52 protein-coding genes and 1 tRNA gene (2 of these 53 only partly in view) are annotated in these 57,671 nt (G+C 72.4%); 40 read left to right on the forward strand and 13 right to left on the reverse strand.

What is annotated here, in order from left to right; all coding sequences use genetic code 11:
* Window positions 1-1,027: the final stretch of an excinuclease ABC subunit UvrB gene (uvrB, locus tag ABD080_RS10870; RefSeq protein WP_343904857.1), read on the forward strand. The gene continues 1,079 nt to the left of window position 1, outside the view; the window shows 1,027 of its 2,106 coding nt (coding positions 1,080-2,106); its start codon lies beyond the left edge, outside the window; its stop codon occupies window positions 1,025-1,027.
* Window positions 1,028-1,170: 143 nt separating this feature from the next.
* Window positions 1,171-1,695, forward strand: coding sequence for a hypothetical protein (locus ABD080_RS10875; RefSeq protein ID WP_343904859.1), 525 nt, complete (start codon window positions 1,171-1,173; stop codon window positions 1,693-1,695).
* 18 nt (window positions 1,696-1,713) lie between these two features.
* Here the strand turns inward: ABD080_RS10875 and ABD080_RS10880 are convergent, their stop codons facing one another.
* Window positions 1,714-2,442, reverse strand: a complete 729-nt coding sequence (locus tag ABD080_RS10880; RefSeq protein WP_343904861.1) for an MBL fold metallo-hydrolase — start codon at window positions 2,440-2,442, stop codon at window positions 1,714-1,716.
* Between the two features lie 85 nt (window positions 2,443-2,527).
* Here ABD080_RS10880 and uvrA point away from each other — a divergent pair, with 85 nt between their 5' ends.
* The 9 genes from uvrA (at window position 2,528) to secG (ending at window position 14,135) form a co-directional block, all read left to right on the forward strand.
* Window positions 2,528-5,386 (forward strand): excinuclease ABC subunit UvrA, encoded by a 2,859-nt coding sequence (gene uvrA / locus ABD080_RS10885; protein WP_137770857.1) that lies wholly within the window; start codon window positions 2,528-2,530, stop codon window positions 5,384-5,386.
* Between the two features lie 5 nt (window positions 5,387-5,391).
* Window positions 5,392-7,398, forward strand: coding sequence for an excinuclease ABC subunit UvrC (uvrC, locus tag ABD080_RS10890; RefSeq protein WP_343904863.1), 2,007 nt, complete (start codon window positions 5,392-5,394; stop codon window positions 7,396-7,398).
* 85 nt (window positions 7,399-7,483) lie between these two features.
* The gene (gene rapZ, locus ABD080_RS10895; protein WP_240811307.1) at window positions 7,484-8,326 is read left to right on the forward strand and encodes an RNase adapter RapZ; all 843 of its coding nucleotides are present in this window, start codon (window positions 7,484-7,486) and stop codon (window positions 8,324-8,326) included.
* Window positions 8,323-9,420, forward strand: coding sequence for a gluconeogenesis factor YvcK family protein (locus tag ABD080_RS10900; protein ID WP_137770854.1), 1,098 nt, complete (start codon window positions 8,323-8,325; stop codon window positions 9,418-9,420). Before rapZ ends, ABD080_RS10900 begins: the two co-directional genes overlap by 4 nt.
* Complete coding sequence (whiA, locus tag ABD080_RS10905) at window positions 9,404-10,402, forward strand: DNA-binding protein WhiA (protein WP_264450274.1); 999 nt, start codon at window positions 9,404-9,406, stop codon at window positions 10,400-10,402. The genes ABD080_RS10900 and whiA overlap by 17 nt, the downstream gene beginning before the upstream one ends.
* Window positions 10,403-10,662: 260 nt before the next feature.
* Window positions 10,663-11,667, forward strand: coding sequence for a type I glyceraldehyde-3-phosphate dehydrogenase (gap, locus tag ABD080_RS10910; protein ID WP_137770852.1), 1,005 nt, complete (start codon window positions 10,663-10,665; stop codon window positions 11,665-11,667).
* A 105-nt stretch (window positions 11,668-11,772) separates the two neighbouring features.
* Complete coding sequence (locus ABD080_RS10915; RefSeq protein WP_343904867.1) at window positions 11,773-12,975, forward strand: phosphoglycerate kinase; 1,203 nt, start codon at window positions 11,773-11,775, stop codon at window positions 12,973-12,975.
* Window positions 12,972-13,748, forward strand: coding sequence for a triose-phosphate isomerase (tpiA, locus tag ABD080_RS10920; protein WP_343904869.1), 777 nt, complete (start codon window positions 12,972-12,974; stop codon window positions 13,746-13,748). Before ABD080_RS10915 ends, tpiA begins: the two co-directional genes overlap by 4 nt.
* A gap of 138 nt (window positions 13,749-13,886) precedes the next feature.
* Window positions 13,887-14,135 (forward strand): preprotein translocase subunit SecG, encoded by a 249-nt coding sequence (secG, locus tag ABD080_RS10925; RefSeq protein WP_137770849.1) that lies wholly within the window; start codon window positions 13,887-13,889, stop codon window positions 14,133-14,135.
* Between the two features lie 109 nt (window positions 14,136-14,244).
* Here secG and pgl read toward each other — a convergent pair whose 3' ends face one another.
* The 4 genes from pgl to tkt all read right to left on the reverse strand — a co-directional run bounded on the left by pgl (window position 14,245) and on the right by tkt (window position 20,914).
* A complete protein-coding gene (gene pgl / locus ABD080_RS10930; RefSeq protein WP_343904872.1) occupies window positions 14,245-15,954 on the reverse strand; it encodes a 6-phosphogluconolactonase in 1,710 nt (569 codons plus the stop codon).
* Window positions 15,951-17,513, reverse strand: coding sequence for a glucose-6-phosphate dehydrogenase (gene zwf / locus ABD080_RS10935; RefSeq protein ID WP_137770847.1), 1,563 nt, complete (start codon window positions 17,511-17,513; stop codon window positions 15,951-15,953). Before zwf ends, pgl begins: the two co-directional genes overlap by 4 nt.
* A 91-nt stretch (window positions 17,514-17,604) precedes the next feature.
* On the reverse strand, window positions 17,605-18,717 hold the full coding sequence (gene tal / locus ABD080_RS10940; RefSeq protein WP_137770846.1) for a transaldolase: 1,113 nt from the start codon (window positions 18,715-18,717) through the stop codon (window positions 17,605-17,607).
* A 97-nt stretch (window positions 18,718-18,814) separates the two neighbouring features.
* Complete coding sequence (gene tkt, locus ABD080_RS10945) at window positions 18,815-20,914, reverse strand: transketolase (protein ID WP_343904875.1); 2,100 nt, start codon at window positions 20,912-20,914, stop codon at window positions 18,815-18,817.
* Between the two features lie 379 nt (window positions 20,915-21,293).
* Between tkt and ABD080_RS10950 the strand changes: the two genes are divergently transcribed.
* From ABD080_RS10950 to ABD080_RS11010, 13 genes are all read left to right on the forward strand, one after another.
* Window positions 21,294-22,334: a heme o synthase gene (locus ABD080_RS10950; RefSeq protein WP_343904877.1), complete on the forward strand. Its 1,041-nt coding sequence runs from the start codon at window positions 21,294-21,296 to the stop codon at window positions 22,332-22,334.
* A complete protein-coding gene (locus tag ABD080_RS10955; protein ID WP_343904879.1) occupies window positions 22,331-23,314 on the forward strand; it encodes a site-specific tyrosine recombinase XerD in 984 nt (327 codons plus the stop codon). Before ABD080_RS10950 ends, ABD080_RS10955 begins: the two co-directional genes overlap by 4 nt.
* Before the next feature lie 218 nt (window positions 23,315-23,532).
* A complete protein-coding gene (locus tag ABD080_RS10960) occupies window positions 23,533-24,348 on the forward strand; it encodes a ParA family protein (RefSeq protein WP_137771738.1) in 816 nt (271 codons plus the stop codon).
* The gene (locus ABD080_RS10965; RefSeq protein WP_343904883.1) at window positions 24,348-25,304 is read left to right on the forward strand and encodes a pseudouridine synthase; all 957 of its coding nucleotides are present in this window, start codon (window positions 24,348-24,350) and stop codon (window positions 25,302-25,304) included. The genes ABD080_RS10960 and ABD080_RS10965 overlap by 1 nt, the downstream gene beginning before the upstream one ends.
* Window positions 25,301-26,416, forward strand: a complete 1,116-nt coding sequence (locus ABD080_RS10970; protein WP_343904885.1) for a prephenate dehydrogenase — start codon at window positions 25,301-25,303, stop codon at window positions 26,414-26,416. Before ABD080_RS10965 ends, ABD080_RS10970 begins: the two co-directional genes overlap by 4 nt.
* Before the next feature lie 20 nt (window positions 26,417-26,436).
* Window positions 26,437-28,647, forward strand: coding sequence for a bifunctional cytidylate kinase/GTPase Der (gene der, locus ABD080_RS10975; RefSeq protein ID WP_343904887.1), 2,211 nt, complete (start codon window positions 26,437-26,439; stop codon window positions 28,645-28,647).
* A gap of 355 nt (window positions 28,648-29,002) precedes the next feature.
* Window positions 29,003-29,260 (forward strand): TM2 domain-containing protein, encoded by a 258-nt coding sequence (locus ABD080_RS10980; RefSeq protein ID WP_205750645.1) that lies wholly within the window; start codon window positions 29,003-29,005, stop codon window positions 29,258-29,260.
* Window positions 29,261-29,288: 28 nt separating this feature from the next.
* On the forward strand, window positions 29,289-29,762 hold the full coding sequence (locus ABD080_RS10985) for an NUDIX hydrolase (RefSeq protein WP_137770840.1): 474 nt from the start codon (window positions 29,289-29,291) through the stop codon (window positions 29,760-29,762).
* Window positions 29,759-30,367, forward strand: a complete 609-nt coding sequence (locus ABD080_RS10990) for a hypothetical protein (RefSeq protein ID WP_137770839.1) — start codon at window positions 29,759-29,761, stop codon at window positions 30,365-30,367. Before ABD080_RS10985 ends, ABD080_RS10990 begins: the two co-directional genes overlap by 4 nt.
* Window positions 30,368-30,508: 141 nt before the next feature.
* The gene (locus tag ABD080_RS10995) at window positions 30,509-31,903 is read left to right on the forward strand and encodes an extracellular solute-binding protein (RefSeq protein WP_343904890.1); all 1,395 of its coding nucleotides are present in this window, start codon (window positions 30,509-30,511) and stop codon (window positions 31,901-31,903) included.
* The gene (locus ABD080_RS11000; protein WP_137770837.1) at window positions 31,900-32,841 is read left to right on the forward strand and encodes a carbohydrate ABC transporter permease; all 942 of its coding nucleotides are present in this window, start codon (window positions 31,900-31,902) and stop codon (window positions 32,839-32,841) included. Before ABD080_RS10995 ends, ABD080_RS11000 begins: the two co-directional genes overlap by 4 nt.
* A complete protein-coding gene (locus ABD080_RS11005) occupies window positions 32,838-33,767 on the forward strand; it encodes a carbohydrate ABC transporter permease (protein WP_137770836.1) in 930 nt (309 codons plus the stop codon). The genes ABD080_RS11000 and ABD080_RS11005 overlap by 4 nt, the downstream gene beginning before the upstream one ends.
* Window positions 33,768-33,966: 199 nt before the next feature.
* Window positions 33,967-34,896, forward strand: a complete 930-nt coding sequence (locus ABD080_RS11010; RefSeq protein ID WP_137770835.1) for an SDR family oxidoreductase — start codon at window positions 33,967-33,969, stop codon at window positions 34,894-34,896.
* A 28-nt stretch (window positions 34,897-34,924) separates the two neighbouring features.
* Here ABD080_RS11010 and purU read toward each other — a convergent pair whose 3' ends face one another.
* Window positions 34,925-35,794, reverse strand: a complete 870-nt coding sequence (purU, locus tag ABD080_RS11015; RefSeq protein ID WP_343904894.1) for a formyltetrahydrofolate deformylase — start codon at window positions 35,792-35,794, stop codon at window positions 34,925-34,927.
* Between the two features lie 402 nt (window positions 35,795-36,196).
* Window positions 36,197-36,270, reverse strand: a tRNA-Pro gene (locus ABD080_RS11020).
* A 193-nt stretch (window positions 36,271-36,463) separates the two neighbouring features.
* Between ABD080_RS11020 and ABD080_RS11025 the strand changes: the two genes are divergently transcribed.
* The 7 genes from ABD080_RS11025 (at window position 36,464) to ABD080_RS11055 (ending at window position 41,710) form a co-directional block, all read left to right on the forward strand.
* Window positions 36,464-37,537 carry an intradiol ring-cleavage dioxygenase gene (locus ABD080_RS11025; protein ID WP_343904896.1) on the forward strand — a complete coding sequence of 358 codons (1,074 nt, stop codon included), beginning with the start codon at window positions 36,464-36,466 and terminating at the stop codon, window positions 37,535-37,537.
* 120 nt (window positions 37,538-37,657) lie between these two features.
* Window positions 37,658-38,590: a DUF881 domain-containing protein gene (locus ABD080_RS11030; RefSeq protein ID WP_240811108.1), complete on the forward strand. Its 933-nt coding sequence runs from the start codon at window positions 37,658-37,660 to the stop codon at window positions 38,588-38,590.
* On the forward strand, window positions 38,587-38,919 hold the full coding sequence (locus ABD080_RS11035) for a small basic family protein (RefSeq protein ID WP_137770831.1): 333 nt from the start codon (window positions 38,587-38,589) through the stop codon (window positions 38,917-38,919). The genes ABD080_RS11030 and ABD080_RS11035 overlap by 4 nt, the downstream gene beginning before the upstream one ends.
* On the forward strand, window positions 38,916-39,671 hold the full coding sequence (locus ABD080_RS11040) for a DUF881 domain-containing protein (RefSeq protein WP_137770830.1): 756 nt from the start codon (window positions 38,916-38,918) through the stop codon (window positions 39,669-39,671). The genes ABD080_RS11035 and ABD080_RS11040 overlap by 4 nt, the downstream gene beginning before the upstream one ends.
* A gap of 137 nt (window positions 39,672-39,808) precedes the next feature.
* Window positions 39,809-40,255, forward strand: coding sequence for an FHA domain-containing protein (locus ABD080_RS11045; protein WP_205750644.1), 447 nt, complete (start codon window positions 39,809-39,811; stop codon window positions 40,253-40,255).
* A 51-nt stretch (window positions 40,256-40,306) separates the two neighbouring features.
* Window positions 40,307-40,957: a transcriptional regulator FtsR gene (gene ftsR / locus ABD080_RS11050; RefSeq protein WP_465252520.1), complete on the forward strand. Its 651-nt coding sequence runs from the start codon at window positions 40,307-40,309 to the stop codon at window positions 40,955-40,957.
* Between the two features lie 168 nt (window positions 40,958-41,125).
* Window positions 41,126-41,710, forward strand: a complete 585-nt coding sequence (locus tag ABD080_RS11055; protein WP_137770827.1) for a MerR family transcriptional regulator — start codon at window positions 41,126-41,128, stop codon at window positions 41,708-41,710.
* 127 nt (window positions 41,711-41,837) lie between these two features.
* Here ABD080_RS11055 and ABD080_RS11060 read toward each other — a convergent pair whose 3' ends face one another.
* Complete coding sequence (locus ABD080_RS11060) at window positions 41,838-42,629, reverse strand: ParA family protein (RefSeq protein WP_137770826.1); 792 nt, start codon at window positions 42,627-42,629, stop codon at window positions 41,838-41,840.
* A gap of 105 nt (window positions 42,630-42,734) precedes the next feature.
* Here ABD080_RS11060 and ABD080_RS11065 point away from each other — a divergent pair, with 105 nt between their 5' ends.
* Window positions 42,735-43,760 carry a methyltransferase gene (locus tag ABD080_RS11065; protein ID WP_137770825.1) on the forward strand — a complete coding sequence of 342 codons (1,026 nt, stop codon included), beginning with the start codon at window positions 42,735-42,737 and terminating at the stop codon, window positions 43,758-43,760.
* A 12-nt stretch (window positions 43,761-43,772) separates the two neighbouring features.
* Here ABD080_RS11065 and ABD080_RS11070 read toward each other — a convergent pair whose 3' ends face one another.
* The 3 genes from ABD080_RS11070 to ABD080_RS11080 form a co-directional block, all read right to left on the reverse strand.
* The gene (locus ABD080_RS11070) at window positions 43,773-44,441 is read right to left on the reverse strand and encodes a TIGR03085 family metal-binding protein (RefSeq protein ID WP_137770824.1); all 669 of its coding nucleotides are present in this window, start codon (window positions 44,439-44,441) and stop codon (window positions 43,773-43,775) included.
* 109 nt (window positions 44,442-44,550) lie between these two features.
* Window positions 44,551-45,552, reverse strand: coding sequence for a sugar phosphate isomerase/epimerase family protein (locus ABD080_RS11075; protein ID WP_343904906.1), 1,002 nt, complete (start codon window positions 45,550-45,552; stop codon window positions 44,551-44,553).
* Between the two features lie 87 nt (window positions 45,553-45,639).
* On the reverse strand, window positions 45,640-46,779 hold the full coding sequence (locus ABD080_RS11080) for a Gfo/Idh/MocA family protein (protein WP_343904907.1): 1,140 nt from the start codon (window positions 46,777-46,779) through the stop codon (window positions 45,640-45,642).
* 147 nt (window positions 46,780-46,926) lie between these two features.
* On the opposite strand from ABD080_RS11080, the gene ABD080_RS11085 reads away from it, so the two are divergent.
* Entirely contained in the window at window positions 46,927-47,724 is a 798-nt protein-coding gene (locus tag ABD080_RS11085) for a transglutaminase-like domain-containing protein (protein ID WP_343904908.1), read from the forward strand.
* 18 nt (window positions 47,725-47,742) lie between these two features.
* Here ABD080_RS11085 and ABD080_RS11090 read toward each other — a convergent pair whose 3' ends face one another.
* Both ABD080_RS11090 and ABD080_RS11095 read right to left on the reverse strand, forming a co-directional pair.
* Window positions 47,743-48,804 (reverse strand): PAC2 family protein, encoded by a 1,062-nt coding sequence (locus ABD080_RS11090; RefSeq protein WP_137770821.1) that lies wholly within the window; start codon window positions 48,802-48,804, stop codon window positions 47,743-47,745.
* Window positions 48,805-48,887: 83 nt separating this feature from the next.
* Window positions 48,888-49,691: a TSUP family transporter gene (locus ABD080_RS11095; RefSeq protein ID WP_343904910.1), complete on the reverse strand. Its 804-nt coding sequence runs from the start codon at window positions 49,689-49,691 to the stop codon at window positions 48,888-48,890.
* Window positions 49,692-49,918: 227 nt separating this feature from the next.
* On the opposite strand from ABD080_RS11095, the gene ABD080_RS11100 reads away from it, so the two are divergent.
* The 7 genes from ABD080_RS11100 to ABD080_RS11130 all read left to right on the forward strand — a co-directional run.
* Window positions 49,919-50,941 carry a LacI family DNA-binding transcriptional regulator gene (locus ABD080_RS11100; protein ID WP_343904912.1) on the forward strand — a complete coding sequence of 341 codons (1,023 nt, stop codon included), beginning with the start codon at window positions 49,919-49,921 and terminating at the stop codon, window positions 50,939-50,941.
* 152 nt (window positions 50,942-51,093) lie between these two features.
* On the forward strand, window positions 51,094-52,947 hold the full coding sequence (locus tag ABD080_RS11105; RefSeq protein ID WP_343904914.1) for an ABC transporter substrate-binding protein: 1,854 nt from the start codon (window positions 51,094-51,096) through the stop codon (window positions 52,945-52,947).
* 8 nt (window positions 52,948-52,955) lie between these two features.
* Window positions 52,956-53,966 carry an ABC transporter permease gene (locus ABD080_RS11110; protein ID WP_259359932.1) on the forward strand — a complete coding sequence of 337 codons (1,011 nt, stop codon included), beginning with the start codon at window positions 52,956-52,958 and terminating at the stop codon, window positions 53,964-53,966.
* Between the two features lies 1 nt (window position 53,967).
* Complete coding sequence (locus tag ABD080_RS11115) at window positions 53,968-54,972, forward strand: ABC transporter permease (RefSeq protein ID WP_343904917.1); 1,005 nt, start codon at window positions 53,968-53,970, stop codon at window positions 54,970-54,972.
* Window positions 54,969-55,904, forward strand: coding sequence for an ABC transporter ATP-binding protein (locus ABD080_RS11120; RefSeq protein ID WP_343904919.1), 936 nt, complete (start codon window positions 54,969-54,971; stop codon window positions 55,902-55,904). The genes ABD080_RS11115 and ABD080_RS11120 overlap by 4 nt, the downstream gene beginning before the upstream one ends.
* The gene (locus ABD080_RS11125) at window positions 55,901-56,764 is read left to right on the forward strand and encodes an ABC transporter ATP-binding protein (protein ID WP_343904921.1); all 864 of its coding nucleotides are present in this window, start codon (window positions 55,901-55,903) and stop codon (window positions 56,762-56,764) included. Before ABD080_RS11120 ends, ABD080_RS11125 begins: the two co-directional genes overlap by 4 nt.
* A gap of 92 nt (window positions 56,765-56,856) precedes the next feature.
* Window positions 56,857-57,671, forward strand: partial view of a transglutaminase-like domain-containing protein gene (locus ABD080_RS11130; protein ID WP_343904923.1) — the 5' portion only. 112 nt of this gene lie beyond the right edge of the window; 815 of the gene's 927 nt are visible here — the first part of the coding sequence; its start codon is at window positions 56,857-56,859; the stop codon falls past the right edge of the window.

The following is a 57,671-nucleotide window of genomic DNA, read 5'->3' on the forward strand; positions in this document are numbered from 1 at the left end:
GGGAGACCGCTCCCGCAAGCGCACCCTGGTGGACTTCGGGTTCCGTCTGCCCTCCGCGCTCGACAACCGGCCGCTCACCTTCGGGGAGTTCACCGAGCGCACCGGGCAGACGGTCTACCTCTCGGCGACGCCCGCCCAGTACGAGCTCGACCGGTCCGACGGCGTCGTCGAGCAGATCATCCGCCCCACGGGCCTCGTGGACCCCGAGGTGATCGTCAAGCCGGTCAAGGGGCAGATCGACGACCTCCTCGAGCAGATCCACGAGCGGGTCGAGAAGGACGAGCGGGTGCTCGTCACGACCCTCACCAAGCGGATGGCGGAGGACCTCACCGACTACCTGCTCGAGAACGGCGTGAAGGTCCAGTACCTGCACTCCGACGTCGACACCCTGCGCCGCGTGGAGCTGCTGCGCTCGCTGCGCACGGGCGAGTTCGACGTGCTCGTGGGCATCAACCTGCTCCGCGAGGGACTGGACCTGCCGGAGGTCTCGCTCGTCGCGATCCTCGACGCGGACAAGGAGGGCTTCCTCCGCTCGCGCACCTCGCTCATCCAGACGATCGGCCGTGCGGCCCGCAACGTCTCCGGCCAGGTGCACATGTACGCGGACAGGATCACCGACTCCATGGAGGAGGCGATCGACGAGACCAACCGCCGCCGGGCGAAGCAGATCGCCTACAACGAGGAGCACGGGATCGACCCGACCCCGCTGCGCAAGCGGATCGCCGACGTCACCGACATGCTCGCCCGCGAGGACATCGACACCGAGACCCTGCTCGCGACCGACTACCGCTCCGGCAAGGAGCGCGTGCAGCGCGACCGCGCGAGGTCGCAGGCGGTCGATGCGGTCACGGCTCGCACGGTCGACCTCGGTGACGATCCCGTCGGCGCGCTGACGGCGATGATCGACGAGCTCACCGCCCAGATGCACCAGGCGGCGGAGTCGCTGCAGTTCGAGGTGGCGGCGAAGCTCCGCGACGAGGTGCAGGGGATGAAGAAGGAGCTCAAGGCGATCCAGCGCTCCTCCTGAGCCCCGGCGGACGCCGACGACCTGGGTCGCCCGGACGCCGACCATGGTCGGGGGCCGTGGGGGAGGGGCCCCGCCTAGCGTCGTGGGGGACCGGCCCGGTCCGCGCTCCGACCGTCCGGGCCCCTGACCCGGAAGGACCACTCATGACCCGGAACCGCCGCTCCCGACCCCATGATCTCGCGGTCCAGGCCGTGGCCTCGGCCGCCCTCGGTACCCTTCCCCTGCATCGCGCGCCGCGCCCCCTCCGCGCGGCGATGGTCTGGGGTCCGGCCGTGCTGACGGCCGGGGTGATGGCGCGGGCGCTGCTGCGGGGCCCCGCGGAGACCGGCCCGGCCGACACCGATGTGGTCGCCGACGGCCGACCGGTCGAGGCGGAGGCAGACCCCGCGACGGGGGCTGCCGAGGAGCTCGAGGCGTGGACCCGCCCGCCGCTGGCGATGGTGGTGCTCATGCCGCTCGCGTTCGGCGGGCTCGTCGGCGCGGCGAGCGCCGCGGGGATCCGCGCGGACCGCTGGGTCGAGGAGACGCTGCGGCGCCGCGGGGCCCCCGCTCCCCGGCTGATCATCGGCGTGCTCTCGGGCGTCCTCATGACAGGGCTGACCCTGCTCGAGGACCGGGTCGAGGACGCCGACGGAGCCGACGAGCCGGGCCGCGCCGGGGGCGCCTGAGCGCCGCCGGGGGTCAGCTCACCAGCCGCGCTCGCGCCACTGCGGCAGCGAGGGACGCTCCACGCCCAGCGTGGTGCCGTCCCCGTGCCCGGGGTGCACCCGCGTGGCGTCGGGGAGCACGGCGAAGACCCGCTGCTCGACGTCGTCGATGAGCTGCCCGAAGCGCACCGGGTCGTGATCGGTGTTGCCGACGCCGCCCGGGAACAGGGAATCGCCCGTGAACAGGTGGTCGCCGTGCTCGCCGCCGCGCCAGAGCAGCGCGATCGAGCCCGGGGTGTGCCCGCGCAGCGCGATCACCTCGAGCTCCGCCTCCCCGACCCGCACGCGGTCGCCGTGCGCGAGCTGCACGTCGATCGCCGTGCCCGTCTGCTCCTGGATCGCGTCGGCGTCCTCCGCCCCGGCGGCCGTGCGGGCGCCGGTCGCGACGACGACCTCCGCGAGCGCCCCGATGTGATCGTGATGACGGTGCGTGGTGACCACCTGGTCGAGCCGCGGCCACGCGCCGCCCGCCGCGTCGCCGTCGGCCGCGCCGGCGCCCTCGGCGATCAGCGCCCGCAGCCGCTCCGGCTCGGCCGCGGCGTCGATCAGGAGCTGCTCCCCGGTCGCCGTGCAGGTGAGCAGGTAGGCGTTGTTGTCCATCGGGCCCACGGAGGCGGTGCGCAGGGTGAGCGTGCCCAGCCCATGGACCGCATCGGCGCCGCGGGGGAGAGGGGTCGAGGGGTCGTTGTTCTCGCTGCGGGTGGTCATGGGACCAGTGTCGCGCATGTCGACGCTGGTGATCCTCTCGACGAACAGTTGTTCGAAGTCGGGGGTGCGCTCGTAGGATGGGCGGGTGACTGATTCCCTCGTCGTCCGCGGTGCACGCGAGCACAACCTCAAGAACATCGACATCGAGATCCCCCGCGACAAGCTCGTGGTGTTCTCCGGCCTGTCCGGCTCCGGCAAGAGCTCCCTGGCCTTCGACACCATCTTCGCCGAGGGCCAGCGCCGCTACGTGGAGTCGCTCTCCGCCTACGCGCGCCAGTTCCTGGGCCAGATGGACAAGCCGAGCGTGGACCTCATCGAGGGCCTCTCCCCGGCGGTGTCGATCGACCAGAAGTCCACGAACCGCAACCCCCGCTCGACCGTCGGCACGATCACCGAGATCTACGACTACCTGCGCCTGCTGTTCTCCCGCACCGGCGTGCAGCACTGCCCGAAGTGCGGGGAGCGGGTCTCCTCGACCTCCGCCGAACAGATCGTGGACATCCTGCTCGAGCTCGAGCCCGGCACCCGTTTCCAGCTCATGGCGCCCGTCGTCCAGGGCCGCAAGGGGGAGCACGCGGATCTCCTCAGCTCGCTCCGCTCGCAGGGCTACGCCCGCGCCCGGATCGACGGCGAGGTGCGCCGTCTCGACGATGACCTCAGCCTCGACAAGAAGTACAAGCACACGATCGAGGTGATCGTGGACCGTCTCTCGGCGAAGCCCGACGCCCGGCGCCGGCTCACCGACTCCGTGGAGACCGCGCTGCGCCTCGCGGAGGGGCTGCTGCTCGCCGACTTCGTGGACCGCGACGAGGACGATCCCCAGCGCACCCGCAAGTTCTCCGAGAAGCGCGCGTGCCCCAACGGGCACCCGATCGAGATCGACGACATCGAGCCGCGCACCTTCTCCTTCAACGCCCCCTACGGCGCCTGCCCCGAGTGCACGGGCCTGGGCTCCCGTCTCGAGGTGGACCCCGAGCTCGTCATCCCCGACGAGGACCTCACCCTCGCCGAGGGCGCGATCGCCCCCTGGGCCATGGGCAGCAGCGACCACCACCAGGAGATGATGGCGGCGCTCGGCAAGGAGCTCTCCTTCTCCCTGGACACGCCCTGGCGCGCGCTCCCCGAGCGGGCCCGCGAGGCGCTCCTGCACGGCAAGGACTTCGAGGTCCACGTGCGCTACCGCAACCGCTTCGGCCGCGAGCGCACCTACTCCACCGGCTTCGAGGGCGTCATGCACTTCCTCGAGCGCCGCCACTCCGACACCGAGTCGGACTGGGCCAAGGACCGCTACGAGCAGTTCATGCGCGAGGTGCCCTGCCCCGCCTGCCACGGCACCCGCCTGCGCCCCGAGGTGCTCGCGGTCACCGTGGGCGGCCGCTCGATCGCCGAGGTCTGCGACCTGTCGATCCGCGAGGCCCTCGACTACGCGACGGGCCTCGAGCTGGGCGTGCGCGAGGCCGCCATCGCCGACGAGGTCCTCCGCGAGGTGCGCTCGCGGCTCGGCTTCCTGCTCGACGTGGGCCTGGACTACCTCTCGCTCTCCCGCGCGGCCGGCACCCTCTCGGGCGGCGAGGCCCAGCGCATCCGCCTCGCCACGCAGATCGGCTCGGGCCTCGTGGGCGTGCTCTACGTGCTCGACGAGCCCTCGATCGGCCTGCACCAGCGCGACAACGAGCGCCTCATCGGCACCCTGACGCGGCTGCGCGACCTCGGCAACACCCTCATCGTCGTCGAGCACGACGAGGACACCCTCAACGCGGCCGACTGGGTCGTCGACATCGGCCCGCTCGCGGGCGAGCACGGCGGCGAGGTCGTCCACTCCGGCACCGTCGAGGACCTGCGCAGCAACGCGCGCAGCCTCACCGGGCGCTACCTCTCCGGGGATCTCGAGATCCCGCTCCCGGAGAGCCGACGCCGGGTGGACAAGGGACGCATGCTGAAGGTCGTCGCCCCCGCGGCGAACAACCTGCGCGGCGAGGACGTCTCCTTCCCGCTCGGCGTGCTCACGGCCGTCACGGGCGTCTCCGGCTCGGGGAAGTCCTCCCTCGTCAACGACATCCTCTACTCGGTGCTCGCCAAGGAGCTCAACCGCGCCCGCGTGGTGCCCGGCAAGCACAAGCGCGTCACGGGCCTCGAGCACCTCGACAAGGTCGTGCACGTGGACCAGTCGCCGATCGGCCGCACGCCCCGCTCGAACCCCGCGACCTACACGGGCGTCTGGGACCGGGTGCGCACCCTCTTCGCGCAGACCGCCGAGGCGAAGGTGCGCGGCTACACGGCCGGGCGCTTCTCCTTCAACGTCAAGGGCGGCCGCTGCGAGGCCTGCTCGGGCGACGGCACGCTGAAGATCGAGATGAACTTCCTGCCGGATGTCTACGTCCAGTGCGAGGTCTGCCACGGCAAGCGCTACAACCGCGAGACCCTCGAGGTGCACTTCAAGGACAAGAACGTCGCCGAGGTGCTCGAGATGTCGATCGCCGAGGCGCTCGAGTTCTTCGACGCGGTGCCCGCGATCCGCCGCCAGATGCAGACCCTCGTGGACGTGGGCCTCGGCTACGTGCGTCTCGGCCAGAGCGCGACGACCCTCTCCGGCGGCGAGGCGCAGCGCGTGAAGCTGTCCTCGGAGCTGCACAAGCGCTCCAACGGCCGCTCGATCTACGTGCTCGACGAGCCCACGACGGGCCTCCACTTCGAGGACGTGCGCAAGCTGCTCGAGGTGCTGAACGGGCTCGTGGACAAGGGCAACACCGTCATCGTCATCGAGCACAACCTCGACGTCATCAAGAGCGCCGACCACATCATCGACCTGGGTCCCGAGGGCGGATCGGGCGGCGGCCGGATCGTCGCGACCGGCACTCCCGAGCAGGTCGCGAAGGTCGAGGGCTCCTGGACCGGGCACTTCCTCGCCCCGATGCTCGGGGCGGGCCGCGCGGGACGGGGCTGATCCGCGTGGCGGACCCCTCGACCTACCGTCCCCCGGCGGGGACCATCCCCACCTCGCCGGGGGTCTACCGCTTCCGCGACGCGGACGAGCGCGTGATCTACGTGGGCAAGGCGAAGAACCTCCGCCAGCGCCTGTCCAACTACTTCCAGGACCTCTCGGTCCTCCACGAGCGCACCCGGCGGATGGTCACGACGGCCGCGCGGGTCGAGTGGACCGTCGTCGGCACGGAGGTCGAGGCGCTCACCCTCGAGTACACCTGGATCAAGGAGTACGACCCGCGGTTCAACGTCAAGTTCCGCGACGACAAGTCCTACCCCTTCCTCGCCGTGACGATGGGGGAGAAGGTCCCCCGGGTGCACATCACGCGGCGCCCGCGCGCGAAGGGCGACCGGACCTTCGGGCCCTACCCGCAGGTGGGGGCGATCCGCGAGACGCTCGACCTCATGCTGCGGGTGTTCCCCGTGCGCTCCTGCAGCGCCGGCGTCTACCGCCGCGCCGAGCGCTCTGGCCGGCCCTGCCTGCTCGGATTCATCGGCAAGTGCTCGGCGCCCTGCGTGGGTGACATCTCGGAGGAGGACCATCGCCGGCTCGCCGCGCGCTTCTGCGACTTCATGGCCGGCAACACCGCCGCCTACACGAAGGACATCGAGCGGCGCATGCGGGAGGCCGCCGCCGCGATGGACTACGAGACCGCCGCGTCCCTGCGCGACGACCTGCAGGCGCTGAACAAGGTCATGGAGAAGAACTCCGTGGTCCTCTCCGACGCGACCGACGCGGACCTCCTGGGTCTCGTCCAGGACGAGCTCGAGGCCTCCGTCCAGGTGTTCCACGTGCGCGGGGGGCGGATCCGCGGCCAGCGCGGATGGACCGCGGAGATCCTCGACGAGTCCGAACCCGAGGACCTCATCGAGCGCGCGCTCACGACGCTCTACGCGGAGGGCTCCGCGCCCCGCGAGGTGCTCGTCCCCGTGCTCCCGCGGGACGTGGAGCAGGTGCGCGGCATGCTCGGCCCCGGCGTGGACCTGCGGGTCCCGCGCCGCGGGGAGAAGAAGGACCTGCTCGCGACGGTCACGAAGAACGCCGAGGAGGCGCTGCGCCTGCACCGGATGCGCCGCACCGGGGACCTCACCTCCCGCACCAAGGCGCTCGAGGACCTCGGCGAGGCGCTCGACCTCGCCGAGCCGCCGCTGCGCATCGAGTGCTACGACATCTCCCACTCGCAGGGCACCAACGTGGTGGGCTCGCAGGTCGTCTTCGAGGACGGCCTGCCCCGCAAGAGCGAGTACCGCCGCTACTCCGTCCACGGCGCCGCCGCCCGGGACGACACCGCGTCGATGTACGACGTCATCCTGCGCCGCATGAAGCACCATCTCGACCCGCCCGAGCCGGCGGTGGACGAGCAGGGCGCTCCCCGGCGCTTCGCCTACCCGCCCTCGCTGCTGCTCGTGGACGGCGGGCCGCCCCAGGTCGCCGCCGCGCAGCGCGCCCTCGACGATCTCGGCATCACGGACGTCGCCCTCGCCGGCATCGCGAAGCGCCTCGAGGAGATCTGGCTGCCGGGGGAGGAATACCCCGTGATCCTCCCGCGCACGAGCGAGGCGCTGTTCCTCGTGCAGCGGCTCCGCGACGAGGCGCACCGCTTCGCGATCACGTACCACCGCTCCAAGCGCGGCCGGGCCATGCAGGCGAGCGCCCTCGACGGGATCGGCGGGCTCGGCGCCGCACGCCGGCGGGCTCTGCTGGACCGCTTCGTCACCGTCTCCGCGATCCGCGAGGCGGAGCCCGAGCAGCTCGAGGAGGTCGACGGCATCGGGCCCGCGCTCGCCGCCAGGATCAGCGCCGCGCTACGATCCGATCAGGGGAGCGCGCCGGCGGAGGCCGACGGCGCCGCTGAACCCGAGGCCATCGGCCTCAGCATCGACATGGCCACCGGCGAGATCCTGAACCCCGGCCCCGGCGGGAACGAGCAGGATCCCCGCCCCGACCCCGAAGGAGCCCCCGGTGACCGCTGATCGTGCCGATCGCGCCGATGACGCCACCGCCGAGCCCGGCGCCCTCGACGAGCCCGCGGGACCCGCGTCCCGCGGCGACGTCGTCATCATCACCGGCCTCGCCGGATCCGGTCGCGAGACGGCCGCCCACGCCCTCGAGGACATGGGCTGGTACGTCGTCTACAACATCGTCCCGCAGCTGATCCCGCGCCTCGTGGAGCTGCATGCCTCGGCGGAGGGCCGCGACTACCGCGTGGCCGTGGTCGTCGACCCCCGCTCGGGCCCCTTCTTCGCGGAGCTCTCCGACGTCGTCGCCGAGCTGCGCCGGTCCCAGCACAGGCTGCGCCTGGTGTTCCTCACGGCGGACGAGGCCACCCTCGTGCGCCGCTTCGACTCGGTGCGCCGACCCCACCCCCTGCAGGGGGAGGAAGGTGTGCTCGAGGGCATCCGCCGGGAGCGGGAGATGCTCGCCGCCTATCGGCGCATGGCGGACCTGGTCATCGACACGTCGCCGCTGAACGTCCATCAGCTGACGATGAAGATGCGCTCCGCCTTCGGCACGAGCGCGGAGACGCGGCTCACGGTGACGATGCTGTCCTTCGGCTTCAAGTACGGCATCCCGCTCGAGGCGGACCATGTGAGCGACGTGCGCTTCATCCCCAACCCGTACTGGGTGCCCGAGCTGCGCGCCCTGCGCGGCACCGACCAGCCGGTCTCCGACTTCGTGCTGCGTGACGCCAACGCGGGCGAGTTCGTCGAGAAGTACCTCGAGATGATCACCCCGGCGCTGCGGGGGTACGTCTCGGAGAACAAGCACTTCACGACCCTCGCGATCGGCTGCACGGGCGGCAAGCACCGCTCCGTGGCCGTCGCCGAGCGGATCGGCGAGGAGCTGCGCCGTGCCGGCCACGCGGTGCGGATCCGGCACCGGGACCTGGGGCGCGAATGAGCATCGCGCACCGCTCCGGGGGCCGGCGCCCCACCGTCTCCTCGCGTGCCGCCTCCGCGCGCGCGGCCCGGCGCCGTCGCGGGGAGGGCGAGCCGCTGCGTGTGGTCGCCCTCGGCGGCGGGCACGGCCTCGCGGCGAACCTGCGGGCCCTGCGCCTGCTCGCCGACGACATCACCGCGATCGTCACCGTCGCGGACAACGGCGGCTCCTCGGGTCGTCTGCGCACGGAGATGCCCGTGCTGCCGCCCGGCGACCTCCGCATGGCCCTCGCGGCGCTGTGCGAGGACTCCGAGTGGGGATCGATCTGGGGCGAGGTCATCCAGCACCGCTTCTCGACGAGCGGCGACCTCGACGGCCATGCGCTCGGCAACCTGCTGATCGTCGCCCTGTGGCAGATCCTCGAGGACCCCATCGAGGGGCTCGACCAGATGGGGGAGCTCCTCGGCGCGCGCGGCCGGGTGCTCCCGATGGCCCTGGACCCGCTCCACATCGAGGCGGACGTCCGTGAGGCGGGCGGCGAGCTGCGCACGATCCGCGGGCAGTGGCAGGTCGCGACCGCGGAGGGGCGCGTGGAGCAGGTGCGGCTGGACCCGCCGCGCCCCCGCGTCCCCGCGGACGTCGTCGAGGCCATCGAGCGGGCCCACTGGGTGATCGTGGGGCCCGGCTCCTGGTACACCTCGGTGCTGCCGCACCTCATGATCCCCGAGATCGCCGAGGCGCTGCGCTCCACCTCCGCCCGGCTGTGCGTGACCACCAACCTCTCCGTGGGGCAGCAGGAATCGGAGGGCATGTCGAGCCTCGACATGCTCGACGTCCTGCTCCATCATGCGCCGGGCCTCCGGTTCGACGCCCTCGTCGCGGACCCGACCGCGCTCGAGGACGCCCTCGAGCTGGCCTCCGTCGCCGAGTCCCGGGGCATCCGCACGCTGCTGCGGCAGGTCTCCACCGGCGACGGCACCCCGCAGCACGATCCCGTCCGGCTCGCCGCTGCGTACCGTGACGTCTTCGCCGACGTCTACGGCGACGTCGACGGACCGTCCGATCACACCGGTCCCACCGATCCCGAGGAGCACGCCCATGGCGCTGACCGCTGACGCCAAGGAGGAGCTGAGCCACCTGGAGGTGACCCGGCCCTCGGCCCGCAAGGCGGAGGCCGCCGCGATGCTGCGCTTCGCGGGGGGACTGCACCTCGTCGGAGGTCAGGTGGTGGTCGAGGCGGAGCTGGACTCCGCAGCGGTCGCCCGCCGGCTGCACCGCACGATCGCGGAGATGTACGGCCACCGCGCCGAGCTGGGCGTGCTGCAGCCCTCGGGCATCCGACGCTCGACCCGCTACATCGTCCGCGTCGAGCGGGAGGGCGGTCAGCTGGCCCGCCAGACGGGTCTCATCGACGCCGGCGGTCGTCCCGTGCGGGGGATGCCGCCGACCGTCGTGGGCGGGGCCGCGGTGGACGCCGAGGCCGCCTGGCGCGGCGCCTTCCTCGCCCGCGGCACGCTCACCGAGCCGGGGCGGTCCTCCGCGCTCGAGCTGTCCTGCCCGGGCCCGGAGGTGGCGCTCGCGATGGTCGGCGCGGCCCGTCGCCTCGGCGTGGCCTCGAAGGCGCGGGAGGCGCGGGGCGCTGATCGGGTGGTGCTGCGCGACGGCGACGCGATCTCCGCGCTGCTCGCCCGGATGGGCGCCCAGCAGACGGTCGTCGTCTGGGAGGAGCGCCGCACCCGCCGCGAGGTGAAGGCGACGGCGCATCGGCTCGCGAACTTCGACGACGCGAACCTGCGGCGCTCCGCCCGGGCGGCGGTCGCCGCGGGGCAGCGGGTCCAGCGCGCGCTCGAGATCCTCGGCGACGACGTCCCCGAGCACCTGCGCACGGCGGGGGACCTGCGCCTGGAGCACCGGCAGGCGAGCCTCGAGGAGCTGGGACGGCTCGCGGAACCGCCGATGACGAAGGACGCCGTCGCCGGTCGCATCCGCCGTCTGCTCGCGATGGCGGACAAGCGCGCCGAGGACCTGGGGATCCCGGGCACCGAGGACGGCGTGGACGAGGAACATCTGCCGCCCTCGCCCGACCAGGAGCGCTGAGCGTCCCGAGCCCGTCGCCCCGCGGCGCCGCCGCAGGCCGGGCGGCCCGGGACCGAGGTCCCGCGCCGGGTGCCCGGGCGCCGGTCCGTCCCACGGAGTGTGCACGCCGTCCCGCTCCTCGGACGGACAGTGATGTGGATGACCCTCCTCATTGATAGGATCACCGCGGTCGTCGGCCCAACCGGCGTCCTCTCGAGCGTACGACGGGGTGCGCGCCATCAGTCCACACCCGCAGACACCCTGCGGAACGAGGAGGAACCGTGACCATTAAGGTCGGAATCAACGGATTCGGTCGCATCGGGCGCAACTTCCTGCGCGCTGCTCTCAAGCAGGAGGCCGACATCCAGATCGTCGGCGTCAACGACCTCACCGACAACGCGACCCTCGCGAACCTCATCAAGTACGACTCCATCGGCGGCGTCCTGCCGTTCGACGTCTCGCACGACGAGGACTCCATCACCGTCGGTGACCTGACGTTCAAGGCGTACGCCGAGCGCGACCCGAAGAACATCCCCTGGGGCGAGATCGGCGCGGACGTCGTCATCGAGTCCACCGGGATCTTCACCGACGCCGAGAAGGCCAAGGCCCATCTCGAGGCCGGCGCCAAGAAGGTCATCATCTCCGCCCCGGCGAAGAACGAGGACGCGACCTTCGTCATCGGTGTGAACGAGGGCGACTACGACCCCGCCGCGCACACCATCGTCTCGAACGCCTCCTGCACCACCAACAGCCTCGCGCCGGTGGCGAAGGTGCTCAACGACGAGTTCGGCATCGTCAAGGGCCTCATGACGACGATCCACGCGTACACCTCGGACCAGGTCCTCCAGGACGGTCCCCACAAGGACCCGCGCCGTGCACGCGCCGCCGCCCTGAACATCGTCCCCACCACCACCGGTGCGGCCAAGGCCGTCGCCCTGGTGCTGCCGGAGCTCAAGGGCAAGCTGGACGGCTACTCCCTGCGCGTCCCGGTCCCCACCGGCTCGATCACCGACCTGACCTTCGAGGCGAGCCGCGAGGTCACCGCCGAGGAGATCAACGCCGCGATCAAGAAGGCCGCCGAGGGTCCCCTCAAGGGCATCCTGCGCTACACCGAGGACCCGATCGTCTCGAAGGACATCGAGGGCGACCCGCACTCGTCGATCTTCGACGCGCAGCTGACCAAGGTCAACGGCAACCTCGTCAAGGTCTTCACCTGGTACGACAACGAGTGGGGCTTCTCCAACCGCCTCGTCGAGCTCTCGCAGCTCGTCGGCAAGTCCCTCTGATCCTCCCCGGATCATCGACGGAGCCCGTCCGGAGCTGAGTCGCCCCCGGCGACCCGGCGTCCGGGCGGGCTCCGCCCTGTCCACCCCACCCTGCGAGGAGCTCTCGTGCTGAAGACCATCGATTCCCTCGGTGACCTGCGCGGCCAGCGCGTCATCGTGCGCGCCGACCTCAACGTGCCGCTGGACGGCACCACCATCACCGACGACGGCCGCATCCGTGCGGCGCTGCCGACCCTCACCCGCCTCGTCGAGGCCGGCGCGAAGGTCGTCGTCGTCTCCCACCTCGGCCGCCCCAAGGGAGCGCCGGAGGAGAAGTACTCCCTGCGACCGGTCGTCTCCCGCCTGGGCGAGCTGCTCGGCCAGGAGGTCGCCTTCGCCGAGGACACCGTGGGCGACGCGGCCACCGCGAGCGTCGGCGCGCTCGAGGAGGGCCGCGTGGCCGTCCTCGAGAACCTGCGCTTCAACGCGGGCGAGACCGCGAAGGACGACGCCGAGCGCCTCGCCTTCGCGGAGAAGCTCGCGGCCCTCGGCGACGCCTTCGTCTCCGACGGGTTCGGCGTGGTCCACCGCAAGCAGGCCTCCGTCTACGAGCTCGCGACGCTGCTCCCGGCCGCGGCCGGCGAGCTCGTGCTCCGCGAGGTCGAGGCGCTGCGGAAGGTGACCGACGAGCCCGAGCGACCCTTCGTGGTCGTCCTCGGCGGCGCGAAGATCGCCGACAAGCTCGGCGTGATCGACAACCTGCTGGGCAAGGCCGACCGCATCCTCATCGGCGGCGGCATGGCCTACACCTTCCAGAAGGCCCAGGGCCTCGAGGTCGGCAAGTCGCTGCTGGACGAGTCGAAGGTCGAGGTGGTCAAGGAGTACCTCGACCGCGCGGCCGCGAACGGCGTCGAGCTGGTCCTCCCGGTGGACACCGTCGTGGCCCCCGAGTTCTCCGCGGACGCCACGCCGACGGTCGTCGCCGCGGACTCGATCCCCGCGGGCCAGGAGGGCATGGACATCGGCCCGGAGACCGCGAAGCTGTTCGGGGACAAGATGGCGGATGCCGCCACCGTGTTCTGGAACGGCCCCATGGGCGTCTTCGAGTTCCCGTCCTTCGCGAAGGGCACCGCGGCGGTCGCGGAGTCCCTCGCCTCGGCCCCGGGCTACACCGTGGTCGGCGGCGGCGACTCCGCCGCGGCCGTGCGCACCCTCGGCGTGGCCGAGGATCGTTTCTCGCACATCTCCACCGGCGGCGGTGCGAGCCTCGAGCTCATCGAGGGCAAGGAGCTGCCGGGCATCGCGATCCTCGAGGAGGGCAAGGCATGACCACCCGCACCCCGCTCATGGCGGGCAACTGGAAGATGAACCTCGACTGGAAGCAGGGCCTCGCCCTCGTCGAGGACCTGGGCGACGCGCTCAAGGGCCTGGACACCTCGGCCGTCGAGGCCGTCGTGCTGCCGCCCGCGGTGGACCTGCGCACCGTGCAGACCGCCGTGGACGCCGGGAAGCTCCCGATCGCCTACGGCGCCCAGGACATCTCCGAGCACGAGTCCGGCGCCTACACCGGCGAGATCTCCGGTGCGATGCTGACCGCCCTCGGCGCGACCTACGTCGCCGTCGGCCACTCGGAGCGCCGCCAGTACCACGGCGAGACCGAGCAGGTCACGAACGCCAAGGTGAAGGCCGCCTTCGCGGCGGGCCTCACGCCGATCCTGTGCGTGGGCGAGGCGCTCGACGAGCGCAAGGCCGGCAAGCAGGTCGAGTTCTCCCTCGCACAGGTCGAGGGCGGCCTCGAGGGCCTCGACGCCGAGCAGGTCGCGAGGACCGTCATCGCCTACGAGCCCGTGTGGGCCATCGGCACCGGCGAGGTCGCCACCCCGGACGACGCGCAGGAGGTCTGCGCCGCGATCCGCGAGTGGGTCCGCACCGTCCACGGCGACACCGCGGCGGACGCCGTGCGCGTCCTCTACGGCGGCTCGGTGAAGTCCTCGAACGTCGCCGAGCTCATGCAGCGCCCGGACGTGGACGGCGCCCTCGTGGGCGGCGCCTCGCTCAAGGCGGACGAGTTCGCGAAGATCGTCCGGTTCCAGGACGCCTGAGCGATCGTTCCTTCGGTCGCCGGCGCCCCGGCGACCTCGACGCTGTGACGGGCCGGACCCCGCGGGGTCCGGCCCGTCCGCGCACCGTGCCGTATCCTTGACCGGTACGTCCGAACCCTGTGGAAGGTGCACTCCCTCGTGGATCTCAGCCTCATCAAGACCATCCTCCTGGTGCTGCTCGCCGTGACGAGCCTGCTCCTGGTGCTGCTCGTCCTCCTGCACAAGGGGCGCGGCGGCGGTCTCTCCGACATGTTCGGCGGCGGCGTCTCCTCCTCCGCGAGCGCCTCGGGCGTCGCGGAGCGCAACCTCAACCGCCTCACGGTGACCGTGGCGATCCTCTGGGGCGCGTGCTGCGTGGGCCTCGGCATCCTCGAGCGCATGCTCTGACCCGGCTGCCGGCGCCCGGCACCACCCGCCGCATGCGGCGCCGTACCGCAGACGAAGAGCCCGTCCCCCTGCTCGGCAGGAGGACGGGCTCTCTCGTGTCAGGAAGCGGTCAGAGCTTCCCGGCGGCCGCCTCGTCGAGGAACCAGGTCGTCGACTCGAGCCCGCGCACCGAGGACGCCGGCACCTGCAGCGGGTCGATGTCGCCATGGGCCTTCGCGACGGCCTCCGCCTTCTCCGCGCCGGCCACGAGCAGCGCCACATGGCGCGCCGAGTTCAGCACGGGCCAGGAGAGCGACACCCGCAGCGGCGGGGGCTTGGGGGAGTCCTCCACCAGGATCGCGCTCGCGCTCGTGACCCGCTGCGCCGGGTGGCCCGGGAACAGCGAGGCCACATGGGCGTCCGGACCGACCCCGAGCCACAGCACGTCGAAGAACGCGCGGCCGCGGGTGCGGAACGGCTCGTCGCCGCCCGCGGAGTCGAGCTGCTGGCCGTACCAGGCGGCGGCCTCCGCGAGGGACATGCCGTCCTGCGTGGAGGGCACGAGGTGCACGTTGCGCTCGGGCAGCCCCGCTGCCTCGAGCGGCTCGAGCAGACCCTCGCGGACCTGCACCGCGTTGCGGTCGTCGTCGTCCGGGCCGACGAAGCGCTCGTCGCCCCACCACAGGTGGAGGGTCGAGAGGTCCACGCCCGCGGCCTCGAGCGCCGCGGGCAGGGCACCGGCGGCGCGCACGCCGACGGTCCCGCCCGTGACGACGAGATGCGCGACCCCGCGCTCGGTCTGCGCCTCGGCCAGACGCGCCGCGGCGGCGGTGGCAGCCTCGGTCGCGACGCCGGCGGCGTCCGCCGAGACGACGTCCGTGGGCGCGGGCTTGCCGGAGGCGAAGGTCGCCGCGTCGTCGACGCCCGTGAAGGCATGGGCGAGGACCTCGCCGTAGACCTCGTCGGGATCCAGGCGACGCAGCTCCTCCGCGAGCAGCTCGTACAGCGAGCGCTGCGGCATCGTCACGTGCTGGTCGGAGTCGTCGCCCGGGAGCGACAGCACCACGGTGTCCTCGCCGGTGCGACGCAGGGCGATCGTGCCGTCGGGACGCTCGAGGCTGAGCCCCTGCACGCCCTGGCCCGCGGCGTCCTGCTCCGGGGCGCGGAGGGTGACCTCCACGCCGAGCGCGTTCTCGAGCCATGCCTTCATGAGGACGACCGAGGGATCGTCCTCCTGGCCCGTGACCTCGACGGCCGAGGGGACGGCGACGGGCGTGATCTCGTACAGGCTCGCCACGAGACCGCGCCAGGTGGTCAGTCGCGACCAGGCGAGGTCCGAGTCGCCGCTCGTGTACCCGCGGCGGAGCCGCTTGAGCGTGCCCACCGGGTTCGAGCAGGCGGCCGCGTCGGTGATGCGACGCTGCGACATCGAGCCGAGGACGTCGTTCACCGGGGCGGACGGAGCCGCCTCCGGCCACCAGGTGACGATCGGGGCGTCCGGCAGCAGCAGCGGCATGACGAGCGTGTCCGGGGCGATCATCGTGTTCCCGCGGGCCCGCAGGATGATGATCTCGCCGGCGCCGGCGTCGCGGCCCACGCGGATCTCCGCGTCGAGGCCGGAGGTCTCCGCCTCCTGGTCCACGTCGACCACGATGACCCGCGCGGGGTGCTCGTGCGAGGCGTGGACGGCGGCCTCGAGGGGCTCGTCGATCGTCTCACCGGTCGCGACGATGATCAGCGTGAGGACCCGGCCGATGGTGTTCGCGCCGAAGGTCTCGCGCATCTCGGTCATCGTCTTCGCGACGGCCGAGGCGGTGGTGTCTTGCAGGGTGGTAATCACGGTCGCCTCCAGGTACGTCCGTCACGGGCGAGCATCTCGTGCGCGGTGTCCGGTCCCCAGGAGCCGGGGCGGTAGGGAGCGGGCCTCAGGTGCTCGGCCCAGTACGCGGTGATGGGGTCGAGGACCTTCCAGGACAGCTCGACCTCCTTCTGGCGCGGGAACAGCGGCGGATCGCCGAGCAGCGCGTCGAGGATGAGCCGCTCGTAGGCCTCGGGGGACTCCTCGGTGAAGTTCATGCCGTAGGCGAAGTCCATTGAGACGTCCCGCACCTCCATCTGGGTGCCGGGGACCTTGGAGCCGAAGCGCAGGGTCACGCCCTCGTCCGGCTGGACGCGGATGACGATCGCGTTCTGGCCGAGGTCCGCGGTGTCCGTGGAGCGGAAGGGCAGGAACGGCGCGCGCTTGAAGACGACGGCGATCTCGGTGACGCGGCGTCCCAGGCGCTTGCCGGCGCGCAGGTAGAACGGCACGCCCGCCCAGCGGCGGGTCGCGATGTCCAGGCGCATGGCGGCGAAGGTCTCGGTCGCGGAGTCGGCGGGGATGCCGTCCTCCTCGAGGTATGCCTTGACCTCCTCGCCGCCCTGCCAGCCGCTCACGTACTGGCCGCGGGCGGTGTGCGCGGCGAGGTCCTCGGGCAGCTCGATGGCCGCGAGCACCTTCTCCTTCTCCGCGCGGAGGTCCTCGGCGCGGAAGGAGACGGGCTCCTCCATCGCGGTGAGGGCGAGCAGCTGGAGCAGGTGGTTCTGGATGACGTCGCGGGCGGTGCCGATGCCGTCGTAGTAGCCCGCGCGCGAGCCGATGCCGATGTCCTCGGCCATCGTGATCTGCACGTGGTCCACGTAGCTGGCGTTCCAGACCGGCTCGAAGAGCTGGTTGGCGAAGCGCAGCGCGAGGATGTTCTGCACCGTCTCCTTGCCGAGGTAGTGGTCGATGCGGAAGACGTCCTCGGGACGGAAGACCTTCTCGACCACGGCGTTGAGCTCGCGGGCGGACTCGAGATCGTGCCCGAAGGGCTTCTCGATGACGACGCGCCGCCAGGAGCCGTCGCGCGGCGTGTTCAGCCCGGAGTTCGCGAGCTGCTCGCACACCTGCGGGAAGGCGTCCGGCGGGATCGAGAGGTAGAAGGCGTGGTTGCCGCCGGTGCCGCGGGTGCGGTCCAGCTCGCCGACGACCTCGGTGAGGCGCTCGAAGGCGGCCGGGTCGTCGAAGGTGCCGGTCACGAAGCGCAGTCCGCCGCGGAGCTGCTCGAAGACGCTCTCCGAGAAGCCCGTGCGGGAGTGCTCGGAGACGGACTTCTTCACGTACTCGGCGAAGTCGTCGTCGGACCAGTCGCGGCGGCCGTAGCCGACGAGCCCGAAGCTCGGGGGCAGCAGGCCGCGGTGGGTGAGGTCGTAGATGGCGGGCAGCAGCTTCTTGCGGGCGAGGTCGCCGGTGACGCCGAACATCACCATCGAGCTGGGCCCGGCGATGAGCGGGAGCCGCCGGTCACGCGTATCGCGCAGCGGGTTGAGGGCGTCCTGCGCGTCGCGCCCTGACGTGGGCGCACTGGAGTCGGTCACTGTGGTCCCTTCCTGGACACTGGACACGGAACCGTGCGCACGGCCCCTCCCCGGGCCGGGGTCGGGGGAGGGGCCGTGCGCACGGGCGGGATCAGGCGCGGGCGGCGTCGATCGAGGCGGAGACGGTCTCGAGCAGCTGGCCCCAGGCCTGCTCGAACTTCTCGACGCCCTCGGACTCGAGGACGGCGAAGACGTCGGCGAGGTCGACGCCGGCGGCGGCGACCTGGTCGAGGACGGCCTGGCCGGCCTGCGCGGCGGCCGCGTCGAGCGCGGGGGCCGGCGCGGAGTGGTCGGCCGCGGCGTCGAGGGTCTTCTCCGGCATGGTGTTCACGACGGGGGAGGCCACGAGCTGGTCGACGTACATGGTGTCGGAGTACTCGGGGTTCTTCACACCGGTGGACGCCCACAGCGCGCGCTGCACGTTGGCGCCCTTGGCCTCGAGCGCGGCGAAGCGCTCGGAGCCGAAGGCGGCGAGGTAGATGCCGAAGGCGGCCTGCGCGTTGGCGACGCCGGCCTTGCCCTTGAGGGCCGCCGCGTCGCCGCCGATCTTCTCGAGGCGGGCGTCGATCTCGGTGTCGACGCGGGAGACGAAGAAGGACGCCACCGAGTGGATGGTGGAGAGGTCCTTGCCGGCCTCCGCGGCCTTCTCGAGGCCCGCGAGGTAGGCGTCGATGACCTGCTGGTAGCGGTCGCCCGAGAAGATCAGGGTCACGTTGACGCTGATGCCCTCGGCGATGACCGCGGTGATCGCCGGGAGGCCCTCGAGGGTCGCGGGGATCTTGATCATGACGTTCTCGCGGCCGACGATCTCGAAGAGGCGCTTGGCCTGCTCGATGGTCTTCTCGGTCTCGTGGGCGAGGCGGGGGTCCACCTCGATGGAGACGCGGCCGTCGAAGCCCTTGCTCGAGGCGTAGACGCCGGAGAAGAGGTCCGCCGCGGAGCGGACGTCGTCCGTCGTGAGCTTCTCGATGACGGCCTCGACGTCCTTGCCGTCCTTCGCGAGGGCGGCGATGTCCGCGTCGTAGTCCTCGGCGCCGGAGATGGCGGCCTGGAAGATCGAGGGGTTGGTGGTCACGCCGACGATGTTCTTCGTGTCGACGAGCTCCTGCAGGTTGCCGGAGCTGAGGCGGCCGCGGGAGAGGTCGTCGAGCCAGATGGAGACGCCGGCGTCGCTGAGGGCCTGGGTCTGGGGGTTCTGTGCCATGGGTGGCGATGTCCTTCCGGGCGCTCGTGGCGCCCCGTGCGAACGATGGGGATGGCGGGGTGAGGGGCGGGACCCCAGGGGTCCCCCCTCGTGCGGATCAGGCGCCGGCGGCGGCCAGGGACTCCTTGGCGGCGGCGACGACGGCCTCCGCCGTGAAGCCGAACTCCGTGAACAGCGTCTTGGCGTCGGCCGAGGCGCCGTAGTGCTCGAGGGAGACCGCGCGGCCGGCGGTGCCCAGGAAGCGGTACCACGGCATCGCGATGCCGGCCTCGACGGTCACGCGGGCGGTGACCGAGGAGGGGAGCACGGACTCCTTGTACTCGTCGGACTGCTCGTCGAACCACTCGACGGACGGCATGGAGACCAGGCGGGTGGGCGTGCCCTCCGCCTCGAGCTGCTTCTGCGCCTCGACGGCGTACTGCACCTCGGAGCCGGTGGCGATGAGGATGACCTCGGGGGCGCCGTTCGAGGCGTCCTTGAGGACGTAGCCGCCCTGGGCGAGGCCCTCGGCGCCCGCGTACTCGCTGCGGTCCAGCGTGGGCAGCGCCTGGCGGGAGAGGATCAGGCCGACGGGGCCGTTGTCGCGCTCGAGCAGGGCCTTCCAGGCCTGGGCGGTCTCGTTGGCGTCCGCCGGGCGCACGATCGAGAGGTTCGGGATCGCGCGATAGGCGGCCAGGTGCTCGACCGGCTGGTGGGTCGGGCCGTCCTCGCCGAGGCCGATCGAGTCGTGGGTCCACACGTAGGTCGCGGGGACCTTCATGAGGGACGCGAGGCGCACGGCGCCGCGCATGTAGTCCGCGAACTGGAAGAACGTGCCGCCGTAGGGACGCGTCAGGCCGTGCAGCGAGATGCCGGAGAGGATCGCGCCCATCGCGTGCTCGCGGATGCCGAAGTGCAGCGTGCGGCCGTACTCGTCACCGGCGAACTCGGAGGAGGAGTACTCCGCGGGGATGAAGGACGGCTCGCCCTTCATCGTGGTGTTGTTCGAACCGGCGAGGTCGGCGGAGCCGCCCCACAGCTCGGGGAGCACCGGGGCGAGCTTCTCGAGGACCGTGCCGGAGGCGGCGCGGGTCGCGACGCCCTTGGCGTCGGCCTCGAAGGTCGGGAACGCCTCGGCGAAGCCCTCGGGGAGCTCGCGCGCCTGGAGGCGGTCCAGGAGGGCCGCCTTCTCCGCGTTCGCGGAGCGCCACGCCTGGTAGCCCTTGTCCCACTCGGCCTTCCGCTCGGCCGCGCGGTCCGCGAGGGCGCGGGTGTGGGCGATGACCTCGTCGGAGACCTCGAAGGTCTTCTCGGGGTCGAAGCCGAGCTCCTTCTTCAGGCCGGCGACGGCCTCGTCGCCCAGGGCGGAGCCGTGGACGGAGTGGCTGCCGGCCTTGCCCGGGGTGGGCCAGCCGATGACGGTGCGCAGACGGATGAAGGTCGGCTTGTCGGTGACGCCCTGCGCCTCGACGATGGCCTGCTTGAGCGCCGCGACGTCCTCGACGTACTCGGTGCCGCCGTGGGTCCAGTCGACGGTGCGCACGTCCCAGCCGTAGGCCTCGTAGCGCGCGGCGGTGTCCTCGGTGAACGCGATCGAGGTGTCGCCCTCGATGGAGATCTCGTTGTCGTCCCACAGGACGATGAGGTTGCCGAGCTTCTGGGTGCCCGCGAGGGAGCTGGCCTCGCTCGAGACGCCCTCCTCGAGGTCGCCGTCGGAGGCGATGACGTAAGTGAAGTGGTCGAAGGGGCTCTCGCCCGCGGCCGCCTCGGGATCGAGCAGGCCGCGCTCGCGGCGCTGCGCCATCGCCATGCCCACGGCGGAGGAGATGCCCTGGCCGAGGGGGCCGGTGGTGATCTCCACGCCCTTCGTGTGGAAGTTCTCGGGGTGGCCCGGGGTCTTGGAGCCCCAGGTGCGCAGCGCCTCGATGTCCTCGAGCTCGAGCCCGAAGCCGCCGAGGTACAGCTGGATGTACTGGGTCAGGCTCGAGTGGCCCGCGGAGAGGACGAAGCGGTCGCGGCCCAGCCACGACGGGTCCTTCGGGTCGTGACGCATGACGTCCTGGTAGAGCAGGTACGCGGCGGGGGCGAGGCTCACGGCGGTGCCGGGGTGGCCGTTGCCCACCTTCTGCACGGCGTCCGCGGCGAGCACGCGCACGGTGTTCACGGCGCGCTTGTCGAGCTCGGTCCAGCCCTCGGGGGCCTTGAAGGTGTCGGTCACGGGGAGTGCTTCCTTTCGCCGGGTGACGGCCTGTGCCGTCGGGATCACAGGCTCTGCGTCCCGCAGGAAGCGACGTCGGCGCTCGGTGCGGGACGCGGAGCGACGGGGTCCACCTTAGTGCGCACGAGGGGTGGTGAGGCGAGCCGTCCCGCCCCACGGGCCCCTGGTTCGCCGAGGGCGGAGCGTCTGCGGGCGTGGGGGACGGCTCCGCCGGGGCCCGGGAGTGAGCTGACAGACACCTGGATGTCGGCGCGCCGTCCGTGCCCGGACTCACCCGACTCACCCCTCGTGCACCGCCCACCTGGGCCTCGTCGGCACCTACACTGGGACCCGTCTGCATGCGGCGGGACCGTCGCGACCTCAGGAAGGACGGTGGGCGGTGACCGCCACCCCGGGAATGCCCTCGCAGGGCACCGACCAGCACGAGCAGCACGCCCAGCGGCAGGATCATGAGGGTGCGGGGGCGGAGAGCTCCGCGGCCGCGCCGTCGGATCCCGCGTCGACGCCGGCCCTTGCGCCGAGCCCCTGGCCCCGTGTGCTCGCCGTGCTCAAGCCCTACGTGGCGCTGACGAAGCCGCGGATCATCGAGCTCCTGCTCATCACGACGATCCCCACCATGTTCCTCGCCGCGGGCGGCTTCCCGAACCCATGGCTGATCGCCTGGACGCTCATCGGCGGCTACCTCGCCGCAGGCGGCGCGAACACCCTGAACATGTACCTCGACCGCGACATCGACGCGAAGATGAAGCGGACGAAGAACCGTCCGATCGTCACCGGCGAGGTCTCCCCGCGGGCCGCGCTCGTCTTCGGCATCGCGCTCTCCGTGGTCTCCGCGCTGTGGCTCGGGGCCCTGGTCAACGTGATGTCCGCCGTGCTCGCGGTCGCCGCGATCCTGCTGTACGTCGTCTTCTACACGATGATCCTCAAGCGACGCACGAGCCAGAACATCGTCTGGGGCGGCGTCGCCGGCTGCATGCCCGTGCTCATCGGCTGGTCGGCCGTGACCGGCACCGTGTCCTGGACCGCGGTGCTGCTCTTCCTCGTCATCTTCTTCTGGACGCCGCCTCACTACTGGCCGCTCGCCGAGAAGTTCTCCCGCGACTACGAGACCGCGGGCGTGCCGATGCTGCCCGTCGTCGCCTCCCGCTCCTCCGTGGCGCGGCAGATGATCCTGCACACCACGCTCATGATCGCCTCGAGCCTCGCGATCATCCCGCTGGGCCACACCGGGATCGTCTACACCGTCGCCGCCCTCGGCTCCGGCGCCTGGTTCGGCTTCCTCGTGGGTCGCTACGCGCTGCGCACCCGGAAGGGCCTCACCGGGAAGAAGCTCGACCCGATGGTCGTCTTCCACGGCTCGATCACGTACCTCACCGTGCTCTTCGTGGCCCTCGCGGTCGATCCCTTCGTGCACCTGTGAGCGGGCCGGCGGTGATCCCGGGTGCGGACGACCTGCGCCCGGCCCACCGCCGCCTGCTCGAGCAGTACCTGAGCCACCTGCGCATCGAGCGCGGACTCTCCGAGAACACCCTCGCCGCCTACCGGCGGGACCTGCTGCGCTACCTCGGTCACCTGGACCGCACCCGCACCGAGGCCGCCGCGGTCAGCACGGAGGACGCCGCCGCCTGGGTGCGCGCGCTGCGCACCGGGGAGGACGGCGGCGCCCCCCTCGCCGCCGCCTCCGCCGCCCGCGCCCTCGCCGCCGTCCGCGGTCTCCACGCCTTCCTCGACGCCGAGCGCGCATCGGAGACCGGGGACCCGACCCGGCTCGTGCCCGGCCCTGCGCTGCCCTCGCGGCTGCCGCACCCGCTGCCCGTGGACCAGGTGCTCGAGCTCATCGAGGCCGCGGGCCGGCCCGGCACCGGCGCGCTCCCCGCAGAGCGCGCGCTGCGCGACCGGGCCCTGCTCGAGGTGCTCTACGGCCTCGGCGCCCGGATCTCCGAGGCGATCGGACTGGACGTGGACGACGTGGACCGTGAGCAGCGGGCGGCACTGCTGCACGGCAAGGGCGACAAGCAGCGCACGGTGCCCGTCGGCTCCTTCGCCCTCGACGCCCTCGACGCCTACCTGACCCGTGCCCGGCCCGCCCTCGCCGCTCGCGGCCCCGGCGCCCCGGCGATCTTCCTGGGCTCGCGGGGGACGCGGCTCACGCGGCAGGCCGCCTGGCAGGTGGTGCGGCGCGCCGCGGAGGACGCCGGTCTCGCCGAGGCGGTGAGCCCGCACACGCTGCGCCATTCGTACGCGACGCACCTGCTCCAGGGCGGGGCGGACGTCCGCAGCGTGCAGGAGCTGCTCGGGCATGCCTCGGTCACCACGACCCAGCTCTACACGCAGGTGACCGTGGACTCGCTGCGCGAGATCCACGCGAGCGCCCATCCGCGGTCCGGAGCGGGGGCTTAGACTTGGGCGGCCGGATCGCCCCCGGGCAGGGGAGCGAGGGCACACCACTGCCGGGCGGCTGTCCTCAGCCGTCCCTCCCGGGGCTGGGGCCGCTCGTCGGCCCCCTCGGCGCCTCCGCCATGGCGGCGCGCCCCGCACGACCACGACGCCGACGACAGGACTCCTCCGTGAACGCGAACCAGCAGCTGGACATCGACCTCGGCCCCACGGGACGGCCGATGCCCGAGCTGCCGGAGCCCGCGCCCCTCGACGGGCACGGACCGGCGCGGATCATCTCGATGGTCAACCAGAAGGGCGGGGTCGGGAAGACGACCTCCGTCATCAACCTCGGCGCGGCCCTCGCGGAGATCGGCCGCAAGGTGCTGCTCGTGGACCTCGACCCGCAGGGCGCGCTGAGCGCCGGCACCGGGGTGAACCCCTACGAGCTCGACGTCACGGTCTACAACCTGCTCATGGACCGCAAGCACGACGTGCGCGACGTGATCCAGGAGACCGGCACCGAGAACCTCGACGTGCTGCCCGCGAACATCGACCTCTCCGCGGCGGAGGTCCAGCTCGTCAACGAGGTCGCCCGTGAGATGGCGCTCGCCCGCGTGCTGCGGCCCGTCGCGGACGACTACGACGTCATCATCATCGACTGCCAGCCGTCGCTGGGCCTGCTCACCGTCAACGCCCTCGCAGCGAGCCACGGCGTGGTGATCCCGCTCGAGGCGGAGTACTTCGCCCTGCGCGGCGTGGCCCTGCTCGTCGAGACGATCGAGAAGGTGCAGGACCGCATCAACCCGCGCCTCGAGATCGACGGGATCCTCATCACGATGTTCGACCCGCGCACGCTGCACGCCCGCGAGGTGTGCCAGCGCGTCGTGCAGGCCTTCCCGGACAAGGTCTTCCACACGACGATCAACCGCACGGTGAAGTTCCCCGACGCCTCCGTCGCGGCGGAGCCGATCATCTCCTTCGCCTCGTCGAACAAGGGCGCGGACGCCTACCGCCAGCTGGCCCGCGAGCTGATCTCGCGCGGCGGCGCGGCCTGATGGCCGGCCCGCGGGGCCAGGGCGCCGGCGGCGACGGCCGGAAGGACGCCTCCGGCGAGGGACGGGGACGCCGGGGCGGTCACCGCGGGGCGCGCACCGGGACGTCGCGGCAGCGCCGACGCAGCGCGTTCACCCCGCCGCGCACGGTCACGCTGCGTGACGACGAGGGCCGGAAGGGGACGACGCCCGCCGCCGCGGGATCCGAGCCGGGAGACGATCACCAGGAGGGTGGCGAGCGCCTCCAGAAGGTGCTCGCCCGCGCCGGCTTCGGCTCGCGCCGCGCCTGCGAGGCGCTCATCGCCCAGGGGCGCGTGAGCGTGGACGGCGAGATCGTCACCGAGCAGGGCCTGCGGATCGATGCCGCCACGCAGGCGGTGCACGTGGACGGGCGCCGGCTGCAGCTGGACGAGAAGAAGCTCACCGTGGTCCTCAACAAGCCGCGGCACGTGGTCTCCGCGATGCACGATCCTGAGGGTCGCCGCGATCTCACGGAGTTCACCGAGCGCTACGACCAGCGGCTCTACCACGTGGGTCGCCTCGACTACGAGACCGAGGGCCTGCTGCTGCTCACGAACGACGGTGAGCTCGCGCACCGCCTGACCCATCCCTCCTTCGCTGTGGAGAAGACGTACGTGTGCCGCTTCGACGCGCCCGGCGGCCCGCCCCGCGGTCTCGTCAAGGCCCTGCGCGACGGCGTCGAGCTCGAGGACGGCCCCGCGCGCGCCGACCGCGCCCGGGTGCTCGCCCAGGACGGCCGCGAGGCCGTCGTCGAGGTGAGCCTGCACGAGGGCCGCAACCGGATCGTCCGCCGCATGTTCGCCTCCCAGGGCTTCGAGCTGACCGGCCTCATGCGCACGCGGATCGGGCCGGTCCTGCTGGGCGACCTCGCCCCCGGCGCGACCCGCGAGCTGACGGGCCGCGAGCTCGGCACGCTCATGGCGGAGCTGGGGCTGTGAGCGCCGACGCGCTCGTGCCCTCCCCGGTGCGGATCATCGGGACCGGGCTGATCGGCGGCTCCCTGGGCCTCGCGCTGGGCCGCGCGGGCGCCCGGGTCCAGGTCGAGGACGTCTCCCCGGGGACCACGGCCCTGGCCGTCGAGCTCGGCGTGGGGGAGCGGCCCGTCGAGGGCGGTCCCGAACCGCGGCTCGTCGTCGTCGCCGCGCCGCCCGACGTCGCCGCGACGCTCGTCGCCGACGCCCTCGCCCGCTTCCCCGAGGCGCTCGTGACCGACGTCGCGAGCGTCAAGGGCACCGTGCTCGAGGGCGTGCGCGCCCTCGCCGCCCCCGCCGACCTCCCGCGCTACATCGGCGCCCACCCGATGGCGGGCCGCGAGGTCTCCGGCGTCATCTCCTCGCGCAGCGACCTCTTCCAGGGCCGGCCCTTCGTCGTGGTCCCGCACCCCGCGACCCGCGATGGCGCCGCGAGCGTGCTCCGGGGCCTCGCGACGGAGATCGGCGCCGTGCCGGTGGTCATGGACGCCGCGGCGCACGACGACGCGGTCGCCCACGTCTCCCACGTGCCGCAGGTGCTCTCGAGCCTGCTCGCGACGAGCCTGCTCGAGCCGACGGAGCAGGCCCTCGGCCTCGCCGGCCAGGGACTGCGGGACACGACCCGCATCGCGGACTCCGACGCCCGGCTCTGGGTCGAGATCCTCGGCGCGAACGCGGCCGCCGTGGGCGGTGTGCTGCAGGGGCTGCGCGAGCGGCTCGACGACGTCATCGCGGCGCTCGACACCCTCGAGGGCGATCCGCGCCCGGAGCTCGGGTCCCGGCGCGCGATCGCGGACCTCGTCGCCGACGGCAACCGCGGGGTGCGGCGCATCCCCGGCAAGCACGGCGGGGCCACCGACTCCTTCGCGACGGTCGTCGTGCTCGTCCCGGACAGCCCGGGCGAGCTGGGCCGCCTGCTGACCGAGATGGGCGAGATCGGCGTGAACCTCGAGGACCTCCGTCTCGAGCACACGCTCGGGCAGCCGGTGGGCCTCGCGCACATCGCCGTGGACGTCCGCGCCGAGAACCTGCTCACGAGATCGCTCACCGAGCGCGGCTGGACGGTGGCCGACGCCTGAGCGCCCCGTATCCTTGACGGATGCACACCAGCGCTCCCTCGACCGCCCCCGGCGGCGTGACCATCGCGATCGACGGCCCCGCCGGCTCCGGCAAGTCCACCGTCTCCCGCCTCGTCGCGGAGGCGCTGGACGGCGGCATGCTCGACACCGGCGCCATGTACCGGGCGGTGACCTGGTGGTGCCTCGAGAACGACGTGGCCCTCACCGACCAGGAGACCGTGGCGCGCGTCGCCGAGGCCCTCGACCTCGAGCTGGGGACCGACCCGGCCGGGGCGAGCGTCGTCGTCGACGGCGAGGACGTGACCGGGGAGATCCGCAGCGAGCGTATCTCCCAGCAGGTCAGCGCCGTCGCCACCAACACCCTGGTGCGGCCCGTGCTCCAGCGCCGGCAGCGGGAGCTGCTGTTCGCGACCGCCGCCGAGCGCGGCAGCTGCGTCGCCGAGGGCCGTGACATCACGACCGTCGTCGCCCCCGACGCCGCCGTGCGGGTGCTGCTCACCGCGAGCCCCGAGGAGCGCATGCGCCGCCGCGCGCAGGAGCTGGGGCTCCCCGACTCGGAGGAGTCCCGCGAGCGCATGGAGGACCAGGTGCTGCGCCGCGACCGCGACGACGCGACCGTCTCCGAGTTCGCGACCGCGGCCGACGGCGTCCACGAGGTCGACACGACGGGCCGCGGCGTGACCGAGGTCGTCGCCGCCGTGCTCGAGCTCGTCGAGCAGGCCCGCACCGCCTCCGCCACCGCCCCCGCCGCCGGCGGCACTGCCCCTGCCGCCGCCCGCGCGGGACTCGACACGAGCGACGACGACGCGGTCGAGGCCGCCCTGCGCGCCGGCCTCGAGGACTTCGACCTCGACGCCGACGACCTCGCCCTCCTGGACGCGGACGACCTCGAGGACCTCGGCTACGGGGACCCGGCGCCGAACCTGCCGGTCGTCGCCGTCGTCGGCCGCCCCAACGTCGGCAAGTCGACCCTGGTCAACCGCATCCTCGGCCGCCGCGAGGCCGTCGTCGAGGACGTCCCCGGCGTGACCCGCGACCGCGTGTTCTACGAAGCCGAGTGGGCCGGGAAGGACTTCTGGCTCGTCGACACCGGCGGCTGGGAGGAGAAGGTCGACGGCATCGCCTACCGCGTCGCCGAGCAGGCGGAGGTCGCGGTCGAGCTCGCGGACGTCGTCATGTTCGTGGTCGACGCGAACGTCGGCATCACGACCACCGACGAGCAGCTGCTGAAGGTGCTGCGCCGCTCGCAGCGCCCGATCGTGCTCGTCGCCAACAAGGTCGACGACCAGCGCGGCGAGCTCGAGGCCGCCGCCCTGTGGAACCTGGGGCTGGGGGAGCCGTTCCCGGTCTCCGCGCTCCATGGCCGCGGCTCCGGCGACCTGCTCGACGCCGTGCTCGCCGTGCTCCCCGAGGAGGGCCGCGGCGACGCCGTGGACCACGGGCCGCGGCGCATCGCCCTCGTGGGCCGGCCGAACGTCGGCAAGTCCTCGCTGCTGAACCGGCTCGCGGGGGAGCGGCGCGTCGTCGTCGACGACCTCGCGGGCACCACGCGTGACCCGGTCGACGAGAAGATCACCCTCGGCGGCAAGGAGTGGACCTTCGTGGACACGGCCGGCATCCGCCGCCGCGTGCTGCAGTCCTCCGGCGCGGACTACTACGCCTCGCTGCGCACCCGCTCCGCCCTGGACCGGGCCGAGGTCGCCGTCGTCCTCATCGAGGCGAACGAGCCGATCTCCACCCAGGACCTCAAGATCATCGACATGGTCCTGGAATCCGGGCGCGCGCTCGTGCTCGCCTTCAACAAGTGGGACCTCCTGGACGAGGAGCGCCGCCACCAGCTCGAGTTCGAGATTGAGAAGGACCTCGGCCACGTCTCCTGGGCGCCGCGCGTGAACCTCTCCGCCAAGACGGGACGTCACGCGGAGAAGCTCGTGCCGGCGCTCGAGCAGGCCCTCGAGTCCTGGGACCAGCGCATCCCGACCGGGCGCCTCAACGCCTTCCTCGGCACGCTCGTCGCGGCGCACCCGCATCCGCTGCGCGGCGGCAAGCAGTCGCGGATCCTCTTCGCGACCCAGGCCCGCACGCGCCCGCCGCGCTTCGTCATCTTCGCGACCGGCTTCCTCGAGCACGGCTACCGCCGCTTCATCGAGCGCCGCCTCCGCGAGGATTTCGAGTTCACCGGCTCACCCGTCGTGATCGGCGTCCGGATCCGCGAGAAGCGCAAGCGCTGAGCGGCGCCGGGTCGCCGGTACTGTGGTGCCCATGAGCTCCACGGACCCGCAGCGACCCGGTGACCACCCCGTCGACCCCTACGGAGCGCCCCAGCCCGGGGGCCGGGACCCGTACGGAGCGGGGTCGGGTGACCTGTCCTCCGGAGGACCCCAGGACCCGTGGGCCGCGCCCCCGCAGTCCGTCGGGTCGGCCGCACCGGCCGACCATGACCCGTGGGCGGCACCGCGCGCGGAGCCCTCCTGGCACCCGGCCCCGGCGGATCCCTACGGCGACGGTATCCCCTCGGCGGGCGCACCCTCGGCAGGGGCCCCGTACGGCGGATCGCCCTACGGCGCCGCACCGCAGGGAGGGGCCGTGCCCGCGCCCCTCCACGGGGCACCCGGCCAGATCGGCACGAGCAGGCTTCTCGCGGGGCTGATGGGGATCTTCCTCGGCGGCTTCGGCGTGCACCGCTTCCTGCTGGGGTACACCGCGATCGGCGTCGTCCAGATCATCGTCACGATCCTCACCTGCGGCGCCGGCCACCTGTGGGGCCTCATCGAGGGCATCATGATCCTCGCCAAGGCGGAGCCCTTCACCCGCGATGCGCAGGGCCGCCCGCTGACCGACTGACCACCCCCGGCACTTCCCGAGGAGCACCATGGCCACGCCCGAGTTCGTGCTCGCCCTGCGCGAGCGGATCGGCCACGCCCCGCTGTGGATGAGCGGTGTCACCGCGATCGTGCTCGACGCGGATCGCCGCCGGATGCTCGCCGTGCGCCGCGCCGACAACGGCGCCTGGACCCCCGTCACCGGCATCATCGACCCGGGGGAGGAGCCGGCCGTCGCCGCCGAGCGCGAGGTGCTCGAGGAGGCCGGCGTGCGCTGCCGGGCGCTGCGCCTGATCGACGTGAGGACCGTCGGCCCCGTCACCTACCCCAACGGCGACGTCGCCGAGTACCTCGACCTGTGCTTCCTGTGCGAGCACGAGGACGGGGACCCCCATCCCGCGGACGGCGAGAACACCGAGGCCCGGTGGTTCCCGATCGACGCCCCGCCCCCGATGAACGAGAGGTTCACCGAGATGCTGACCATCGCCCTCGCAGGCCGCCCCGAGGCGAGGTTCCGCCGATGAGGGACCCGCTGCCCGGCACCCAGGTGGCGATCGCCCTGACCGAGGACCCGCGGGACACGGCCGAGGTGCGCGTGCTGGCCGCGCCGCGCCGCGACCTCGCGCGCGACGGTGTGCTCTCCGCCCCGCTCGGCCCCTTCGCGGACGCCCTGCTCGTGGACGTCCACCGGGAGGGCCGCCTCGTGCTGCCCGGCGCCTGGGTGCAGCCCGAGGTGCTCGAGCGGGGGACCCCGCTCGCCCCGCGGCCCGTGCGCGCGAGCGACCTGCGCCTGCCCGCTGTGATCCGCGGCAAGGGCGCCGGCGCGGAGCTGCACTGGGGCGAGACGATCTGGCCCCTCGCCCTGGACGGCCACCTCGCGGTGCCGCCCGCCTCCCGGCCCTCGCCGCACCCCTACTCGCGGCTGCGCCGGCTCCTGCTCGTCGCGACCGGCCGCCGGGAGGAGGTCGCCCTGACGCTCTGGCAGAGCCCCTCATTCGAGGTGCCCTGGCACGACGTGCGGCTGCTCCCGCGCGCCGAGCGCTGGTTCGAGCTCGCCCAGGTCCCCGCCGGCATGCGCTACGCGGACGCTGAGCAGGCCCAGGGCGTCGGGCGGGCCGCGCGCCGCTGAGCCCTGCGCGCGGCGGCGCCTCCCCGCGGGCGGCGCCGCCACGCCGTCTCCTCCCTGATCATGTGATCCGCGCCATGGTCTGTGTAAGGTCGACGCGCGGTCCCGGACCCGGGCCGCCGTCACCGTCGACGAGGAGGACCCGTGCCCGCCGGTACCCCGATCCGCCCCCGCCCCGCGCGGCGCAGCTTCCTGCGCTGGACCGCGGGCGTGGCCACGGTGCTGCCGCTGGGGGCCCTGGCCGGCTGCTCCGGCAGCAGCCGCGACCCCAGCACCCTGCGCATCGCCTACCAGCAGTTCGGTTCGAACACGATCAAGGAGAAGTGGATCCAGGGGGCCGCGAAGGAGTTCTCCGCGCAGAACCCCGACCTCGTCGTGGACCTCGTGCCGATCGTGGCCGCGGAGAACGACTACTTCACGAAGAACGAGCTGCTCATGAGCTCGCCCCGCACGAGCCCCGACCTCGTCTACGAGGACTCCTTCATCCTCCTGTCCGACGTCGGCGCCGGGTACCTGCAGCCGATCACGGACCTCGTCGAGGGCTGGGACCACTGGAAGGACATCGCCGACGCCTCCAAGCTCGCCGTCACCGGTGAGGACGGCGAGGTCTACGGCGTCCCGATCACGACGGACACCCGTGCCATCTGGTTCCACCGTGGCGTGTTCGAGGAGGCAGGGCTCCCCGCGCACTGGCAGCCCACCAGCTGGGAGGACATCCTCGAGGCGGCCCGCGCGATCAAGGAGTCCGACTCCGAGGCGACCCCGTTCTTCCTGTTCGCCGGCACGCCGCAGGGCGAGAAGGCCTCGATGCAGGGCTTCGAGATGCTGCTCTACGGCACCGGCGACGGCACTGGCCTCTACGACGACGAGACCAAGAAGTGGGTGCTCGGCTCGGCGGGCTTCGTGGACGCGCTGACCTTCCTGCAGACGATCGTCCAGGAGGAGCTCACGCTCCCGCTCGGCCAGCTGCTGGACCCCAACATCTCCGAGCAGATCTACACGCAGCTGCTGCCGGACGGGAAGCTCGGCATGCTCGTGGACGGCTCCTGGATCTCCCAGAACTGGACAGAGTCCGCCGGCCGTCCGTGGCCCGAGTGGCCCGACGAGGTGGGCCTCGCGGACATGCCCACCCAGGACGGCGGCGGCACCGGCACGGTGACCCTCGCCGGCGGCTGGGGCCTGTCGATCCCGGGCCACGTCACCGACCGCGAGACCGCCTTCGCGTTCCTCGAGGTGCTCGTCTCCACCGAGACGCTCGTGCAGTACGCGATCGCGGACAACCACATCACCGTGCGCTCCGACGTCGCCGAGGTGAAGGAGTACCTCGAGTACTCCCCGGCCGTCGAGTACTTCACGAACCTGCTCGAGACCGCGTACTACCGGCCCGCCCTGCCCGCCTACCCGGAGGTGTCCTCCGCGATCCAGGAGGCGATGGAGGCGGTGCTGACCGGCAGCGACCCGGCCTCCGCGGCCGCCGCGTACGACTCCACGGTGACGGACATCGTCGGTCCCGAGAACGTCCAGGAGGCGAACGGATGACCACCGCGACACCCACCACCACTGCGGGCGCGCAGGTCCCCACGCCGCGTCGCCGCTCCCGGCTCGGGGACCGGCTAACGGCCGTCCGCGCCGTGCCCATGCTCCCGGCAGGGATCCTCCTGGTCGTGTTCATGCTCGGCCCGATCCTCTACTCGCTGTACCTCGCCTTCACCGACAGCGCGATCCGCGGCGAGGGCGCCTCGGACACGAGCTTCGTGGGCTTCACGAACTTCACCGACGCCTTCACCGACGCGGACTTCTGGAACTCCGTCGTGCTGACGCTGGTGTTCACGCTGATCTCCGCCGTGATCGGCCAGAACGTGCTCGGCATGCTCCTGGCCCTGCTCATGGAGCGCGCGAACCGGCTCATGACCTTCACGGTCACCTCGATCGTCATCGCCGCCTGGATCCTGCCCGAAGTGGTCGCCGGGTACCTGCTCTACACCTTCTTCGCCGACGGCGGCAGCCTGAACACGCTGCTCACCTCCGTCGGCCTGCCCGGCCAGGACCTCCTGTTCAGCGCGCCGATCATCGCGGTGTCCTTCGCGAACATCTGGCGCGGCGCGGCCTTCTCGATGCTCGTCTACTCCGCGGCGCTGAGCTCGGTGCCCGGCGACGTGTACGAGTCCGCGGCGCTCGACGGCGCCGGCCCGGTGCGGCGCTTCGTGTCCGTAACGATCCCGCTGCTGCGGCCCGCGATCGCCACCAACCTCATGCTCACCACCCTGCAGACCCTCTCCGTCTTCGGCCTGATCTTCATCATGACCGGCGGCGGTCCCGCCCGGCAGAGCCAGACCCTGCCCCTGTACATGTACGAGCAGGCGTTCTCGTACGGGCAGCTCGGCTACGGCACCGCCGTGGCCCTGCTGCTCCTGCTGATCGGGGCGCTTGCCTCCGTCGCCTACCTGCGCCTGCTGCCGGAGGAGGACAAGCGATGACCGCCGCCGACCCGACCGCCACCGCCCCCGCCGCGGGCCTCCGGGACGCAGCGCCCACCACCACGACCGCGCGCCGGGATCCCGGACCCCGCCGCCGGAAGGCCACCCGCGCCGCCGGCACCTCCCTCGCGAGCACCATCGCGATGGTCGTCATCGGCATCGTGTTCCTGGTGCCGCTGCTGTGGGTGGTGCTCGCCTCCTTCGACACGGAGGCCTCGCTCTCCGTGGGCTGGCCGAAGCGTTGGAGCCTGGGCAACTACGCCGCCATCTGGAACACGGAGACGACGTTCCGCCCGCTCGCGAACTCGCTCGTGCTGTGCGGCGGGGCCACGATCCTCACGATGGTGACCGCGGTGCTGTGCGCCTACCCGCTCTCCCGCTACCGCTTCCGGGCCAAGCGCCCGCTGCTGCTGACGATCATCTTCTCCACGGGCCTGCCGATCACGGCGATCATGATCCCCGTGTACTCGATGTTCGTGCAGGTGAACCTCATCGACTCGATGGGCGGGGCGATCCTGTTCCTCGGGGCGAGCTCGCTCCCGTACGCCATCTTCCTCACGAAGGGGTTCATGGACGGGGTGCCGCTCGAGATCGAGGAGTCCGCCTGGACGGAGGGCGCCGGTGTCTACCGCACCCTGTGGTCCGTGGTGCTGCCGCTCATGCGCTCAGGTCTCTCGGTCGCGACGATCTTCACCTTCGTCTCCATGTGGGGCAACTTCTTCGTGCCGTTCATGCTGCTGCTGAGCCCGGACAAGCTGCCCGCCGCGGTCACCCTGTACACCTTCTCCTCGCAGTACGGGCAGGTCGCCTACGGCCAGCTCGCGGCCTTCTCGATCTTCTACTCGCTGCCCGTCGTGGTGCTGTACCTGTTCCTGGGCCGCAACCTGGGCCAGGGCTTCGCAGCCGCCGGCGGCGTGAAGGGCTGACGGGACCTCCGACCGCATCCGTCGAGGTGCGCTGGGGCGGCGTCCGCGCAACGAGAGCGGTCCTCGCGCGCTCCCGGATGGTCTCGCTCCCCGGGGCACCCACCGACCGGTCGACCGGGGCGCGGGACGCGGAGGGGGTGCACGGCATAGCGTGGCGGCGCACGCCCTGGATGCACTTGCCCTCGATGAAGGAGCCGTGATGACCGAGAAGAACAGCACCCTGGAACCGCAGGTGGCCCGCCGCGCGCAGGAGCTCTCCACCCGCGACGGCGAGCCGTCGTTCCCCGCGCAGGACCAGCAGCCGCCCGGACTCACCGCGCCCATGACCCCGGTCCCCGACCACGGCGAGGAGAGCTACGTGGGCCACGGCCGCCTCGCGGGGCTCTCCGCGCTCATCACCGGCGGCGACTCCGGGATCGGCCGCGCCGTCGCGATCGCCTATGCCCGCGAGGGCGCCGACGTCGCGATCTCCTACCTCCCCGAGGAGCAGGAGGACGCCGAGGAGACGGCCCGCTGGATCCGCGACGCCGGCCGCCGCGCACTCCTGCTGCCCGGCGACATCCGCGAGGAGGAGATGGCGCGGTCGCTCGTGACCCGCACGGTGCAGGAGCACGGCGGCCTCGACGTGCTCGTAAACAACGCCGCGTTCCAGTGGGGCCGCGCGGAGCCCCGCGGCCTCGCGGGCATCGATTCCGCGCGCCTGCACCGGACCCTGACCACGAACCTCGAGGCGCTGTTCTGGATCACGCAGGAGGCCGCGCCGCACCTGCGCGCGGGGTCCTCGGTGATCAACTGCTCCTCGATCCAGTCCTACGATCCCTCGGTGCCGCTCATGGACTACGCGGCGACGAAGGCCGCGATCAACAACGTCACCGTGAACCTCGCCGCGGACCTCGGCCCGCAGGGGATCCGCGTGAACGCGGTCGCCCCAGGACCGATCTGGACCCCGCTCAACGTCGCCACGCGCGTCAGCGACGACTACGTCGCCTTCGGCGGGAACACGCCGCTGGGGCGCGCGGGCCAGCCCGCGGAGGTCGCGGGGGCCTTCGTGTTCCTCGCGAGCCCGACGGAGGCGAGCTACGTCTCCGGCACCGTGCTCGGCGTGACCGGCGGGCGACCGGTGTTCTGAGACCTCTCGGCCGCCCTCGGCATATCGATCAGCGGAAGATGACCGTCCGCGTGCCGTCGAGGAGGACGCGCGACTGCGAGAACCAGGTGACCGCCTGGCGCAGCGTGCGCACCTCGGCGTCCTGGCCGATCGCCATGAGCTCCTGCGGCGAGCGCGTGTGGTCCACCCGGATGACGTCCTGCTCGATGATCGGGCCCTCGTCGAGGTCGCTCGTGACGAAGTGCGCCGTCGCACCGATCTGCTTGACCCCGCGGGCGTGCGCCTGGCGGTAGGGGTTCGCGCCCTTGAACCCCGGCAGGAACGAGTGGTGGATGTTGATGCAGCGCCCCTCGAACTCCTCGCACAGCTCGGGGGTGAGGATCTGCATGTAGCGCGCGAGGACCACGAGCTCCACGTCGTGCTCGACCACGGCCTCCCGCACCCGGTCCTCGAAGGCGGCCTTGGCACCCTCACCCTTGGTGGGCAGGTGCTCGAAGGGCACCCCGTAGAACGTCGCGAGCGGCTCGAGCGTGGGGTGGTTGGCGAGGATGAGCGGCACCTCGATCGGCAGGTGGCCCGCGTCGATCTGGAACAGCAGGTCGTTCACGCAGTGCTTCGCGGTGGAGCCGAGGATCAGCGTGCGCACCGGGCGGGCGACCTCGTCGAGCCGGTGCTCGATCCCGAAGCGCTCCACGACGGGTGCGAGCGCCGCGGCGATCTCCGCAGGGGAGGCCGAGGTGGCCAGCTGGAGCCGCATGTAGAAGCGCTGGGTGGCGCCGCTCTCGAACTGGCGGCTCTCCGTGATGTTGCCGCCCACCTCGACGATCGCACCGGTGACGGCGTGGACGATGCCGGGCCTGTCCTCGCACACGACGGTGAGGACGTACTCGACGGTGGGGGAGGCGGTGGGGCTGCTCATGCCCGGAAGTCTAGAAGGGTGGCCGCCTCGTGAGGACGGACGCCGCGGGGTGGACGTCGTGAGTGGGGTCGAGGTCACGACGGGCGGGGGCCTGCCGGACGTTCCGATCGCCGATGGGGCGCGGGGGATCCGGCGAACCCCGGGATGACCGTCGGGGCGAAGGGGGCCGTGGACCAAGGTCGCCGTGAACGGGATCGTGACGTCGGATCCGCGCCTGCCCTGCGGCGGGATCACGTGCTCCGGCCACGGCCACGGCTACGAGCCGGGCCCGCTCGGCATCTGCGCCCTCGCCGACGCCCAGCAGGTGCGGATGGGCGCCGTGCGCACCCGAGGTGGACGGCCCCGGAATGAGAACAGGCAGGTCCGGGCTTCCGGACCTGCCTGTTCCAGCAATCTTCTCGGTCGGGCTGACAGGATTTGAACCTGCGACCCCTTGACCCCCAGTCAAGTGCGCTACCAAGCTGCGCCACAGCCCGAGAAGGTGAGCCCCGAAGAGCCGAGATCAACGATACCCCGCGCGGGGCCGTGCCCGCGAATCGAGAGGCACGTGACCTGCGGCACCCTCTGGGGAGTCGTCGCACAGCAGGGGCACAGGTACGCCGAAGCGGCGGCATAAACGCCCTGCGTAGCGTCGCTGTCATCATCACCGAGACGAAGGACGTGACCCGCATGACCGACCAGGACCCCCGCCTCCAGCGCGACGCCGACGGCACTTTGCATTACGAGGGCCGACGCCTCGCCCACCAGGACGAGCCGCTCGCGGACCAGGGCCTCGGCTTCGACATCACCACGATGGTCACCCGTCGCCGGGCCCTCGGCGCCCTGGGAGCCGGTGCCGCGGTCGCCGGTCTCGCCGCGTGCAGCACGTCGAGCTCCTCGGACTCGAGCACCTCGGCCGCCTCAGACGGCGGCTCCGACTCGACCACCTCCGACGGCGAGATCCCCGAGGAGACGAACGGCCCCTACCCGGCGGACGGCACCAACGGTGTCAACGTCCTCACCGAGTCCGGGATCGTCCGCTCCGACATCACCGCGAGCTTCGGCGACTCCACGACCGCCGTCTCCGGCGTCCCGATGACGCTCACCCTCACGATCACCAACATGGAGGAGGACAACGCCCCCTACGCCGGGGTCGCGGTCTACGTCTGGCACTGCACGGGCGACGGTCTCTACTCCCTGTACTCCGAGGGGCTCGAGAACGAGAACTTCCTGCGCGGCGTGCAGGTCGCCGATGAGAACGGCCAGGTCACCTTCACCAGCATCATGCCGGGCTGCTATGCAGGCCGCTGGCCGCACATCCACTTCGAGGTCTACCCGGACGAGGCCTCGATCACGAGCACCGACAACCTGCTCGCGACCTCCCAGGTCGCGATCCCCCAGGACGTGGCGGAGACCGTCTACGCGGAGGACGGCTACGACGGCTCCACCGAGAACCTCGCGAACATCACGCTGGACTCCGACAACGTCTTCGGGGACGACGGCGGCGAGCTGCAGCTCGCGACCGTCGAAGGCGACGTCGCCTCCGGCTTCACGGTGACGCTCCCGGTCGCGATCGATCCGTCCACGGAGCCGGGCGTGAGCGGCGGCGACATGGGCGGGACCCCGCCCTCGGGCGGCGGTCCGTCCGACGGCGGCGGCGGCATGGGCGGCACCCCGCCCGAGGGGGGCACCCCGCCGTCCGGCGCCTCCGACGGCGGCGGCGAGAGCAGCCTCGTGGGCAACAACCTCGTCGGCTCCCGCTGATCCTCCGGGGCCCGCCCGTCACGGGCGGGCCCCGTCCCGCGCCCGCCCGGTGCGCCGCCGCCCGGCGCGCCGGGCGGTCATGCGTCCGCCCCGCCGTCACCTCCCGATATCGTGGCGGCCATGCCGGAGCCGTCCCGCGAGACACCTCATGGCGAGACCCCGTACTCGCCGATGTCGCTGCTGCGCGCCCTGACCTCGAGCCCGCTCGACGTCGACGAGCTGCGCGGCACCGAGGAGGACTCCGAGGCGGACTCCCACCCCGACACGCCCGCGAGCCGCGTCGTCACCCTCGCCATCGCGATCCTGCTGGGGCTCGCGGTCGCCGTCGCCGTGACGAACCTCCGCGCTGACGCCGTCTCCGAGGACTCCCCGCGCGCCGCCCTCGAGCAGGAGGTGCGGGATTCCCGCGAGCACGCCGTCGGCCTCGAGCAGCGCCAGGAGGAGCTCCAGTCGGAGATCAGCGCGCTCCAGGAGGACGTGCTGCAGTCCTCCGACTCCGCCGCGGCGGCCCGCCTGTCCACCTACGAGACCGCGACGGCCTCGACCGCCCTGAGCGGGCCCGGCGTCGTGCTGCAGGTCGAGGACTCCGCCCCGCTGCCGGCCTCGCCGGGTGTCGCCGAAGGCACCGTGAACCGCGCGACCGACGAGGACCTCCAGATCGCCGTCAACGGCCTCTGGGCCGCGGGCGCCGAGGCGATCGCCGTCAACGGGCAGCGGATCTCCGCCTCGAGCGCCATCCGCACCGCGGGATCGGCCGTGCTCGTGGACCTCCGCCCGATATCGCCGCCCTACCGCATCGTCGCGCTCGGCGACGGGGCCGCGATCGAGCAGGCCGTCCAGGGCGAGGCGACCGGGGAGTACCTCTCCGAGATCTCCTCCCGGTTCGGGATCGTCCTGTCGTGGGAGACCTCCGAGGACCTCTCCGTCCCGGCCCGCGCTCCCGCCGCCCTCCGCGAGGCCTCCTCGACGCCGCCGGGGGAGGCCGGCGCCGACGCCTCGCCCACCGACCCCGACACCGACCCCGGTGCCACCGACAAGGAGACCACCCCATGATCGCGATCCTCGGCCTGCTGATCGGCATCGCCGTGGGGCTGTTCCTCCAGCCGGACGTCCCCGCGGTGCTGCAGCCCTACCTGCCCATCGCCGTGGTCGCGGCGCTGGACACCCTCGCGGGCGGCCTCCGCGCCGTCCTCGACGGCGTCTTCAACGCCCACGTCTTCATCACCTCCTTCCTCTTCAACGTCCTGATCGCGGCGCTGCTGGTGTTCCTCGGCGACCAGCTCGGCGTGGGAGCCCAGCTCTCCACCGCCGTGATCGTCGTGCTGGGCATCCGGATCTTCTCCAACGCGGCCGCGATCCGTCGCCGCCTCTTCCGCTCATGAGCGACGGCTCCCGGATCCCCGAGTCCCGCCAGGAGCAGCGGGAGGTGCTGCGGCGCCTGCGCGAGACGCTGCGCCCCCATGCGAGCGCGCAGCAGGTCATCGTCGGCGTGCTCTGCTTCCTGCTCGGCATCACGATCGTCGTGCAGGTGCGCGCCCAGGACGAGGACGCCCTGCAGGGCGCGACCCAGGAGGACCTCGTGCGGCTGCTCGACGAGTCCGACCGCCACGTGAGCGACCTCGAGCAGGAGAACGAGGACCTCGACGGATCCCTCGCGACCCTGCAGGCCGGCCACGAGGACGACGTCGCCGCGCAGAACGCCGCGCAGCAGCGGCTCGAGGACCTCGAGATCGTCGCCGGGACCGCGCCCGCCTATGGTCGCGGGATCTCCGCCCGGGTCACGGAGAGCACCGGCACCGTCCGAGCGCGCACCGTCCTCGGCGTCGTGCAGGAGCTGCGCAACGCCGGCGCCGAGGTGATCCAGGTGGGCGACGTCCGGGTCGTCGCCTCGACGTCGTTCACGACCGCGGAGGACGGCACGCTGCTCGTGGACGGGACGCGCGTGCCCGCCCCGTTCGACGTCCTCGCGATCGGCGACCCGACCGTCATGGAGCCGGCGCTGAGCATCCCCGGCGGCGCGGTGGACTCCGTCACCGCGGACGGCGGGAGCCTCGAGGTGAGCGCGGAGGAGCAGGTCGCGATCGAGGCGCTCGCGACGGTCCGCGAGCCCGAGTACTCGCGGGTGGTCAAGTGAAGGTCAAATCCTGACAGGACCTGGGGCCGATGGTCCCCAGCGGGCTCTCGGCGGGCTCTCGACGTGCGAGGATGTCTCCGCCGTATCCTGTCGGACCAGAAGACAGGACGCGCCGCAGGTCCGGGAAGGGGTGCACGGTGTCCACGACGAACCACCAGTGGAACGACGACAATCTCGATCACACGTCGAAGCTGAGCGCGATCTCGCCCAGCGACCCGGTCGAGGAGGCCGAGCCCGGCCTCACCGCCCAGGACCGCCGGGCGATCGAGAACCTGCCGCGCGGCAGCGCGCTGCTGGTCGTGCGCAAGGGGCCGAACCTCGGCGCCCGCTTCCTGCTGGACGCCGACACCACGGTCGCCGGTCGCCACCCCGGCTGCGAGATCTTCCTCGACGACGTCACCGTCTCCCGCCGCCACGCCGCCTTCGTGCGGGACGGGGACTCCTTCCTCGTGCGTGACCTCGGGTCGCTCAACGGCACCTACCTCGGCAAGGAGCGGGTCGACGAGGCCGTCCTCCAGGCCGGGCAGGACGTCCAGATCGGCAAGTACCGCCTCACCTTCCATCCCTTCGTCGGGACGGACTGAGGCATGCCGGCCTCCGCATCGCGCAGGCCGGGGAGCTCGCCGTCCGCGCGGATGAGCATCGGGCAGGTGCTCGAGCTGCTCCGGGACGAGTTCCCCGATCTCGCGCACTCCAAGCTCCACTACCTCGAGGCGGAGGGGCTCATCACCCCCGAGCGCACGGCGGCCGGGTACCGCAAGTACTCCCGCTCCGACGTGGATCGGCTCCGCTTCGTGCTGCGCGCGCAGCGGGACCGGTTCTGGCCGCTTAAGGTCATCAAGGAGCACCTCCTCGAGCACGGGGTCGAGGGCGACGGGGAGATCACCTCGATCGCCTCCCGGCCCGGTCCCTCGGCGACGATGCACGCCGTGCGGCTGGACCGCAGCGGCCTCTGCTCCCGCGCCGCGGTGGACGACGCCTTCCTCGTCGAGCTCGAGCAGTACGGGATGCTCCCCGAGGGTCAGCTCTTCTACGGCGCGACGGAGCTCGAGATCACGACCGCCGCCCGCGACCTCGCGGCGGAGGGTCTGCACCCGCGGCACCTCGTCATGCTGCGCACCTCCGCCGAGCGCGAGGCGCACATGATCCGCTCGGTCGCCTCGCCGCGCTCGCGGCCCGCGGATCCCGCCTCGCGGGGTGAGGCCGAGGACTACGCGCGGGATCTCGGCGAGTCCATGATCACCCTGCACAGCTCCCTCCTACGGTTGCGGCTGCGGGGCAGCTGACCAGCGGATCCTCGGTTCGACGCCCCTTCGTCGGGGCGTTGGCGGGGCGGGACCGTGACCGGTCCGTGACCCGATCGCGGCGCGTTGCTTCCGGCGCGCCGCCCCTTCGCGCTACGCTGAGCCGGTGCTCCCATCTTCCCCGTCGGGAGCCGGAACCCGGAGGCAGCTGTGAACGCCACTCGCGGCGATGATCGACAGGCGCAGTCCACTGTGCCCGCGGAACCCCAGCAGGGAGTGCTCTTCGACGAGGTCGTCGACACTCCCGGAGAGCTCGGGTACCGCGGTCCTGCCGCGTGCAAGGCCGCCGGCATCACCTACCGCCAGCTGGACTACTGGGCCCGCACCGGCCTGGTCGAGCCCGGCGTGCGCGCCGCCTCGGGCTCCGGCAGCCAGCGCCTCTACGGCTTCCGCGACATCCTCGTGCTGAAGGTCGTCAAGCGCCTCCTCGACACTGGCGTCTCCCTGCAGCAGATCCGGGTCGCCGTCGGCGCCCTGCGCGAGCGCGGTATCGACGACCTCGCCGAGATCACCCTCATGAGCGACGGCGCCTCCGTCTACGAGTGCACCTCCGCCCAGGACGTCTTCGACCTCGTCCAGGGCGGCCAGGGCGTCTTCGGCATCGCCGTGGGCCGCGTGTGGCGCGAGGTCGAGAGCGAGCTCTCGGTCCTGCCCGGCGTCAATCCGGCCGACGACGCCGAGCTCGCCCTGCACGACGAGCTCGCCGCCCGTCGCCGCAGCCGCGCCGCCGGCTGAGACCGCATCGCCGGCCGCGGCCGGCACCTGCAGGCCGCGCACGAACGGCGGGACCCCGGGGGAGGGGGCCCGCCGTTCGTGCGCGGGAGCCGCATGCCCGGCGCCGCGGGTGCGCGGGGCGGCGGGCTCAGGAGTGCTGTCGGGAGTCGAGCACGCGGCGCAGCAGCGCGTCGAAGTCCTCGGTGAGGCGCTTGCCGGAGGCGCCCTCGTAGCGGTGCAGCGGCACGGCACCGCCCTGCGCCTGCTGCAGGCCCACGCGCTCCTCGATGACCGGCTCGAGCACGAGGTCGCCGAAGAGGTCGCGCAGCTCCGCGAGACGGTACTGGTGCTCGACCGAGCGGGGCCGGTAGCGGTTCACGGCGAGGCCCAGCGGCATGAGCCGGGGCGCGATGCCGTCCTCACGCATCTCCGAGGCGAGCTTGAGCGCGCGATCGGCGGCGGTGACGGCGAAGAAGCCCGGCTCGGAGACCACGAGGGCGCGGTCCGAGGCGGCGAGGGCCGTCTGCGTGAGGCCGTTGAGCGACGGCGGGCAGTCCACGAGCACGAGGTCGTACTGGTGGGTGCGCTTGTCCAGCGCCTCCCGCAGCCGGCGCACGTCCTTCGCGGCAGGGGCCGGGGAGTCCAGGAGCGCGGAGCGCCCCGTGCCCGGGATCAGGTCGAGATGGGAGGACTCACCCTCCGACCACGGCACCGGCACGATGGAGCGGTCCACCGTCTCCGTGCGCGGGGAGGAGAGCACCTCCGCGATGTCGAGACCCGTCGCGGGCTCGCCCAGCAGCCCGAGGGTCGAGTCGCCCTGCGGGTCCAGGTCGATCACCAGGGTGTTGATCCCCTGGTGGAGAGCGGCCGAGGCCAGCCCGAGGGTCACGGACGTCTTGCCGACGCCGCCCTTCAGCGAACACACACTCACGATGAACACCCGGGCAGTCTACCGATCCGCGGCCCGCAAGCCCGGTAGCCTTCCCGAGGGCCGCACCACAGATCGCAGATCAGGCGGCCGTCGGACCCCGCAGGACGGAGCAGGATGTCGCAGATCACGCACGAGCTGGTGCTCGAGGTGCTCGAGGGCTGTGCTCCCTCCGCCCTCGCGGAGGCGCGGCGGCTGGGCCCGGCGGCGGTGCGCACCCCCACCGAGCTCACCCTGCGCACCGCCGACCTCGACGCCGTGCGCGACCTCCGCCGCGTGGTCGCGGCCTCGACGACGCTCACCGCCGCGGCGCGCCGTCCCCGGGAGCTGCTCGAGACCTCGCTCCAGCAGCGGATCGCGGCCCTCCTCGAGGACATGGCCCGCCAGCGCCCCCGGCAGGTGTTCCACGGGCTCCGGCTCGAGGCCGCCGGTGCGGACTCGACGGACATGCGCCGGCTCGCCGAGGCCCTCGCCGACGCCGCCGGACTCCCCGTGGACGACGCCGACGGCGATCTCGTGGCCCGGGTGCGGCGCACCCCGAGCGGCGAGGCCGGCTGGCAGGTGCTCCTGCGCACCACACCCCGGCCGCTCGCGACGCGCGCCTGGCGGACCGTGAACTACCCCGGAGCCGTCAACGGGACGATCGCGGCGACCGTACTCGACCTCCTCGGCGTGCGCGCCGAGGACTCCCTGCTGGACATGACCTGCGGCTCCGGCACTTTCCTCGTCGAGCAGCTGCACGTGGCCGCCCCCGCGCGGGCCGTGGGCGTCGACCTCGACCCCGCCGCGATCGCCGCGGCCACCGCCCATCAGCGCGCAGCACGGCGCCGCGGCCGGATCGAGTGGATCACGGGGGACGTGCGGGACGCGCCGATCGAGGGCGGCTTCACCCGCATCCTCACCAACCCGCCCTGGGGCACCCTCCACGGGGAGCACGAGAGCAACGAGCAGCTGCTCGCCGACCTCCTGGACCGCGCGGCGGCACTCGCGGCACCCGGGGCACGGCTCGGCGTGCTCACCCACGAGATCCGTCGCATGCACGCCGTCCTCGAGCGGCCCGGCACCGCCTGGGCGCTGCGGGACGAGCACCGCTTCTTCCAGAAGGGGCATCACCCTCGGCTGTTCCTGCTCACGTCACGCTGAGGGGCGCGCGGGTCAGATGCCGCGGCGACCCTCGCGGAGCGCCGCGAGCCCGGCCTCGTCCCCCTGGATCTGGACGCGGGCGACCTCGTCGCGTCCCGTCACCCACAGGAGCAGCTCGAGCACCTCGCCGTGCACGCGCAGGCTGCCCTCCGCGCGGCGCGGTCCCACCTGCTTGCCGCCGCGCGGCGAGACCAGCGTGACCCGGGCGTCGACCCGCAGGGAGAGCCGCGCGAAGACGCCGATGCCGCGCCAGGCCGCACGCTCGACCTCCGGGGTGATCCGGCGCGGGCGCCAGCCGTCCTGCGCGCGGCGCAGGTCCTCGTGGTGGATGAGCTGCTCGAGGTCGCCGGTGAGCGCATCGGCGCGGCCGGCGGGGGAGAGACGCCCGGGGCCCTCGCGCAGGAGCGCGACCTTCTGCTCCCAGGGGAGGTCGAGCGCCGCCTCCTTGCGCTGCGTGAGCGCCGTCCCTGCGGGGCCCGGGAGCGCGCCGCCGAGCTGCAGCGTCCAGAAGCGCTCGCGCAGCAGCAGGTGGTCGAGCAGCTCGCGCGCGTCCCATCCCGGCAGGATCGTGGGCGCGGCCGGGCCCAGCTGCGCGAAGGCGTCGGCGATCTGGGCGCGCTCGGACCGGGGATCCGGGCCGGCGGCGCCGTCGGCGGGGCGGGGGTCGCTGGAGGGCGTCATGCCTGCATCCTAGGAGCGGGTCGCCGGGACGGTCACGGGGAGCGCACAGGGTGCGCGGGCGCTCACGGCGCCGAGGCGGCCGGCCGTGGCAGGCCGCCCCGGCGGGCCGTCAGGCGGGTGAGCTGAAGGCCGCGTCGAAGGAGGTCTCCGAGGTCGGGTAGTCGAAGCGGCGCAGCACCTCGATGGCCTCCGCGGCGCCGTGCAGACGGTCCATGCCCGCGTCCTCCCACTCGATGGAGATCGGGCCCTCGTAGCCGATCGAGCGCAGGGCGCGGAAGGCCGCGTCCCACGGCACGTCCCCGCGGCCGAAGGAGACGAAGTCCCAGCCGCGGCGCGGATCTCCCCAGGGCAGGTGCGAGCTCAGGCGCGTGTTGCGCCCCGTGATGCGCACCCGGATGTCCTTGCAGTCCACGTGGTAGATGCGGTCCGCGAAGTCCGTGATGAGGGAGACTGGGTCGATCTCCTGCCACAGGAAGTGCGAGGGGTCCCAGTTCAGACCGAAGGACTCCCGGTGCCCGATCGCCTCGAGGGTGCGCTGCGTGGTCCAGTAGTCGTAGGCGATCTCCGAGGGGTGGACCTCGTGGGCGAAGCGCACCCCGCACTCCTCGAAGACGTCGAGGATCGGGTTCCAGCGGTCCGCGAAGTCCTGGTAGCCCTGGTCGATGACGTCCTGCGGGACCGGCGGGAACATCGCCACGTACTTCCAGATGCTCGAGCCCGTGAACCCGACGACGGTGTCCACCCCGAGCTTCTGGGCGAGCCGGGCGGTGTTCTTCATGTCCTCCGCCGCCCGCTGCCGGACGCCCTCGGGGTCGCCGTCGCCCCAGACGGCGGGGCCGACGATCGCCTCGTGGCGGAAGTCGATCGGGTCGTCGCAGATCGCCTGGCCCTTGAGGTGGTTGGAGATAGTCCAGACCTTCAGCCCGTGCTTCTCGAGGATCCCGAGGCGTTCAGCGACGTACTCCTCGTCGTCCCAGCGGCTCGCGTCCAGGTGCTCGCCGGAGACGGCGATCTCGAGGCCGTCGTAGCCCCAGCCGGCCGCGAGCTCCGCGACCTCGTCGAGGGTGAGATCGGCCCACTGGCCGGTGAAGAGGGTGTGGGGGTGCGCCATACTGCAGTGCTCCTTCGCAGGGTGGTCGATGGCAGGACAGGGGGAGGACGAGCGAGGGGCCCGCCCCGGGGGAGCCGGGCTCCCGGGTCAGAGGGTGACGGTGCGGCCGCCGTCGGCGTCGGAGGCGATGACCGCGTCGAGCACGCGCTGGAGGGCGAGGCCGTCGGCGAAGTCAGGGGCGTAGGCCTCGCCGCCGGCGATCGCGGCGAGCAGGTCGTGGGCCTGGTTCGTGAAGGCGTTCTCCCAGCCCAGGATGTGGCCCTGAGGCCACCAGCCCTCGAGATAGGGGTGCTCGGGCTCGGTCACGAGTATCCGGGAGAACCCCTGCTCGGTCACGGGCACCGTGGTGTCCAGGAACCACAGCTCGTCGAGGGACTCGAGGTCGAAGCGCAGCGCCCCGCGGGTCCCGTACAGCTCGAGGGTGAGCGCGTTCTTGCGGCCCGTGGCCATACGGCTCGCCTCGACGGAGGCGATCGCCCCGCCGTCGAGCTCGAGGGTCGCCCAGGCCGCGTCGTCGACCGTGACCTGCTCCGGCCCGTCCGCGCCGGGCCGCTCGGGGACCATCGTCGCGAGGCGGCCGCGCACGGCGCTCACGCGCTGCCCGGTGAGGAACTGGACCTGGTCGATCGCGTGGGATCCGATGTCGCCCAGGGCGCCCGAGCCCGCGGTCTCCGCGCGCAGGCGCCAGCTCATCGGCGCCTGCTCGTCGACGAGCCAGTCCTGGAGGTAGGAGGCGCGCACCTGGCGGATCTCGCCGAGGCGCCCCTGCGCCACGAGGTCACGGGCGTGGGCGAGGGCCGGGACGCGCCGGTAGGTGTGGCCGAGCGCCGCGACCTGCCCGCGTGCCCGGGCGGCCTCCGCGGCGGCGACCATGCGCTCGGCCGAGGCGGTGTCGTTGGCGAGCGGCTTCTCGCACAGCACGTGTTTTCCCGCCTCGAGCGCGGCGATCGCGATCTCGGCGTGCAGGTGGCCGGGCGTGCAGACGTCGACGACGTCCACGTCCTCCCGCTCGAGCACGGCGCGCCAGTCCGTCGCGTGCTCCTCCCAGCCGAGCCGCGCGGCCGCCTCGCCGACGGCCTCCTCGTCCCGGCCCACCAGGACCTTGCGCGCCACGGGCGGGCCGTCGAAGGCGGCGCCGACGGTGCGCCAGGCCTGGGAGTGGGCTCGGCCCATGAAGGCGTATCCGACGAGGGCGACGCCGAGGGGACGATCGGCGGGGAGGGGCATGGAGCTGCTCCTTGCGACGGTGGAGGGGGCGGCGCGACGGGACATCGCTGCAGGGCCTCCACACTATGCCGCGGATCACTCCTGACCAAGGGCGGCCCGCGCCCCGGCGCGTTCCCTCCCGCGGCGCCCGTGCCGCACACTGGGACGGTGAAGCGGAACGTGCGGGCATGGATGAGGGCCGAGGTCGTCGAGGGGACCGAGGTGGCGCTGCTGGTCGCCGTCTCCCGGGCGCCGATCGCCGAGGAGGAGCTCACGGTGACCGCGGGCGGCAAGCCGGCGAGCGTCGTCGAGAGCCGCGACCCGGCCGGGAACCGGCTGCACGTGCTGGGCCCGCTGCCCGCGGGGACGCTCGAGATCACCTACACGGCGACGGGAGTGGGGCCGGCGCCCGTGCCGGAGCCCGAGCCCGTCGACGCGGTGGTGCACCTGCGGCCGTCGCGCTACTGCGAGGTGGACGAGTTCGGTCGCATCGCCCCGGAGGTGGTGGGGGAGCGGACCGGCCTCGGCGCCGCCCGCGCCGTCGTGGACTGGGTCCACGGCCACCTCGACTACGTGCCCGGCTCCAGCACGATCTCCGACTCCGCGCGCAGCACCTACATGTCCCGGAAGGGGGTGTGCCGCGACTACGCCCATCTCACCGCGACGCTGCTGCGGGCGAGCGGGATCCCGGCGCGCTGCACCTCCGTCTACGCGCCGGGGCTCTCGCCGATGGACTTCCACCTCGTGGTCGAGGCGCTCGTCGAGGGCTCGTGGCGCGTGCTCGACGCGACGCATCTCGCGCCGCGCGCCTCGATGGTGGCGATCGCGAGCGGCCAGGACGCCGCGGAGACCGCCTTCATGACGACGCTCACCGGGGACGTGCAGCTCACCGCGATGCAGGTCTCCGCGGTCGTGGACCCGGAGCTCCCCGTCGAGCGCTGGGACGAGCCGGTCGTCCTGCGCTGACGGACCCCGCGGCCGGGATCAGGCGGGGGAGTGCCCCTCGTCGTCCTCGGGAGCCCGGTGCTCCTCGGCGGCCGTGCCCTCGTCGGTCTCCGGCAGCTCCTCCGTGGTCGGGCGCGGCTCGGTGGCCGGACCCTCCGCGGAGCCGAAGGGCCCCTGGGGGCCGTCGGTCGCGTCGGCGCCGTCTGCCGGGACGTCCGATGCGTCCTCGTCGAGCCCCGCGAGGTACTGCTCGACCTCCGCGGCGATGTCCTCCGCCGAGGGGACCTCCGCAGTGACGCCGGCGGTGATCATCCGGTCGTACCGCTGCTCGAGGCCGTGCACCATCTCCTGGAGCTGCTCCTGCTCCTCGACCTGGGAGGCGATCGCCTCGCGCACGGGGATCGCCTGGGACTCGAGCGCGCCGACCGGCAGCTCCGGGCCCTTCTCCTCGCGCACCGCGCGCAGCAGCGCGATCGCGGCATCGGGGTAGGTCGCGTCGTGGAGGTACTGCGGCACGTGCGCGACCAGGCCCACCACGTCGTGACCGGACTCCGCGAGGCGCAGCGTCAGCAGCGCCGTGAACGGCGCGCGCAGGCGGAAGGTGCCCGGCATCGTGCGCCGCACGGAGATCGAGTCCGGCCTGCCGGCGAAACGGGTCACCGGGAGCTCGCGGGTGTGGGGGACCGGCGCGGGGAAGCCCTGCAGCAGGAGCGTGCGCTCGATGCCGAGCTGATCGACCACGATCCGCAGCGCGCTCGCGACGCGCTCCCACTGGAAGGACGGCTCGGGCCCGGTGAGCAGGAAGAAGGGCTCGCCATCGGGGTCGATGACCTCGTGCAGCAGGATCTCCGGGCGCTCGTAGTCCGCGAAGTGGTCGAGCTCGAGGGTCACCTCGGGGCGGCGCCCCGCGTAGTCGTGCACCTGGTCCATGTCCAGGCGGCCCACGACCCGGCTCGAGAGCGAGTTCAGGAGGTGGTCGTCGACGAGGTCCTGCACGGAACCGGCGTCGGAGAACGCCCCGAGCGTCACGAGCAGCGTGCGCCCGCGCAGGGACCGGGAGTCGACATGGCTCTCGTAGCTGAACAGGGTCGTGGCATCCATGATGACCTCCTCGAGGACAGGTGAAGACGTCTCCTGCAACGAGACCTCACTGCGGCGTATTCCCCCTGGGACGCCCTCGGTGCTCAGGTGAGCAGGGCCACGGTGTCCGCTCCGAGACGGATCGCGAGCGCGCCGGTCACGACGAGGAACACGATCCGCACGAAGCGCGATCCGAAGCGCAGCGCGAGCCGCGCGCCGAGGTAGCCGCCCGTGAGGTTCGCGACCGCGAGCACGGCCCCCAGCAGCCACCACACCTGACCCTGCAGCCCGAAGACGAGCAGCGCGCCGATGTTCGTGGTGAGGTTCGCGATCTTCGCGTGCACGCTCGCCTCGAGGAACCCGTAGCCGAGCCACGCGACCATCGCGATGATGAAGAACGAGCCGGTGCCGGGTCCCAGCACCCCGTCGTACAGACCCACGCCGCCGCCGATCGCCCCGGCCCGCAGCACGTGCCTGCGCCCCTCGTGCCGCGGGCGGTGCACGAGCCCCATCGTCGGGCGCAGGAGGGTGTAGGCGCCCACCGCGAGGATCGCGACGAGCACGATCGGCGTCATCCAGGCCCGGGGGATGAACGAGGCGAGACCGGCGCCCGCGGCGCTCCCGGCGAGCGCGCACACCACGAGCGGCAGGACGGTCGCGAGCACCGGCGTCACCCGGCGCACATAGGTGAGCGCCGAGGTCGCCGTGCCCGCCGCGCTCGCGACTTTGTTCGTGCCGAGCACCGTCGCGGTCGAGGTGTCCGCCGGGAGGCCGGTCAGCAGCGCCGGCAGCTGGACGAGGCCGCCTCCGCCCACGACCGCGTCCACCCACCCCGCGACGAAGGCCGCCGCGATCAGCAGGACGAGGGTCAGGGTGCCGAGGTCGGCGAGCTGGTCGAGGAGGGGCACCCGTGCACAGTAAGGGATCGCCGGCAGGGGAGCGGCCATGATCCAGGTACCGCTGTCCCCTGGCAGGGAGGGCGCCCACCTGGTGCGATGATCATCTGACCCGGCGCGCGGCGAGGTGCGGGGCACCGGGACCGGGCGCGAACAGCGCGCGCCGCGGGGTCCGGTCGCCTACCGTGAGCCCACCACCGCCCCGGTGAACCGCCGTCGCCTCGGAGAGGAGCGCCGTCGTGCCCAGTCCCACGCTCGCCGACGTCGCCCGTGAGGCCGGCGTGTCCAAGGGGACCGCCTCCAAGGCGCTCAACGGCGTCACCGGGGTCTCCGCGTCGACCCGGGAGCGGGTCGCGGCGGCGGCCGCGGCGCTGGGGTGGACGCCCTCCTACGCGGCGCGGGCGCTGTCGAGGGCGTCGACCGGGGTGTTCGGCCTCGCCCTCGCGCGCAGCTCGGAGACGGTGGGCACGGAGAGCTTCTTCATGGCGATGGTCGCGGGGCTCGAGGAGGAGCTCGCGCTCACGGACCGCGCCCTGCTGATCCAGCTCGTGCCGGATGTCGAGGCGGAGTCGGAGCTGCTCGCACGCTGGGCTGCGGAGCGGCGGGTGGACGGGGTGTTCCTGCTCGACGCCCGGCTCGAGGACCCCCGCACGGCGGTGGTCGAGCACAACGGTCTCGCGGCCGCGGCGATGGCGAGCTCCCCGCTCTCGCCGATGATCTCGCGCCTCGCAGTGGACGAGGATCTGCGGATGGACCTCGTGCTGGAGCGGCTGATGGCGGCGCTGGACGAGCTCCCGGAGGACGCCGGGCGGCACCTGCTGTACCTCGGAGGCCTGCCCCAGTTCCAGCACGTGATGGCCCGCGAGCGGCGATTCCGCGAGCGCTGCAGTGCGGCGGGAGTGGGCGCCTCGGTGCTCCACTCGGACTACCAGCAGCACGACGTGTCCCGGTGGACGCGGGAGGTGCTCGCGCTGCATCGCGAGGCAGGGTGCCGCGGGGTGGTGGTCGACAACGACCTGCTCGCCGCGCAGCTGCTGGTGGAGCTCGGTCGGGACGGGGTGCGGGTGCCCGAGGATCTCGCGATCGTGGCGCTCGAGGACTCGATCCTCTGCACGGTGACGAGCCCGGCGATCACGGCGCTGCACCGCGACACGCGGGAGGCGGGCCGGCTGCTCGCGAGGCTGCTGGTGCGCCACATCGAGGAGGGAACGCTCACGGAGGCCATCGGCCCCGGTGGGATGGTGGTGCGGGGGAGCGGGTGACCGGACGGTCACCGAAACCGGTTGCGATCGTGACCGGTTCGTGACCCGTGTCACGGGTATTTATTGGTCGTCAGGGCCTATTTTCTCTTCAACGGATCAAGGTCGATCCGCGGCTCCAACGGCGGAGCCCACCCAGAGAGGCAGTGGCCACCATGACCCATCGCGGCACGCTCGGCAGTTCCCCTTCTTCTTCCCGCCTCCTCCCGCAGCTGCCCTCCACGCGGCGCGGATTCCTCGCCGTCACGGGCGCCGTGGGCGGCGCGGCCGCCCTGGCGGCCTGCGGCGGCGCGACCGGCGGCGGCGCCGGTGGCGGCTCCGACGACGGCGGCGACCTCCAGGGCGTCGGCAACAACGGCAAGGCCGGCAGCGGCCGCAAGGGGGACGCGGCGGATCAGCTCTACATCGCCGGCTTCCAGTGGAGCCCGCCCACCAACTTCAACACCTTCGCCGGCGCCCCCGCCTGGCCCGCCTCCGGCAACGTCGCCCAGTACGTCTATGAGACCCTGCTGCGCTTCGACATCGTCACCGGCGAGCTGCTCCCGGGCCTCGCGAAGGAGTACAAGGCCGAGGGAACCGACTCCGTCTCCCTCACCCTCCAGGACGGCATCACCTGGAGCGACGGCACCGAGTTCACCGCGGACGACGTCCTCTACACCTTCGAGCTCGGCAAGATCGACCCGAGCCTCGGCATCGCCTCCTTCTGGATCGAGGCGGACGAGATGACGGCCGACGGCAACACCATCAACGTCGCGATCAACAAGGATCGCAAGAACGTGGGCAGCGTGCTCACCCAGCTCGCCCAGCAGTTCATCGTCCCCAAGGCCGTCTTCGAGAAGGCCGCCGAGGAGACCGGCAACAAGCTCGCCACCTGGGAGACCACCGAGCTGCTCGGCACGGGCCCCTTCACCCTCGAGGTCGCCGACCAGACCCAGATCATCCTCGCCCGCAACGAGAGCTACTGGGGCAAGGACTTCTACGGCGGCCTCCCGCCGATGACGAAGATCATCCACCCGATCTTCAAGTCCAACGAGGACGGCAACCTCAAGTTCCAGAACGGCGAGCTCGATGTCATCCAGCAGTTCGTCCCGCAGCTGTGGAAGATGTGGGAGGGCGGCAAGCCCGTGGGCACCTACCTGCAGGACAAGCCCTACTTCACGCCCGGCTCGATGCCGATGCTGCTCATCAACACCACCAAGCCCGGCCTCGACGACCCCGCCGTGCGCAAGGCCCTCGCCCACGCCGTGGACTACGGCTCGATCGCCGAGACCGCCATGTCCGGCTACTCCGCCGAGGTGCAGGCCTCGCTCGTCATCCCCGGCGGCGCGGAGGACGCCTTCCTCGACGCCGAGAAGGCGAAGGCGGACGGCTGGAGCTTCGACGCGGCGAAGGCCGAGCAGCTGCTCCAGGACGCCGGCTACGCGAAGGGCTCCGACGGCTTCTACGCCAAGGACGGCGTGAAGCTCGGTCCCTGGAAGCTCATCACCCCGCAGGGCTGGACCGACTGGAACGCGGCGCTCGAGATCGTCGCGAAGAACCTCCAGGCGATCGGTGTGGACGCGGCGACGAACTTCCCGCAGCAGGCCCAGGTCACGACCTCCATCCAGAACGGCGACTTCGACCTCGCCTGCTGGTACGTGGCCGGCACGAACCCCTCCACCCCGTGGCAGCGGTTCAGCGACGTCATGAGCAACGTCGACATGGTCGAGCTCGGACAGACCGCCTACCGCAACTACGGGCGCTGGGAGAACGGGGAGGTCAACGACCTGCTCCAGGCCGCGGCCGCCGCGGCCGACGACGCCGCCAAGAAGGAGGCCATCGGAGCGCTCGACGACCTGTACCGCAAGGAGGTCCCGGCCTTCCCGCTCATGTACCGGCCGGACGAGTTCTTCGAGTTCAACGCCACCAACTGGTCGAACTTCCCGACCGAGGAGAACGACTACGCGCCGCCGATGTTCCGCGGCGCCGGCAACGGCTGGATCTTCAAGCTCAAGAAGATCGGCGGCTGAGGGCACCCGTGAACCTCGGCCGATACATCCTGCAGAAGACGGGGTGGTACCTGGTCGCGCTGGTGGCAGCAGTGGGTCTGAACTTCCTGCTGCCCCGGCTCGTCCCGGGCAACCCCGTGGACGTCATCGTCTCGAACCTGACCCGCGGCGGCTCCATCACCGGCGAGCAACAGCAGCAGATCTACGAGACCTACGTGGCGGAGTTCGGGCTCGACAAGCCCCTCTGGGAGCAGTTCTTCACGTACCTCGGGAAGGTGTTCACCGGTGACCTCGGCACCTCCTTCGCGAACTACCCCGCCTCCGTCAACGACCTCGTCGGCCAGGCCCTGCCCTGGTCGGTCGCGGTCCAGCTGCCCGCGATCCTCATCGGCTGGGTGCTGGGCAACCTCGTCGGCGCGATCGCGGCGTTCCGCGGCGGGAACTGGGACCGGAGCGTGTTCACCAGCTCTCTGTTCCTCTCCTCGATGCCGTACTACTGCCTCTCGATCCTGCTGCTGTACGTGCTCGCCGTGGTCGCCGGGGTCTTCCCGGTGGGCGGCGCGTACTCGCTGGGGCTCACCCCGGAGCTGAGCGCGGAGTTCCTCTGGGACGCCGTGAGCTACTACTGGCTTCCGTTCCTGTCGCTCGTCATCGTCTTCATCGGCGGGCAGGCCGTGGGCATGCGCTCGATGGCGATCTACGAGCTGGGCGGCGACTACGTCAACTACGCCCGGGCCATGGGCATCCGCGACAACACGATCACGAAGTACATCTTCCGCAACGCGATGCTCCCGCAGATCACGGGGCTCGCGCTGTCGATCGGCACCCTCGTGGGCGGCGCGCTCATCACGGAGCTCGTCTTCAACTACCCCGGGGTGGGCACGCTGCTGTTCAACGCGATCTCGCAGAACGACTACCCGGTGATCCAGGCCATCACGCTGATCATCACCGTGGCGGTGCTGCTGGCCAACTTCGCCGTGGAGATCGTCTACGGCTTCGTCGACCCGCGGATCCGCGCGGCCAAGTCCGGGGAGAAGTGACATGTCGACTCCGAACGCACCGGTGACCGACGAGAAGTCGGCACCCCGCAGCAACCCGTTCCGCAGCTTCAACTTCTCCACCCGGTTCTGGGTCTCCCTGGTCATCGTCGTCGCCGTCGTCGTGCTCGGCCTCGCCGGCTTCCTCTACCCCACGGGGTCGGGGGAGAAGGTCGGCTCGCTGTACGACGCCCCCGGCGGCGGGCTCCCGCTCGGCACGGACAACTTCGGGCACGACGTGCTCGCCGTGCTCATGGCCGGCACCCGCACCTCGCTCATCATCGGTCTCGTCGCGGGGTCCATCGCGACCGCGATCGGCGTCGCCGTGGGGCTGGTCGCGGGCTTCGTCGGCGGCTGGGTCGAGGAGGTCCTCATGGGCATCACCAACGTGGTGCTCGCGATCCCCTCGATCATCGTGCTGATCCTGATCTCGATCTCGCTGCCGCAGAGCAGCATCTGGTCGCTCGCGGTGGTCATCGGCATCACGGCGTGGCCCTGGACGGCCCGCGCCGTGCGCGCCCAGGCCTCCTCGGTCGCCACCCGCGAGCACATCGACGTGGCCCGGCTCTCCGGGGCGCGGCTGCCCAGCATCCTGCTGGTGGACGTGCTGCCCTACATCCTGTCCTACGCGGTGATGGCCTTCGTGCTGCAGGTCTCCGGCGCGATCCTCGCCGAGTCGGCGCTGTCGATGCTGGGCCTCGGCCCCTCGGGCACGGACTCGCTGGGCACCCAGCTGCACTGGGCGCTCGCATTCCAGGCGGTCGCCACGGGCGCATGGTGGGCCTTCCTGCCGCCGACGATCGTGCTCACCCTCGTCTCCTTCGGCTTCCTGCTGCTGCAGGCGAGCCTCGACGAGGTCTTCAACCCCCGCCTGCGGCGCGGCAAGAAGAAGCAGATGAAGCAGGCCGCGGCCCGCCGCGCGAAGGAGGCCGCCGCGCTCGCCGCCGGCGAGCAGGTCCCCGTCGCCGAGCCCCGGCCCGTCCCCACCAGCGCAGGAGGAGCGGCATGAGCCACGCCACCACCCCGCCCGCCCCCGCATCGGCAGGGACGAAGGACCGCTCGGGTCTGCTCGCCCGGGTCACCGACGTCCGCTCCGTGTACGGCGGTGGCGAGCAGGACTTCACCGCCGTCGACGGGGTCTCCCTCGAGCTCGGCGAGGGGGAGATCCTGGGCCTCGCCGGCGAGTCCGGCTGCGGGAAGACGACGCTCGGCAACACCCTCGCGATGATCGCGACCCCGCCGCTGTACGTGCTCTCCGGCACGCTCGAGATCGACGACGAGGTCATCGACCTCTCGACGCTCTCGGCGGCGGACGTCAAGCGCCACCGCCCCTACCGTGGCAGCACCGTCTCGATGCTGCCGCAGGGGGCGATGAACGCGATCAGCCCCACGGTGCGGATCCGCAGCCTCGTCCACGACGTGATGAGGGCCCACCGCACCGGTGTCTCGAAGGACGAGGCGCTGGACCGGGCCCGGGATCGGCTGAAGATGCTCGAGATGCCGGTGCGCGTGCTCGACTCGTACGCCCACCAGCTCTCCGGCGGGATGAAGCAGCGCGTCATCACCGTGATCTCGACGCTGCTGGACCCCCGGCTGCTGATCGCGGACGAGCCGACCTCCGCCCTCGACGTCTCCAGCCAGCGCATGCTCGTGGAGATGCTGCTGGCGATGGTGGAGCAGCGGATCATGTCCGGCGTCGTCTTCGTGACGCACGACCTCCCCGTCCTCTCGCAGGTCTCGGACAAGCTCGCGATCATGAACGCCGGCTCCATCGTCGAGATGGGGCCCACGCGCCAGCTCGTCGAGGACCCGCAGCATCCGTACACCAAGAAGCTGCTCTCCTCGGTGCTGGACCCGACCGCGGAGACCCGGGAGCGCGGCCGCGACCGCGCCCAGGGCGGGGCACCCGTCCCCGGACCGAGCACGGAGGAGGCACGATGACCGAGAGCACCACCGCCCCCGACGCGTCCCCGGGCGCCGAGGCGGGCGGGATGATCACCCGCTCGGAGGCGGGGACCCCGCTGCTGTCCTGCCGCGACCTGACCAAGACGTTCAGCGTCGCGGGCGGCAGCATCACGGCGGTGGACTCCGTGAGCCTCGACTTCCCCGCCTCGAGCGTGCTCGCGGTCGTGGGGGAGTCCGGCTCCGGGAAGTCGACCCTCGCGCGGATGCTGCTGCGGCTCATGCCGGCGACCTCCGGGACGATCAGCTTCCGCGACCAGGACGTCACGAGGATCAAGGGCCAGGAGCTGCGGTCCTACTGGTCCGAGGTCCAGGCCGTCTTCCAGGACCCCTTCGCCTCCTTCAACCAGTTCTTCACCGTGGGCTCGCTGCTGCGCCGCAGCCTCAAGCTCGCGGGCGTGGAGAAGGAGGAGGGCGATCACCTCATCGAGGAGTGCCTAGGCTACGTGGGCCTCACCCCCAAGGAGGCGCTGCACAAGTTCCCGCACCAGATGTCCGGTGGGCAGCGGCAGCGCGTCATGGTCGCCCGTGCGCTCATGATGCGGCCGACGGTCCTCCTCGCGGACGAGGCGACGAGCATGCTCGACGCGTCGCTGCGCGTGAACGTCCTCAACGTGCTCCACGACCTGCGCCACGAGCTGGGCCTGACGGTCCTGTTCATCACCCACGACATCGGCCAGGCCTGCTACCTCGCCGATCGCGTCGCGGTGATGGAGCACGGCGTCGTCGTCGAGCGGGGCAGCACCGAGGAGGTCATCTTCTCGCCGCAGGCGGAGTACACCAAGCGCCTGCTCGCGGACGTCCCGGACCTCCGGGGCAGCCTCAAGCACCACGCCTGAGCGACCGGCGCGACAGGGCCCGGCGGGCGTGGGGGAGACCCCGCGCCCGCCGGGCCCTGTCGTGCCGGCGGGCCGGGGCGCATACTGCCGCCATGGCGATGACGCTGAGCGCCCCTCCCGTCCCCGCGGACTGGGCGCGGCACATCCCCACCTCCGACCCCGGGCCCTGGGCGAGGCTGCTCGACGCGGTGCCGCCGCGACCCGCCGAGATCGGGCAGGTCGTGCGGAACCTCGGCGCCCACTACCGGGGACAGGAGGCCGACCTGCCGGCGGCGACCCGCAGTGACGTCGACCTGCGCTGGGTCGCCGACATGCTCGCCACCGATCAGCGCCGCCACGACGGCCGGCCCCTGGACGCGGAGCGGCCGGTGGGGGAGCGGCTGCAGGGCTGCTGCCTTGACCACTCCCTGCTCGCTGTCGCGATCCTGCGCCACCACGGTGTCCCGGCGCGCTGCCGGGTGGGATTCGCCGACTACTTCGTGCCCGCATGGCACGCGGACCACGTCGTCCCCGAGTGGCACGACGGCGCCCGCTGGCGACGCTTCGACCCCGAGGTCGACCCGGCCTGGGGGCTGCTGCCGGACCCCCTGGACCTGGACGTGGAGGTGCTCGAGCACGGTGGCGCGGGCTTCGTGACCGCGGGGGAGACCTTCCGCCTGGTGCGTGAGGGCCGGCTGGACCCGTCGGACCACGGGGTCGCGCCGGGGATCCCGGAGCTGGCCGGCGAGGGCTTCGTGCTCGCGGAGCTCCTCTGGGAGCTCGCCCACCGCTACGGGGACGAGCTGCTGCTGTGGGACTCCTGGGGCGGGGTGCCCGGGCCGGGCGAGGCGATGGACCCGGCGCTGCTCGACGTGCTCGACCGCGCCGCTGCGCTGCTCGCCGCCGCCGACGCCGGGAGCGATCAGGC

This window comes from Brachybacterium rhamnosum, assembly GCF_039526185.1.
Taxonomy (GTDB): domain Bacteria; phylum Actinomycetota; class Actinomycetes; order Actinomycetales; family Dermabacteraceae; genus Brachybacterium; species Brachybacterium rhamnosum.

Bases quoted from the DNA above. Each gene is read 5' to 3' on its own strand.
- ABD080_RS10875 (WP_343904859.1), top strand. From the start codon at position 1,171: ATGACCCGGAACCGCCGCTCCCGACCCCATGATCTCGCGGTCCAGGCC.
- ABD080_RS10880 (WP_343904861.1), bottom strand. From the start codon at position 2,442: ATGACCACCCGCAGCGAGAACAACGACCCCTCGACCCCTCTCCCCCGC.
- ABD080_RS10900 (WP_137770854.1), top strand. From the start codon at position 8,323: ATGAGCATCGCGCACCGCTCCGGGGGCCGGCGCCCCACCGTCTCCTCG.
- whiA (WP_264450274.1), top strand. From the start codon at position 9,404: ATGGCGCTGACCGCTGACGCCAAGGAGGAGCTGAGCCACCTGGAGGTG.
- tpiA (WP_343904869.1), top strand. From the start codon at position 12,972: ATGACCACCCGCACCCCGCTCATGGCGGGCAACTGGAAGATGAACCTC.
- tal (WP_137770846.1), bottom strand. From the start codon at position 18,717: ATGGCACAGAACCCCCAGACCCAGGCCCTCAGCGACGCCGGCGTCTCC.
- ABD080_RS10960 (WP_137771738.1), top strand. From the start codon at position 23,533: ATGCCCGAGCTGCCGGAGCCCGCGCCCCTCGACGGGCACGGACCGGCG.
- ABD080_RS10965 (WP_343904883.1), top strand. From the start codon at position 24,348: ATGGCCGGCCCGCGGGGCCAGGGCGCCGGCGGCGACGGCCGGAAGGAC.
- der (WP_343904887.1), top strand. From the start codon at position 26,437: ATGCACACCAGCGCTCCCTCGACCGCCCCCGGCGGCGTGACCATCGCG.
- ABD080_RS10985 (WP_137770840.1), top strand. From the start codon at position 29,289: ATGGCCACGCCCGAGTTCGTGCTCGCCCTGCGCGAGCGGATCGGCCAC.
- ABD080_RS10990 (WP_137770839.1), top strand. From the start codon at position 29,759: ATGAGGGACCCGCTGCCCGGCACCCAGGTGGCGATCGCCCTGACCGAG.
- ABD080_RS11000 (WP_137770837.1), top strand. From the start codon at position 31,900: ATGACCACCGCGACACCCACCACCACTGCGGGCGCGCAGGTCCCCACG.
- ABD080_RS11005 (WP_137770836.1), top strand. From the start codon at position 32,838: ATGACCGCCGCCGACCCGACCGCCACCGCCCCCGCCGCGGGCCTCCGG.
- ABD080_RS11010 (WP_137770835.1), top strand. From the start codon at position 33,967: ATGACCGAGAAGAACAGCACCCTGGAACCGCAGGTGGCCCGCCGCGCG.
- purU (WP_343904894.1), bottom strand. From the start codon at position 35,794: ATGAGCAGCCCCACCGCCTCCCCCACCGTCGAGTACGTCCTCACCGTC.
- ABD080_RS11025 (WP_343904896.1), top strand. From the start codon at position 36,464: ATGACCGACCAGGACCCCCGCCTCCAGCGCGACGCCGACGGCACTTTG.
- ABD080_RS11030 (WP_240811108.1), top strand. From the start codon at position 37,658: ATGCCGGAGCCGTCCCGCGAGACACCTCATGGCGAGACCCCGTACTCG.
- ABD080_RS11035 (WP_137770831.1), top strand. From the start codon at position 38,587: ATGATCGCGATCCTCGGCCTGCTGATCGGCATCGCCGTGGGGCTGTTC.
- ABD080_RS11040 (WP_137770830.1), top strand. From the start codon at position 38,916: ATGAGCGACGGCTCCCGGATCCCCGAGTCCCGCCAGGAGCAGCGGGAG.
- ftsR (WP_465252520.1), top strand. From the start codon at position 40,307: ATGAGCATCGGGCAGGTGCTCGAGCTGCTCCGGGACGAGTTCCCCGAT.
- ABD080_RS11065 (WP_137770825.1), top strand. From the start codon at position 42,735: ATGTCGCAGATCACGCACGAGCTGGTGCTCGAGGTGCTCGAGGGCTGT.
- ABD080_RS11070 (WP_137770824.1), bottom strand. From the start codon at position 44,441: ATGACGCCCTCCAGCGACCCCCGCCCCGCCGACGGCGCCGCCGGCCCG.
- ABD080_RS11075 (WP_343904906.1), bottom strand. From the start codon at position 45,552: ATGGCGCACCCCCACACCCTCTTCACCGGCCAGTGGGCCGATCTCACC.
- ABD080_RS11080 (WP_343904907.1), bottom strand. From the start codon at position 46,779: ATGCCCCTCCCCGCCGATCGTCCCCTCGGCGTCGCCCTCGTCGGATAC.
- ABD080_RS11090 (WP_137770821.1), bottom strand. From the start codon at position 48,804: ATGGATGCCACGACCCTGTTCAGCTACGAGAGCCATGTCGACTCCCGG.
- ABD080_RS11105 (WP_343904914.1), top strand. From the start codon at position 51,094: ATGACCCATCGCGGCACGCTCGGCAGTTCCCCTTCTTCTTCCCGCCTC.
- ABD080_RS11115 (WP_343904917.1), top strand. From the start codon at position 53,968: ATGTCGACTCCGAACGCACCGGTGACCGACGAGAAGTCGGCACCCCGC.
- ABD080_RS11120 (WP_343904919.1), top strand. From the start codon at position 54,969: ATGAGCCACGCCACCACCCCGCCCGCCCCCGCATCGGCAGGGACGAAG.
- ABD080_RS11125 (WP_343904921.1), top strand. From the start codon at position 55,901: ATGACCGAGAGCACCACCGCCCCCGACGCGTCCCCGGGCGCCGAGGCG.